The following is a 57671-nucleotide window of genomic DNA, read 5'->3' as shown; positions in this document are numbered from 1 at the left end:
CAATAGTCGATCTAAAAGAGCAAGCTATCTTAAAAAATAAAAGATTTGTATTAACAAAAAAAGCTTTAGGAAATGAAGTCGGAGTATCGATGCCTTTAAACAAACAATTAAATGAGGAAATGTTTGTAACCGTACCTCGAGGAACAAACCGATTCGCATTAAAAGGTGGCGGAACGCAGTATGTTCATGGTGGACATTTGCCACAAGAAACAGTAGTACCATTGTTAAAAATAAAAACAGACCGAACACGCAATGAATTGGAAAAAGTAACGATTTCTCTAATTACCCAAACTCGCAGAATTACCAATACAGTTCTATGGCTATCTTTACTGCAATCCGAACCAATATCTGAAACTAAACAAAAACGTTATTTGAAGATCTACTTTGAAGATGCGACTGAATCAATCTTATCCAATGAAGTAACGATTATCGCAGACAAAGAAGCCCATTCTAGTGACCAGCGGGTATTCAACGAAAAGTTTGTTTTTCTTGAAAATCGATCAGTAAGAAATGAAGACTGTTACTTGATAATTAAAGACGAAAAAAGTCAAGAAGTAATTGTTAGAGAGCGCTTTGATCTTGATCTTATATAAAAATAAGATAATGGTATGATATAAAAAGAAAAAGAGGTAAATATCATTTTAGTTAAGTACTTGAAAAATAACAAAAAAAGAACAAACAGATATTTAGTTAGTTGTGTTATAGTAATAAAGTAGAAAGTTAAGACGGTGGCTATCTTGGAAGGTGGTGGTGCTTATGAAAGTAGGTACTAAAATCTTAGAAAGGAAAAGCCTTTTTGTCCGTAGCAGAAGCGTTACAGCTCATGATTGCTTTTGGAAGTCTTTTGATTTCCCTAATCAGTCTTGTAGTTGTACTGATAAAGCTAAATAAAGACAAAAAAATAACCGTCCTTAACTTTAGCGAGTTAACGGTTATTTTTTAATAATCACGACAATGCTACCGTCTTAAACGGTTCTACATTGGAGGGCATGTATTGAGCATGTCCTCTTTTCTATGTAAATAATACCATAATAAAATAGAAAAGTACAAGTATACATATATTCAGCTAAAAAAGATAAGTTCCTTCTTACCAAAGGATGATAGAGTACCAAAGTCCCCACCGCAAGCAACCACTTTAGAAATATGTTCCTTCTTACCAAAGGATGATAGAGTACCAAAGTTTGAGCTGCAAGAATCTTATGAAGAAGTAACGTTCCTTCTTACCAAAGGATGATAGAGTACCAAAGTGGTGTGACTTCGTTTGGTTTCTTTATGTTAGTTCCTTCTTACCAAAGGATGATAGAGTACCAAAGTCCTCATATATAGTTAAATAGCTATCGCTGTGTTCCTTCTTACCAAAGGATGATAGAGTACCAAAGTATGACTGCAATGGCACCTCGTGAGTTCTTGGTTCCTTCTTACCAAAGGATGATAGAGTACCAAAGTAACGAGTCTCCGCACATGATATTAAGCGGGGTTCCTTCTTACCAAAGGATGATAGAGTACCAAAGTGTTGTTGCGTTAACACAAGATCGTTCTTACGTTCCTTCTTACCAAAGGATGATAGAGTACCAAAGTTCTGTAGCAACTGAGGAGGAGCTTGCCTTGGTTCCTTCTTACCAAAGGATGATAGAGTACCAAAGTCATATTAGTGCATATAAAGACCTAGCGTTAGTTCCTTCTTACCAAAGGATGATAGAGTACCAAAGTACAGCGTTGAATATTTCCATTTTCGGGCTAGTTCCTTCTTACCAAAGGATGATAGAGTACCAAAGTCCAAACAAATCGTGTGGTAAAAACGGGTCTGTTCCTTCTTACCAAAGGATGATAGAGTACCAAAGTAGTCTCAACTCTTCATTAGCTCGATCTGAGGTTCCTTCTTACCAAAGGATGATAGAGTACCAAAGTCAGAACTGAAACTTTACCTGATTGGCATGGTTCCTTCTTACCAAAGGATGATAGAGTACCAAAGTCTTAGTTGAATCAGATACGACGGATATCAGGTTCCTTCTTACCAAAGGATGATAGAGTACCAAAGTCGCATCGATATCTCAATCATTCGTCCAAATGTTCCTTCTTACCAAAGGATGATAGAGTACCAAAGTCTACGGTACTAAATTCCAGAAAACAGAAAGGTTCCTTCTTACCAAAGGATGATAGAGTACCAAAGTACTTATCCAAAGAAGACAAAAAACTTTTACGTTCCTTCTTACCAAAGGATGATAGAGTACCAAAGTTAACGTTTAGAATCAATTTTTGCAAATGAGTTCCTTCTTACCAAAGGATGATAGAGTACCAAAGTATACTTAAAAATCAATTTTAAGCATGATAGTTCCTTCTTACCAAAGGATGATAGAGTACCAAAGTTCTAACATAGTTTGCTTCTTTTACAAAGAAGTGGTATGTCAACACTTTTTTGAACAAAAATTATAAGGTGTAAATGATGATTGAGTTCACTTTCCTTCTGCCTCTCTAACTGAATGAGAGGCTAGTTTCGACCAGCTGGGGAACAACGGATTTGCAGACTTCCATTTCAGACTGTTCCTGTTCCCAATCTTTTCGATAATCGATAGGAGATTCGTAGTCCAATGATCCATGTGGGCGAAAATGATTCCACCAATGGACGTAGTCCATAAGTTGGACCTGCAGTTCATAGAGTGTATGGAATGTGTTGTCGTAGACAAATTCAAACTTAAATGATTTATACGTGGACTCCGCTACGGCATTGTCGTAAGGATTCCCTTTTCTACTTAACGAGCGCACAATATCAAAGGTATCCAGTAACTCATCAATAGTATGGTTGTCGAATTCTTTTCCCCGGTCAGTATGGAACACGTTGACCGTATGTAAATCACCCTTAACTGTAGCGAGAGCCTGCAGGACTAAGTCAGCTGTCTTATTGGGACCAGCAGAATACCCGATGATCTCGCGGTTAAACAAGTCTAAAATAAAACAAACATAGAACCACTTATTGGCAACTTTGACATAGGTCAAGTCCGTGACGATAGCTTTCATCGGCTCTTTCGGATTGAACTCACGGTTCAATGCGTTTTCAATCTTCGCTTGATTGACTCCACTCTTTTGTGGTTTGTATGATGGTCTATCATACTTGGACACCAGATGAAACTTTTTCATAATGTGTCCAATTCTCCGACGAGATACGATAAACGCACGCTTCTTCAATCTTTTCTTCAGTTTACGCGTGCCATAATTGTTTTTGCTTTTGGCAAACTCTTCAATAATCGCTTGTTCTAGTTTTGCGTCACTTTCTTTCTTTATTACTTCGTAATAATAAGATCCTCTACTGATCTTAAGGGCACGGCACATCGCTGATATAGAATAGTTATGTTTGTTGCGTTTGATTACTTCGACTTTCGCCCGAATATCAGCGCCGCTTGCTTTAAAATATCATTTTCCATCTTAAGCTGGGTATTTGCTTTCCTTAATTCTTTCAATTCTTTCTGTTCAGGTGTTAAGTTATCTCTTTCTTTGAATGAACCGGTTTGACTATGTTGACGTACCCATTTGTCAAAAGCCGATCCTGTAAGATCATATTCTTCTATGATTTCTTTTCTTGATTTTCCTGCTTTGTGTAAATCAACAATTTGTTTCTTAAATTCTTCTGTATAAGTTCGACGTGGACGACGAGTAGACATGATAGATTCCTCCTGTGTATGTTGTGTTTAGTATACACACCTTATCTTTTCTGTCCAACTGAGTGTAACCTATCCAAAGTTCCTTCTTACCAAAGGATGATAGAGTACCAAAGTTTATTTTAATAAATATGAAACGGGTGATTAGGTTCCTTCTTACCAAAGGATGATAGAGTACCAAAGTGCGAAAGAATTCATCATTCCATTCGAGAGTGTTCCTTCTTACCAAAGGATGATAGAGTACCAAAGTCAGACAATAAAACTGTCGCAACTAGCAAGAGTTCCTTCTTACCAAAGGATGATAGAGTACCAAAGTCTAGAGAAGAACTTATAAAAAAGACCATCAGTTCCTTCTTACCAAAGGATGATAGAGTACCAAAGTCCAGAACGGCAGTCGAGACGTATAAGAAGAGTTCCTTCTTACCAAAGGATGATAGAGTACCAAAGTAGTCATTTGTTTAGTCTTAGCAATTTGGAGTTCCTTCTTACCAAAGGATGATAGAGTACCAAAGTATAGGAGGTGGTGGAAAAAGCCATGTATAAGTTCCTTCTTACCAAAGGATGATAGAGTACCAAAGTCTTTAGGCGCTAGAATCGAGGCGGAAGAGGGTTCCTTCTTACCAAAGGATGATAGAGTACCAAAGTAAGAGACTACGACACGAAAGAAGAAGCTAGTTCCTTCTTACCAAAGGATGATAGAGTACCAAAGTAGAGTGATATTTTCTGTGCCGCTGACTTCAGTTCCTTCTTACCAAAGGATGATAGAGTACCAAAGTTCTTCTGCATCAAAAGCTTTTGTCCAAGTCGTTCCTTCTTACCAAAGGATGATAGAGTACCAAAGTAGAAATATATTATAGCTGATACAGCAACAAGTTCCTTCTTACCAAAGGATGATAGAGTACCAAAGTAAAGTTCGAAGAGTTCCATTGCTTCAAATGGTTCCTTCTTACCAAAGGATGATAGAGTACCAAAGTTTGAATGAGTTATAGTTGTCTATCTGGTTAGTTCCTTCTTACCAAAGGATGATAGAGTACCAAAGTCCACCAAATTGCAACGTTTTTCCCACGATAGTTCCTTCTTACCAAAGGATGATAGAGTACCAAAGTGGGAAACAAGAAAGGATTGCAAGCATTATTGTTCCTTCTTACCAAAGGATGATAGAGTACCAAAGTAACCTGTCCAAGAATTTTGAATCGCAGAGAGTTCCTTCTTACCAAAGGATGATAGAGTACCAAAGTAGATGATTACATCATACTAGTTTCAACTGTGTTCCTTCTTACCAAAGGATGATAGAGTACCAAAGTATATAGTGTAAATAACCAATATAACGCGATGTTCCTTCTTACCAAAGGATGATAGAGTACCAAAGTGCCCAGTAAAGCAGTTCTTCTTTGTCAATTGTTCCTTCTTACCAAAGGATGATAGAGTACCAAAGTGGTATTTCTCTCACATACTCAGCAACTTCAGTTCCTTCTTACCAAAGGATGATAGAGTACCAAAGTACTTTTCTTTCTCCATATTTTACGTTTCTAGTTCCTTCTTACCAAAGGATGATAGAGTACCAAAGTGTAAGACCTGTCGCCTCCATTGCTTTGCTTGTTCCTTCTTACCAAAGGATGATAGAGTACCAAAGTACTTCATCCATATTTACTTCATTTTCAGCTTTGTTCCTTCTTACCAAAGGATGATAGAGTACCAAAGTACCGACATTGGCTGACTTGGATCAGTTGAAGTTCCTTCTTACCAAAGGATGATAGAGTACCAAAGTAGACCCTTTGACCGGAAAGCAGAAAAAAGTGTTCCTTCTTACCAAAGGATGATAGAGTACCAAAGTACATCCACTACATCGCTGTAATTAGCTTTAGTTCCTTCTTACCAAAGGATGATAGAGTACCAAAGTGGAAACAGACTTCCACAACTTCACATTGAAGTTCCTTCTTACCAAAGGATGATAGAGTACCAAAGTCTTCAGACAAGGAATTTTTCGATAATTTATGTTCCTTCTTACCAAAGGATGATAGAGTACCAAAGTGTGGTTTAGCGTTGGCCGGTATTGGTGGTGGTTCCTTCTTACCAAAGGATGATAGAGTACCAAAGTGTGGTTTAGCGTTGGCCGGTATTGGTGGTGGTTCCTTCTTACCAAAGGATGATAGAGTACCAAAGTCACAAGTACGCTGTCGTAAATGCACTTAATGTTCCTTCTTACCAAAGGATGATAGAGTACCAAAGTCGTTTGAAGTTCAGATACCTGAACACAAAGGTTCCTTCTTACCAAAGGATGATAGAGTACCAAAGTACATCAAATCTTTTTTCTTCACACCAATTAGTTCCTTCTTACCAAAGGATGATAGAGTACCAAAGTAACAGATAGCTGCAACCCTTCAAGTCGATTGTTCCTTCTTACCAAAGGATGATAGAGTACCAAAGTAGCAATGCAAGTGAGGGAATTGTTTGATTTGTTCCTTCTTACCAAAGGATGATAGAGTACCAAAGTCACACACGGGAGTGGTTTGCACGAATCGAAGTTCCTTCTTACCAAAGGATGATAGAGTACCAAAGTTACTAAGTACGTAACCAAAGATTTTGACGTGTTCCTTCTTACCAAAGGATGATAGAGTACCAAAGTCATGCAACAAGTGATATATGCAGAGAGCGCGTTCCTTCTTACCAAAGGATGATAGAGTACCAAAGTTCAAGAAAGTTCATTCGTTTAGTAACAAACGTTCCTTCTTACCAAAGGATGATAGAGTACCAAAGTCAGCTATAGCAACTCATTTTATTTATCGAAGTTCCTTCTTACCAAAGGATGATAGAGTACCAAAGTGATCCAGTCATTACTTTGAAACTGTTGTTTGTTCCTTCTTACCAAAGGATGATAGAGTACCAAAGTTGGTGACAAAGACTTAAACGCCCAGAAAGGTTCCTTCTTACCAAAGGATGATAGAGTACCAAAGTATATTATTTATTATTATTAATATAAATATAGTTCCTTCTTACCAAAGGATGATAGAGTACCAAAGTTCAGATTATAGCGATTGGTGTAAGAATTCAGTTCCTTCTTACCAAAGGATGATAGAGTACCAAAGTAGGAGAAGTGATATGGATATCATAGGGATTGTTCCTTCTTACCAAAGGATGATAGAGTACCAAAGTGCTCGAGAAAAGGAAAATGTGTATCTTGTGGTTCCTTCTTACCAAAGGATGATAGAGTACCAAAGTCTTCTTTATCGAACTCTCATCATCAGGATAGTTCCTTCTTACCAAAGGATGATAGAGTACCAAAGTTATCATAATGGGGGAACAGTATGAAGAAAAGTTCCTTCTTACCAAAGGATGATAGAGTACCAAAGTCAAAGAAAGGAATTAGAAAAATGAAAATTCGTTCCTTCTTACCAAAGGATGATAGAGTACCAAAGTCTTATGATGTCAAAGCGTTAGCAAAGCTAAGTTCCTTCTTACCAAAGGATGATAGAGTACCAAAGTCGTGATTTGCTGTTCCTGGAATTTGCGGGAGTTCCTTCTTACCAAAGGATGATAGAGTACCAAAGTCTGATGCTACAGAACGATCTAGAGAAGGTAGTTCCTTCTTACCAAAGGATGATAGAGTACCAAAGTGAGAAATCTTAAAGGTGAATAGATTTTATTGTTCCTTCTTACCAAAGGATGATAGAGTACCAAAGTCTTGCAGCTTTAGTAGATACATCCAACATAGTTCCTTCTTACCAAAGGATGATAGAGTACCAAAGTATTACCGTATTGATTTTGTGCAACGTCATTGTTCCTTCTTACCAAAGGATGATAGAGTACCAAAGTCGCTGACTGGATTAACCGTTGATGAAGTAGGTTCCTTCTTACCAAAGGATGATAGAGTACCAAAGTCCGATGGGACAGGAGACTTTACGTCACCAAGTTCCTTCTTACCAAAGGATGATAGAGTACCAAAGTCATGCAGCAAGTAATCTACGCTGAGAGTGCGTTCCTTCTTACCAAAGGATGATAGAGTACCAAAGTGCAGCTACTATTTTATCTAAAGCATTAAGAGTTCCTTCTTACCAAAGGATGATAGAGTACCAAAGTATATGGCAAGGACGTTCCTAATTGGGCTTCGTTCCTTCTTACCAAAGGATGATAGAGTACCAAAGTGTCATTTTCATTATACCGTTTCGCCTAATAACTTAGCAATGTATTTATCATAAGGGGCTGGAATCGTTGCGTCATCAAAGATAAAAGGGATATTAGTTAAAATAAATAGAGTGAAAATATAGATAAAATTTTTAAAGTTATCCACAGTATTATTAGCTAGAATGACTGTTTCATCCCTATACTTATCCACAAGTGACATAGACCAATTCACAGCCCTAAAAAATAAATCTTCTTCAAATTCAAATGGAAGAGTATCAATTAATAATTGTTTTGTATTAATAAATTTCAACCTGTTTATAATCTGCTTTTTGTAGAAAGTATTATCTGATAACACTTTTTGTTGTTCTGTCAATATCATAAATCGTGTATATTTTTTATGATTTTTAAGATAATCAGTAAATTCTTCCAGTTCTTTGGAATTTAAAATGGTTTCCGGATAAATAATCGCAAAAATATTGAGTTTGTCTTTTGAAGAGTTTTCAATTAATTCAACACCATTAATTAAGTCCTGTAGAGTAATTATATTTTTTGAAACTATCTCATTTGAATTTATTTGATCTGAAATTAGTTTATCTTTAAAGGGAGTTAAAGCAAAATCGTAAGGAATAGAAGAATGTGTATTTAAGAATTCTACTTCTTCTACCAAATCATCCCAGATTTCAACAAATTGTTTATAAAAGGGGGAGAGCTGAAGTTGAACTGAAAACGCTTGTTTTAACTCTTTTTTGATTTCTAATAAATCGGTTGAAATAAATTGTTCTGAAAACGAGATAGAATAAAAATTGTAGTCTTGCTTAGGAATTAAGGTTTGGTTTTCCAATAAAAGGATATCTGTTTTTCCATGACCAAAATAAGACTGAAGGGTGCTTAAATTTTCTTTCCAGTCTTTTAGAGATCCTTTTAAAATTGTGATTTGATCAATTAACAAGGTAAAAGATATTGTATTCGACTGGATATGCCATTCTCTCATAGTATCACCATCGAATTATCGGTTAAGGTTTTTTCTGTTAATGTTTTGTCTCCAACAAGTAAAAACATATTATTATATTGTTTTTCAGTCACAGCCATTGCTCGGATAGATCCGTTTTTGGGTAAACTGTTTCTCAGTGTCATCATATAATTATCCAAACTAGATCGATTTGGAAAGATTTTAGAATAAACTGAAAATTGAACCATCGTAAAACCATTATGAATTAAATACTTTCTAAATCGCGCGTAAGTTCTTCGGTCACTTTTAGTATTCATTGGCAAATCAAAAAATAGCATTAATCGCATAAATCTATAAGGAGATCCCATTAGCAGGGTAAATGAGTAAGTCTGGATTTTCTTCGTTCATACCTTTAATAAAAGATTGAACAAGAATATTTATTGCATTTAAAATGGTTTGTTTTTGATTGCCAATCAAAATTTTATTTGTACTAAGTAAGTGAACTAACTTTTGTTTGGTTTTTTGGTCGAGGTAATCTTCTTTGCTGACTAATACGTACACCCATAGATCTACGATGGGTCTGAATGATTCAATCAGATCATCTGCTAGATTGAATGCATTATATTGACTTTTGTGTCCGATCCCAAAAGCGGGATGTAAACCGTAAGCTGCTATACTGCGGACGACCGCAGATCTTAAAACGGTGTAGCCATAATTTAAACCAGAATTTATTCCATCAAAACTGTCTCGTTCCCTAATGAAATCAGGACCAAATAAAGTTTTGAAATAGAGTTTTGCGGCATGACCTTCACGGTTCGTTTTATCCCCGATGTCTACAGTATCTCCTAAGGCATATAGCTGTTGGATTATAGCCGAATCTTTTTTCAAGTGAGTTAAAACAGATGCTTGGTTATAGATTTTTATTTGAATAATTCGTTGCCACATTTCCTCTTTTAGGTCGAGTGTCCATGACTGCTGTCTCTGTAATACTTTAGAAGATTGGTGATGACTGTGTGGAGAAAGAGCATAAATATTAGGGAGGTGTTTATCGTCACAGAAAATAAGTAAAATATGATAAGAAGCTAGTTTGTTGATTAATCGTCCGGTGACAACAGTTTGTTGATTATCTACAATAATCGTATGTATATCAGAAAGAGGAATAAGAATTTCAGTATCTTCTCTAGTGACTTTTAAATTATCTAAGTAAAGCTTTAAAGAGTCTGAATTTTCAATATAGACAACACGCCAACTCATAAAATCGCTCCTTTAATTTTGTATATAGAAAAAGCCCCAAAAAGGGGCCATTTCGATTTCGGCATAAAGCCTTTCTTTGATAGATTCTATCTATCCTTTGGTAAGAAGGATTGTCCTCCGTCGAGGATAATCCTATTATACCTAAAAAAATTGTTTACGTAAAGAAAATTTAAACATTTTTTAAAATATTTACTAGATTTTCTTTAGAAATAAAATGCTGATTACCTAGGGCATCTATATTAAATTTTTTGAAGTTTTTAAGTGTCCCTATAGTAAGAAATTGCTGCTTAGGATCATGGTAATCAACATCCTTAACTTCGATTTTATTTCCACGAGGCATAGCATCGCCTCTAAAAATCTTCTCAAATCGAACTACTCTAACTTTTGTTTCACTCGTCTGAGGATCTTCAATTTTCTCTTCCTTCTCATAAGAAATTCGGTCATTCTTGTACAGACTAAATTGAAATTCAAAAGAATGATCAATCTGTTTATACGGTGCATTTCTTCCTTCGTCACCGTTGTATTTATCCATATCTAATATATATTGATCGCCTTGTTGTCTGAACCAATTGTATGGAACGCCTAGATACTTGTATTTGCCTTCATCATTCTTATAAACATCAATACGAATACTTTTACGACTTTGCAGAATGACATCATTTTTTGCTTCAGGAAACTTGTGAGTTATAGGAATATGAATACCAAGTTTGCGATCGAGATACTTCAAACCTTTAACTGGAATTTTTCCGTCTTTTAGGATGAAGCCGTGCTGTGCTTGGAAATCCTGGAATGGATTGTCTGCGTGTGCATGTTCTTCTATTACTTTCAAAATTAATGTCCAAGTTTTCGGATCATGTTGAGCCATCAAAAACAGGTCTGGATTTTTATCGATCCGTTTCTTCAAAGCATCAAAGCCTTTTTTATCTAAAGCATAGATATCTTTGACTTTTCCTACAACATATTTTTCGCCTTCTTTTTCACGCGTAGAGTAAAAAGTCTGGTTACTCATTGTACGATTCGGTTTGCGGTCGACTTTATGAGAATATTTCTCTACTTTATAATTTTTTAGAGTTGTTAAGAATGCATGAGCGGGTTCCATGACTTCTCGTTCACTTAAAATTTCGCCAGTATCTGTATCTACTACCACACCTTCATCTGTCATGGTCATATTTTTAAATTGTTTTATGAGTGGTAGTCGACCAATACCAGCAACAATCAAAGCATCAATTGCATGATGAGAATGATCTTCATCGCGGCTTTTGCGCAATTTTGCACGTCTTCTTAATGCAGCGGTAAAACTTCCTCTCACTGAAAGGACTTTAGTATCAATTTCACTATTTATATAGAAGGTACGTAAACTTGCTTGGAAACTTCTCATCGCATAACGAGTATCCACGAGATTTCGGTTAATAAAGTCTACTTGTAATTCTTCGTCATTTTTCACATCGCGTTGCTCGAGCAAATAATTGAATTTAATCTTAGAGATTTTTTTAGACTTAAACAAATTAGTCGTTTCAGCTGCAAACTCATTAAAGGTACGAGATGCTTTTCCGCTTTGGAAGTACTGAAAAGGGGTAAGCTGTCCCTTTAACTGGTTTTCTTTACGGTAACACAAAACTTTATTCTGCTGGCTATCGTCATAAGAAATCGATAGAGGGATAATGTGATCAATCTCAAATTGACTAAAGTCTTTTACGATATCGTGAACTGAAATAGAACGGCCACTGTAAACACACTTATGATCTTGTGCATCCCAAAGTTTTAATGCGAGCATCTGTTTACTGTTCAAATATAATTCTTTTAATTCATCAATTTCTAAAAGTTTCGCCATTTCTTTCTCAAATTTCCCGATTTTAGTCTGGAAATCTCTGTATTGCTTGCGTCTTTCTTCATTATTTTTCTCACGAGCCATTTCAATTACGACATAAGCGAGTTCACCATGCTGTTTGCGAACGGCGTTGGTGATCTTAATAGCTTCACGATGAGCGCGTTTTGCAACGGTACTTAAAATAGCTTCATCGTCGAATTGAATCTGTTGACCTGTTTGTAACATCGTCATTCTGTCTTTAGCAAAACCTCGTTCAGTAAAAATCTGCATCTGATTTTTATCTGTTTCCCAAAGTTCTGGAAGGATCGCTTCAATCACTTCTTTTGAAAGGGAATGATATTCTTTGAAATAAGTATCATTTTCTAGTGCTTTGATCACGTCAATTAAGGGATCATCGAAATGTTTAACAAAAAGGGTATTTAGTTGATCTTCGCGTCTTTTGAAACTCTTTTCTGCAGTCAAAATATTGACTACTTCATCCAAGACATCTCTATTCTCTAAAAATCCTTTTGGAAGAGAAACCTCTTTTAAATATTTATTCAGTTGTTTAAAGCCTAGGAACTCTGTGAAGATAGGGTTATTATTCTTCATGTCCAGACGAGCGCCTTTGATTTCTAATTCATTAGATAGTTCCAATAACTTAGCAATGTTTTTAAGAGTGATTTTCTTGCCTTTTCTCAAATATGTTTCAATCAGATACTCTTTTTCTTCTTGAGTCAGTGACGCCATAACACCTTTTTCTTCACTTGGATAACGTAAATTATTCAAGTCATTTAATATGTTAAACAATTCAGCAGTATAGGCTTTTTTAGGTATTCTTAATTCATTTAAGTAAATATCACGACCGCGCATTTTGTCGATCATAGTTTCATGTTGGAGTTTACCTTCGTTATCAAGAAAATATTGACCATAAGGAGTAGGGGACTTTTCTGATCCTGGCCCGTCATAGTACATACGTCTGCTATTCAGCAAGGCAATATAATCTTCAATAAATATTTCATCAATAAACTCATAATATTCACGCTGTTTCTCGAGTATTGCAGTGGCTTCTTTTATATAGTCAGAAGTTCTAAAGCGATTTTCATGTGTTCTTACTGGTTCATTATTTTGTAGTTTTGCATATTGTATTTCTACAATATGTTCGTATTGTTCTTCTAATAATTTTTTATTATTCTGAAGCTGCTTTTTAGTAGAAAGTTCGCTTCCAGAAGTTTTTTCTTCTTCCTCAGGTGCATCGATCGTTGTCCCTCTGCGTTTTACCAAGTGGTACAAGGCCGCAGCTAATTGATTATGTGTAATTTGTTGTCGTAAACCTAAGTATCTTGCTTCATAAGGATTAACAGAAGTTATACGTGTACACGAAAGTCCATTCTCCTCAAGAAAATCTTTTGTTCTGTCCATGCGGTGTTTTCGACGTCTTTTCAACCGTCTAGCGCTACGAAAATTTCTTCTGTCCTCATTTGCGTTTCGATCAGCCTCTTCAAATAAACGAACACCAGCATCAACAATTTCACCTGTTTCTTCATTGATTATTCCCCAGCCAACACTTGAAACACCGATATCTAATCCCAAAACTAACTTTGACATAAGTACCCTCCTAATTCGTAGTATCTGTTTAAGTATATCATAGTATGATAGCGTTTTTTATAGAGTATTTTAAAAAATATCAACATTAATTAATAGATTTATGAATAATCACTCTTGAAAGAATATAAAAAACCAAAGTCATGTTAAAATGACTTTTAGAGAAAGGTTTGACGAAAGGAAAATATTTACTTAGGCGAACCGCTTTTCAGTGAAATGGAAGCTGAATACAACAAACCGATTATTGCATTATACACGGACTCTAGACAAGGCAGTTTCGGCAATCAACAGAAACTAAACGCAGTAGACGAAGTTGCAGAATCTCAATTTTCTTATGTAAATTTGTATATTGTTGGACTCATCAAGAACCGTGGCAAAATCGTACAGTCGAAAAAAGAGTTGTTGGACGTTTTGAAAATAAATTTAAACAAGTTGAAAGTTTAGAAAGGAAGATATGTTAAATAAATCAAATGATTATATCTACAAAAAGTGTCTTTTCCCACTATTTGCTGCATTGATTGGTTCTATCTGGATATACGTATTAGATACGAATGATGATTTTTTTAATATAAGCTTAGTAATCATTGCAATTGGCCTGTTTGTCTATGCGCAATTCAATATCAAGAAAATGGTTGATAATCAGATGTTTTTGAGACTGATTCGCTATATTTTAGTTTTTACCCTAATATTTCAAGTTTCAATTTACGCTATCTCAGTTGTTTTTCAAGGGATCATTGCGCTTATAATAGCTGTTATTTTACTTATAGGCTTTTGGAAAATAGTGACTTATTAAAATAAGTTAAAAGATCAAACTTACTATTTGACCTTTCTTGACCTTTAGAGTACAATATCTTTAGTTTCATGAATTCAAGTAAACATGATAAAATAAGTTTGACTGAATTAGAGGAGGACAATAAAAATGAATTTAGTACCAACAGTTATTGAGCAATCACCCCGTGGTGAACGTGCTTATGATATTTACTCTCGTTTATTGAAAGACCGTATCATTATGCTTGGTGGACCAATTGATGATCAAGTTGCCAATTCTGTCATTGCCCAATTATTATTCTTGGACGCACAAGACCCTGAGAAAGATATCTATCTTTATATCAACTCTCCAGGTGGTAGTGTTACAGCAGGACTAGCAATCTACGATACAATGAACTTCATAAAATCTGATGTTCAGACTATCGCAATCGGACTAGCAGCTTCAATGGGAAGTTTCTTACTTGCAGCAGGTGAAAAAGGTAAACGTTTTGCACTTCCAAATGCAGAAATCATGATTCACCAACCACTAGGTGGCGCTCAAGGACAAGCAACTGAAATTGAGATTGCTGCTAAACACATCTTAAGAACACGTTCTAGATTAAATGATATTTTGGTTGAACGTACTGGACAACCTTTAGAAGTAATCGAACGAGATACAGATCGTGATAACTTCATGATGGCTGAAGATGCTAAAAATTATGGCTTGGTTGACCAAATCATGGATAGCGCTGCTGATTTAAACAAATAATTCTTCAATTTTAATAGAAAAAGAGGATATCCTAAACAGGGTGTCCTCTTTTTATACATAAGAAACTAAGAAAAGAAAATCCTGTTATTCTGGTCTTATTTCTACTATACAAATTAAGACTCAACAAACCAGTGAGATACAACCGTCTGACTGGTCATCTAAGGTTTCTAGCGTTATACTGTACGGGTAAGAATGAAGAAAAGGGGAGATGTTATTGGATACTTCAATGATCAAAGCATCAGAAGTGACGACTGAAGGCGGTATACACATTGGGGAAAAGAATGCTCCAATCAAAATCGTAGAATTTATGAATTTAAGATGTCCGTTTTGTAAGCAATGGTGGGAAGAATCTGCTCCTGTACTAGATAAATATGTAGCAGAAGGAAAAGTCGAACGAATTGTTAAACTCTTTGATAAGGAAAAGCCTAGCTTGAAAAGAGGGAACGTTATTCATCATCACTTAGACTATACAGGTGGTGAAAAAGTAAAAGAAGATATATCTTATTTCTTAGCACGCCAAGAAGAATGGGGAAATCTTGAAGAAAATGATATCGTGGACTATGCTAACATTAGAAGAGGTTTAAGCAAGCAGACAAGTGAAAAAGAAGCTGAGCATGTAATTAATGAAGCTGAAAGGGCTAATGTAACACTTGTTCCGTCTGTCTTTATAGAAGATTATATTTTTGATGAGCATATTACAAATGAAGAACTAAAAGAAATCATTGAAATAAAATTAAATCGTGGAAACATTGACCAGTAAGTTTTCGTAAATCATGGACAAAAAACGTCCCTCTAATTTAATGTTATGGGTTGAAAATTGCCCCGCATCTTGTTACACTAAATATGTAATCAGATAAGAAGTGTTCACAAGATCGCGAGCAGTTGAAATCTTTTGTCAACTATGAAAAAAGGATTTCGACATTATGCAGTTTAAACGCTGGCACTTTTTCGCTGCGAACCTTTGTGCTTTCGGTCGAGATGATATTCTCAGTTGAATACGCGCAAAAGTAGTCGAGAGAGAGGGTCTAGGATGCTGTCAGTTATCGAAAAAGTTGCACCCGATATGTTTCAGACGTTGAAAAGAAGATATCATATCTTGAAGCAAATTCAAAAATCCAGTCCAATCGGAAGAAGATCTCTTGCAGGAAGACTAGGGTTTACTGAACGTGTTTTGAGAAGCGAAGTCGATATATTACGTAACCAAGGATTGATAGACATATCTTCTGCGGGAATGGAATGTACGTCTACAGGATTAGAAGTTTTTCGTCAGCTTGAACGTATGATGGGGCATCATGTCAGATCAAAAGACCAAGAAACAATATTGGCGAACAGATTGAGAATCAGCCATTGTGTTATTGTACCCGGAAATTCGGACGAAGACCCCGCAATATTAGAAGATATCGGTTTAGCTGCGGTCAAGGCACTGGACTTCCTTCTTCCCGAAGATAAAAACGTTGTTGCAGTAATGGGTGGAACGACAATGGTCGAAGTTGCCCACGCAATGGACGAAAAGTTTGGTGAGAAAAGACAGTTGTTGTTTGTACCTGCACGCGGTGGGCTTGGAGAATCAGTTGATATCCAAGCTAACGTAATCGCAGAAACAATGGCCCGCAAATCCGGTGGGAAAAGCAGGGCTTTATATGCTCCTGAACATGTCCGTTCTGATACGTATTCGTTACTATCAGAGGAGCCTGAAATTAAGGAAACACTTCAATTAGTTGAAAATGCTTCCTTAGTCTTGTACAGTATAGGTAGTGCTTTCGAAATGGCAGAAAGACGAGGCATGAATAGAGAGACACTTCAATTACTGAAAAATCAGAATGCTGTAGCAGAAGCATTTGGAGAATTCGTTAACCCAGAAGGAGAGATTGTTTACAAACTCTCTCGTATTGGCTTGCAATCAAGTCAAATGGGACGTATTCCTCATGTGGTTGCAGTAGCCGGTGGTAAGAATAAAGCCAAGGCAATTGAATCTTACGTAAAAACTGTCCCTCCTCACACATGGTTAGTGACGGATGAGGCAGCCGCAAACGAGATTTTAAATGGGGGCAACCCTTTAAAAAATTAGAAATAAAAATTCCAAGGAGGAAATCATTAATGGCAAAGAAAGTAGCAATTAACGGATTCGGACGTATTGGACGCTTAGCATTTCGTCGTATTTTAGAGGCAGATACAGGATTAGAAGTTGTGGCAATTAACGACTTAACGGATAATAACGATCTAGCTTATTTATTGAAGTATGACACTGCACAAGGAAGATTCCCTCATCAAGTAGAAGCGAAGGAAGATTCAATAACTGTTGTAGGAAAAGAGATTAAAGCTTACGCTGAAAAAGATGCTAGCCAATTGCCATGGGGTGACCTAGGTATTGATATCGTCTTGGAATGTACAGGATTTTACACTTCACCAGAAAAATCTCAAGCACATATTGATGCTGGAGCTAAGCGCGTGTTGATTTCAGCACCAGCTAAAGGTGATCTTAAGACAATCGTATTCGGTGTTAATCACGAATCAATAGAATCAGATGATAAAATTGTTTCAGCAGCTTCATGTACGACTAATTGCTTGGCACCAATGGTTAATGTATTGAATAAAGAATTTGGTCTTGACCATGGATTAATGAGTACAGTACATGCCTATACTTCAACACAAACACTGCAAGATTCACCAGGTGGACGTAAGAGTCGTGCTGGAGCTCAAAATGCCATTCCTGCTTCAACAGGTGCTGCTAAAGCGGTAGGTAAAGTTATACCTGAAGTTGATGGGAAAGTAGACGGAACAGCTGTAAGAATCCCAGTTGTAACAGGATCTATGGTTGAATTATACTCTGTCTTGAACAAAGAAGTATCAGTTGAACAGGTTAATGCAGCAATGAAAGATTATGCTTCTGATGCCTATCTTTATAATGAAGACGAGATTGTTTCCTCTGACATTATTGGTATCCCTGCTGGTTCTGTATTCGATGCTACTCAAACTAAAATCATCGAAGGTAATTCAGGGCAACTGGTTAAAACTGTCGCTTGGTACGACAACGAATATGGGTTCACTGGTAACATGGTGAGAACATTAGATTACATGGCTAACTTATAATAAGTCGGTCTATCATAACGTGTTTAAGACTTAATTGATTGGTTTCGATTAAGATTTAAAATAAAAAATTTTGATTTTCACAGGAGGAAATCGTATTATGTCAGTAAAAGTAGCTATTAACGGATTTGGACGTATTGGACGTTTAGCATTCCGTCGTATTAACGAAGTAGAAGGTTTGGAAGTTGTTGCAGTAAACGACTTAACAGATCCTAACATGTTGGTTCACTTGCTTAAATATGATACAACTCAAGGACGTTTCAACGGAGATGTAACTGTTGGAGACAACAGCTTCACTGTAGACGGACGCGACGTTAAAGTATTAAGCGAACGTAACCCAGAAGATCTTCCATGGGGAGACTTAGGCGTAGACATCGTTCTTGAATGTACTGGATTCTTCACTACTCAAGAAAAAGCAGAATTACACCTTAAAGCTGGAGCGAAACGTGTTGTTGTTTCTGCACCTGCAACTGGTGACATCAAAACTGTTGTTTACAACACTAACCACGAAGTTTTAGATGGTTCTGAAACAGTTATTTCTGGTGCTTCTTGTACGACTAACTGCTTAGCTCCAATGGCTAAAGCATTAAACGACAAGTTCGGTATCGAAACTGGTTTAATGACTACTATCCACGCGTACACTGGAGATCAAATGACTCTTGATGGACCACACCCTAAAGGTGACTTCCGTCGTGCTCGTGCTGCTGCAGCTAACATCGTACCAAACTCTACTGGTGCTGCTAAAGCAATCGGTGAAGTATTACCTGAACTTAAAGGTAAATTAGATGGATCAGCTCAACGTGTACCAGTAGCAGCTGGATCATTAACTGAATTACAAGTAATTCTTTCTAAAGAAGTAACTGCTGAAGAAGTTAATGCTGCAATGAAAGAAGTTGCTAACGAGTCTTATGGTTACACTGAAGACCCAATCGTTTCTTCTGACATTTTAGGAATGACTTACGGTTCATTATTCGATGCAACTCAAACTAAAGTCATCTCTGCAGGTGGAAAACAATTAGTTAAAACTGTAGCTTGGTATGATAACGAAATGTCATACACTGCACAACTAGTTCGTACTCTTGAATACTTCGCTTCTCTATAAGAAGAAGTTAACGTTCAAATAGTAAACTGATTTTTAATCAAACAGAACAAGAATGAATAAGCGGGGGAGCTCTCACTCTATGCGGTAGACTATGTAAGAAACGGATTAACGATTACAATCGTTTTATCACGTATTCTTTTCATATTTCTATCAGCTAGAGTATCGCGCTTCCCCGTTTTTTATTTTGTAAACAGAATGGTTTATATTTCTTTTATTGACGTAATGACGAAACTTTTAATTCTTATTTTAAATATTAATGAACGAAAAAATTATGTATACAAAGGAAGGTAGAGTAACGATGCCTAAGAAAACTGTAAAAGACCTAGATCTTAAAGGGAAAAAAGTATTGGTTCGTGCTGACTTTAACGTACCAATGAAAGACGGTAAAATCTCTAATGATAACCGTATTCAAGCAGCACTTCCAACTATTCAATACGTACTTGAACAAGGCGGAAAAGCGATTGTATTTTCTCACCTGGGACGTGTTAAAACGGACGAAGACAAAGCTGGTTTATCTTTAGCACCTGTTGCTGAGCGTTTAGGCGAATTGTTGAAAAAAGATGTAACGTTCGTTGCTCAAACTCGTGGAGAAGAACTAGAAACGGCTGTAAACAACTTATCTGACGGCGACGTTTTAATGTTTGAAAACACTCGTTTTGAAGACATTGACGGCAAAAAAGAAAGTAAAAATGATCCTGAACTAGGTAAATACTGGGCAGGTCTTGGCGATGTATTCGTAAACGATGCATTTGGTACAGCTCACCGTGCCCACGCATCTAACGTAGGAATAGCTTCTAACGTTGAATCGGCTGCTGGGTTCTTAGTAGAAAAAGAAATCAACTTTATTGGTGGAGCTGTTGATGAACCAAAACGTCCATTTGTAGCGATTTTAGGTGGAGCGAAAGTTTCAGATAAAATCGGCGTAATCGAAAACTTATTATCTAAAGCAGATAAAGTATTAATCGGTGGCGGAATGACTTATACTTTCTATGAAGCACTAGGAAAAGGTATCGGAAGCTCACTTCTTGAAGCAGATAAAGTATCACTTGCTAAAGAATTGATTGAAAAAGCTGGCGACAAATTAGTTCTTCCAGTGGATTCAGTAGTTGCTTCTGAGTTTTCAAACGATGTACCTACAGAAGTTGTTGAAGGAGACGTTCCTGAAGGTAAAATGGGACTTGATGTTGGACCTAAGACTGTTGAATTATTCGCTAAAGAATTAAAAGGCGCTAAAACAGTTGTATGGAACGGACCAATGGGCGTTTTCGAAATGTCTAACTTTGCTAAAGGAACAAGCGATATCTGTGAAGTGTTAGCTAAATTAGAAGATGCAACGACTATTATCGGTGGTGGAGATTCTGCAACTGCTGCACAACAACTTGGATTCGAAGACGACTTCAGCCACATTTCTACTGGTGGTGGAGCAAGTCTAGAATACCTTGAAGGTAAAGAATTACCAGGAATCGCTGCAATCTCAGATAAATAAATTTATTTAAAAATACGTTGAAAACCTGTAAACTATAGAGTGTAGTCAGGCGGTGCATTAGTGCCGCTATGATCTCTGTAGAAAACAAACAATATAATCGAAAGAAGGAATAGAATTATGCGTAAACCAATTATTGCTGGTAACTGGAAGATGAACAAAACTGCGGCTGAAGCTGCGTCATTCATTGAAGAGGTTAAAAATAATATCCCTTCTTCTGATAAAGTAGATGCTGTTATCGGAGCACCTAACCTTTATACTCAAGCATTGCTTGATATGACTGCCGGAACTGAACTTAAAATTGCAGCTCAAAACTGCTACTTCGAAGACGAAGGTGCATTCACTGGAGAAACTTCTCCTGCAGCATTAGCAGATCTTGGAACTCAATATGTAATCATCGGACACTCTGAACGTCGCGAGTACTTTGGCGAAACAGATCAAGATGTAAACAAAAAAGCACACGCAATTTTTAACCACGGAATGGTTCCAATCATCTGTGTTGGAGAAACTTTAGAACAAAAAGAAGCTGGCGAAACAAACGAACTTGTTTCAGGCCAAGTAACAAAAGCGTTAGAAGGATTATCTGACGAGCAAGTTAAAAACTCTGTTATCGCTTATGAGCCAATCTGGGCAATCGGAACTGGTAAAACAGCGACTTCTGAAGAAGCGAATGAAACAATCTCTGTAGTTCGTCAAACGGTTAAAAAACTTTACAGTGACGCTGTATCAGAAGCTGTTCGTATTCAATATGGTGGTTCTGTGAAACCTGGCAACATTGCTGAATTAATGGCACAATCAGATATCGATGGCGCATTAGTTGGTGGAGCAAGTCTAGAAGCAGAGTCATTCCTACAATTATTGGAGGCGGCTAAGTAATATGAGTAAAGCACCTGTAGCGATTATCATCTTAGATGGATTTGGATGGAGACCTGATCAATACGGTAATGCAGTAGAACAAGCCGAGAAACCAAACTTTGATCGTTTCTGGAAAACTTATCCACATGCAACCCTTCAAGCTTCTGGTTTACCAGTCGGCCTTCCTGAAGGTCAAATGGGAAACTCTGAGGTAGGTCATACGAACATTGGTGCTGGACGTATTGTTTACCAAAGCATCACTCGTATCGACAAAGCCATTTCAGACGGAGAATTTCAAACAAATGAAGTTTTGACTGGTGCATTTGATCACGTTAAGGAAAATGATTCAGCATTACACTTCTTTGGATTGATTTCAGATGGTGGTGTGCATAGTCACTCTCGTCACTTAACAGCATTACTTGAAACAGCTAAAGCACAAGGTATCAGCAAAGTGTTTGTTCACGCATTTACGGATGGGCGCGATGTTGCACCAGATTCTGGAGCTGGATTTATTGAAGATTTACAAAACGTTATTGCAGAATTAGGTATAGGCGCGATTGCATCTGTATCTGGTCGTTTCTACGCAATGGACCGCGATACTCGCTGGCCACGTGTAGAAAAAGCATATGACGCTATCTTTAATGGTGAAGGTGTAAAAGCCACTGACCCAGTAGAAGCTGTTAAAGAAAGCTACGCAAAAGATGAAATGGACGAGTTTATTCTACCAACAGTTATCGAAAAAGATGGTCAACCTGTAGCGACTGTTCAAGATAATGATGCGATTGTATTCTTTAACTTCCGTCCTGACCGTGCAAGCCAATTGTCTCGCGCGATCACTGAACCGGATTTCAATGAATTCGACCGTAAAAATACACCGAAGAATATCAAATTTGTGACAATGACACAATACTCTGCTGACATGGATGCAGAAGTGATGTTCCCGCCAGTTCATTTGAAAAACGTTATTGGAGAAGTATTATCTAATCACGGTTTATCTCAATTGCGTATCGCAGAAACTGAAAAATATCCTCATGTTACATTCTTTATGAATGGTGGGACAAATGATGAGTTTCCAGGAGAAAACCGTATCCTGATCCCTTCTCCACAGGTCGAAACTTATGACTTGAAACCTGAAATGAGTGCGTACGAAGTAACAGACGCATTAGTAAAAGATATTGAAGACGATAAACACGATGCCATCATCTTGAACTATGCAAATCCTGACATGGTTGGACACTCTGGTATGCTAGAACCAACGATCAAAGCGATTGAAGCAGTAGATGAGAACTTAGGTAAAGTCGTTGATTTAATTCTTGAAAAAGGTGGATACGCAATTATCTTTGCGGATCATGGTAATGCGGATACTGAATTAACACCAGATGGTAAACCGCATACTGCCCACACAACAGTTCCAGTACCGGTAATCGTCACTAAGCACAACATTCATTTGCGTGAAGACGGTAAATTAGCTGATGTATCACCTACTATGCTAGAACTGTTAGGTATTGAAAAACCTGAAGAGATGACTGGAGAAAGTCTAATCATTCAAGATAGATAAGCACCAATGCAACACTAAAGCTGTATTTAACCACTTAAAAAGTGAGTATAAATAAAAAAACAATTTTAAAGGAGATCAATACAATGCCATATATTACAGATGTTATTGCACGCGAAGTTTTAGATTCTCGTGGTAACCCAACAATCGAAGTAGACGTATTTACAGAATCAGGAGCTTTCGGACGCGGAATGGTACCTTCAGGTGCTTCAACTGGTGAACACGAAGCTGTTGAATTACGTGATGGAGACAAAGATCGTTACCTTGGAAAAGGTGTTACTAAAGCCGTTGATAACGTAAACGATACAATTGCTGAAGCGGTTATCGGTATGGATATTCGCGATCAAATGGGTATCGACAAAGCATTGATCGAATTAGACGGAACTCCAAACAAAAGCAAATTAGGCGCTAACGCTATTTTAGGTGTGTCTATTGCCGTTGCGCGCGCTGCTGCAGATTACCTTGACTTACCATTATATAGATATCTTGGTGGAACAAACACTAAAGTATTGCCTACACCAATGATGAACATCATTAATGGTGGTTCTCATGCTGACAACAGTATCGATTTCCAAGAATTCATGATCATGCCTGTAGGAGCGCCTACATTCAAAGAAGCTATTCGTATGGGTGCGGAAGTATTCCACGCATTAGCTGCTATCTTGAAATCTAGAGGATTAGCTACTTCAGTTGGTGACGAGGGTGGTTTTGCACCTAACTTGAGCTCTAACGAAGAAGGATTCGAAGTTATTATCGAAGCTATCGAAAAAGCTGGATACAAACCAGGTACAGACGTTATGTTAGCAATGGATGCTGCTTCTGCTGAATTCTACGATGCTGAAAAAGGCGTTTACAACTTAGTAGATTCAGGTGAAGGCGAAAAAACTGCTGATGAAATGATCGAAATCTACAAAAACCTAGTTGAAAAATATCCATTAATTTCTATCGAAGATGGATTGGATGAAAACGACTGGGAAGGTACTAAAAAATTAACTGAAGCATTAGGAGATAAAGTACAACTTGTTGGAGATGACTTATTCGTAACAAACACGGATAAATTAGCTAAAGCAATTGACATGGGAGTTGCAAACTCTATCTTAATCAAAGTTAACCAAATCGGTACATTGACTGAAACTTTCAATGCAATCGAAATGGCTAAAAAAGCTGGTTATACTGCAGTAGTATCTCACCGTTCTGGTGAAACAGAAGATTCTACAATTTCTGATATTGCTGTTGCAACAAATGCTGGACAAATCAAAACTGGTTCATTAAGCCGTACTGACCGTATTGCTAAATACAACCAACTATTAAGAATCGAAGATCAATTAGGTTCTCAAGCAGTATACGAAGGTCTTTCTGCTTTCTACAACCTAAAAAACAAATAATAATCATTTAATGGTCTTTTTTATCAACCAGTAACCTCATTTGCTGATTGATGGAAACCGAATCGAAACCTCTTGCTCATAAACTGAGTAAGAGGTTTTTGATTTATTTTAATTGCTTTTCTTTGACATATCTGTTTGAAAAGATATACTTTTCTTTAGTTGCACTATACATAAATTTGAGATAAAGGAGATAGTATCATTTTAGAAACGTTCAGTACCTTTCATCCTGTTTTACAAGCATTGATTGCAGGTCTGTTTACTTGGAGTTGTACAATAGTTGGATCTGCATTTGTATTTTTGTTTAAAGAAATTAATCAAAAGTTTTTAGATATCATGAATGGGTTTGCTGCGGGGGTGATGATTGCAGCATCTTTCTGGTCACTATTAGCACCAGCCATCACCAATGCCGAAGATAGTGGCTACGGAATCTGGTCTTTCTTCCCAGCAGCTGTTGGATTCTTAGTAGGGGGTTTTTTCTTAAGATTGATTGATGTGGTCATTCCGCATTTACATTTGAATGAGCCGGAAGAAAATAAAGAAGGACCTGAAACAAAAGCCTCTAAAAATTTACTACTCTTTTTAGCGATTACGATTCACAACATTCCTGAAGGGTTATCAGTTGGGGTAGCATTTGGTGCTACAGTAGCTGGTGTGGCCACTGGAGATACTTTCCTAAGTGCAGTAGGTTTAGCGCTAGGTATAGGGATCCAGAATATTCCAGAAGGATCAGCTTTGTCTATGCCCATTCGAGCAGCAGGGAGTAGCCGATTACGTGCATTCAATATCGGACAATTGTCAGCAATCGTCGAACCGATTGCCGCAGTTATCGGTGCCATAGCTGTTATTTCGATTTCAGCTATTTTACCTTACGCTCTGGCTTTTGCAGCTGGTGCAATGATTTTCGTCGTGGTAGAAGAACTGATTCCTGAATCTCAGACAAATGGGAACAAAGATAGTGCGACATTGGCCTTAATGGTTGGTTTTACGATTATGATGATCTTAGATGTAGCGCTTGGATAGTCCTTTTTAAAAATTAGAAATCATCGATTCATAGGCTATTTTATTAAAAAAACCAGCTTGAATCTGGACTGGCAATACAGGTCAGTTTGTGCTATATTAATGAATGAGAGACTTATAAATGGGAGGTCAATTCCGAGATGTATGATTTTTTATTAGGATTTATGCTCGTATTATCAATATTTATTATAATTGTAGTGGCTATGCAGCCAACTAAAACTCAAAGTGCGTCCAACGCTTTCTTAGGTGGAGCAAGCCAATTATTTGGGAAACAAAAAGCAAGAGGATTCGAAGCGGTTCTGATTAAGACCACAATCGTTTGTATCGTACTTTTCTTCATTCTTGCATTAGCATTGACTCGATTTTTCTAATTAATATAATATGATACTGATTAAGGAGCAGATCCAAAAGTACGTGAGCTGAATATCTCAGCTTGCAGAGTGTACAAATGGGCCGCTCCTTTTTATTGTCTTTCAATGTATTAAGCCACTTGGATAGGGTAGGCGTATTTCAGTATTAATATTTCACAAAGTAAGGTAAAATATAGGTATAGAGCTAAGGAGTGAACGAAGTGAGAGATCGAACAATATTTTTTGAAAAGGGACCGAGAGCAGTGATTTTATTTCACGCTTTTACGAGTACCCCAAATGACGTGAGAAGTTTAGCGCGAGCATTAGAACGTGCGGATTATACAGTCTATGCACCGACACTGTCTGGACATGGTACGGAAGATCCAGACGATATCTTTAATTATGGCATTGAAGACTGGAAGCGAGACGGTGAAAAAGCCTACACTTTTTTAAAGAAAAAAGGCTACAATGAAATTGCGACCTTTGGCTTGTCTCTTGGCGGTATCGTTGCAACGCATTTAATGTTGACACAAGATGTTAAAGCCGCTGGAACCTTTTCTTCACCAGTAATGGATAACGGTAAAAATAGAGTGCCGGAGAACTTTATGAACTGGTATGAACAAGTAAAAATGAATGCCGGATTTTCTAGAGAGCAAGTTGCTGGATTGAAAACAGCGGCAGAACCAAAACTGGAAATGATTTTAAATGGGTTGAACACTTTTGTTAAATCAATGGTGCCTCAGTACCTTAATGAAACAGGAATGGTTTTTATTGCGCAAGGTGGCAATGATGAAATGATTAATCCACATCAATCTGGAGAATATAGAGATGCGCTAACGAACGCTACAGTTGATTTCCACTGGTACGAAGATGCACCGCATGTGATTACGACTGGACAGTTCGGGAAACAGCTACAAATTGATTTATTAACATTCTTATCCACATTAGAATGGGATGGAGGGAATACATGAGTAAAGAAATATACGAAGATATGGAACAATTAAAAGAAACGATTTTGAATTTTATCGAGACTCATAAAGAAAATAGCGTAGAAGTTAAGGCCATTAGCGAAGGTGTGAATAGTACAGGGTCAAAAGCCTTCAAGAAAATGATCAACGCGATTGCTGAACTAGAACGTGAAGGAAGAATTGTACTGACTCAAGAAGGTCGATTCAAATTGAAAGATGCAGAACCGGTTATGCAAGGTGTGTTTAGTGGTACGGATAAAGGATTTGGATTTGTTCCTATAGAAGAATTTGATGACGATATCTTTATTCCACCTCATGAAACAAACTCAGCACTGAATGGCGATCTAGTCACGATTGAAGTGACAAAAGAGGCTGTTCCTTGGAAGGGTAAAGGACCTGTTGGAAGAGTTCTTGAAGTCGTTGAACGTGCAACAACAACGCTGATAGGTGAATTCCATGCTTACTCGGATAATGAAGTCACAAATAGCGGATTGTTTGGATATGTCAAAACGCAAAGCAAGAAAATTCCAAGCATGAAGATGCAAATCACAGACAAAGGGATTCGTCCTGTAGAAGGTAGTATCGTTCAGGTTGAAATTTCTAAATATCCTCGAAGCAATGATGAGGACATGTTTGGATTTGTTGTTCGTACAATTGGGCACAAAGACGAACCAGGAATTGAAATTCTTACAATCGTCAATAAATATAATATCCCCTCAGAATTTTCGGATGAAGTGATTGCAGACGCAGAGGCTGTACCAGATCAAATTGCTGAATCGGATTTAGAAGGCCGTAGAGACTTGCGAGATGAAGTCATTGTGACCATTGATGGAGCAGATGCAAAAGATTTAGATGATGCAGTTGTGGTCAAAAAGCTCGAGAATGGCCATTACCACTTAGGGGTTCATATCGCGGATGTTTCGCACTATGTGAAAGAAGACAGTCCAATGGATCAGGAAGCCTTCGAGCGTGGGACCAGTGTGTACTTGACTGACCGAGTAGTGCCGATGTTACCGCAACGTCTTTCAAACGGAATCTGTTCACTGCACCCAAATGTTGATCGCTTGACATTGAGTTGTGAAATGGAAATCGATCAGTCTGGTGATATCGTAAGTTATGAAATCTTTCCGAGTGTGATTCGTTCATTCCGTCGAATGACGTATACAGCAGTCAATGAGATCTTAACGGAAAAAGATCCAGAAACATTAAAAGAACATGCTGATTTGGTTGATCTTTTCGAAACGATGGGAGAATTACACCATATCCTTGAGAAGAAAAGAGTTAGTCGTGGATCTATCGACTTTGATACAAGAGAAGCAAAAATTGAAGTTGACCCTGAAGGGATGCCTGTGGATATTCTTGTGCGCGAGCGCGGCATCGGTGAACGTTTGATAGAATCTTTCATGCTAGCAGCGAACGAAACAGTATCTGAATATTACGCAAAACAAGAATTGCCAATTCTTTATAGAATCCACGCTCGTCCTGACGAAGCAAAAATGCAGAGATTCTTGGAATTTGTTTCAAGTTTTGGAATCAATGTAAAAGGGACAAAAGATAGTGTTTCTCCACTTGACTTGCAAGCTGTGATGAATGAAGTTAAAGGGAAACCAGAAGAAACGGTTGTCAGTATGCTGATGCTGAGATCGATGCAGCAAGCGAAATATGACGTGGATCCTATCGGACACTACGGACTAGCAGCTGATTATTATTCTCACTTCACGTCTCCAATCAGACGTTATCCTGATTTGATTCTTCATCGATTGATTCATTACTATGATGAAGTCGGAAAAGATCAGAAGGCTCGTCAACGCTGGGAGAAGAAATTACCAGAAATAGCAGAGCACAGTTCTAAAACCGAACGTCGTGCAGTAGATGCTGAACGTGAAACAGACGAACTGAAGAAAACAGAATACATGGCTGGGAAAATTGGAGAAGAATTCGAAGGACTCGTTACATCTGTTACGAACTTCGGAATGTTTGTTCAGTTACCGAATACAGTTGAAGGGCTTGTACACATCTCTAAAATGGATGATGATTACTATGAATTCAACGAACGTGGATTGATTCTGATGGGCCGTAGAACAGGTAGGAAATTCAAGATTGGGGAACCAGTCAAAGTTAAACTGACTGCAGCGAATATTGAAGGCTACCAGATCGACTTTGAGTTAGCAGATATCCCTGAAGATGAAAAACGAAAACAATCTAGACCCACAAATCAATCAGGCCGAAATAAGAATCAAAGACGTGGTAAAAACTCAAAAGGGAATCAAAAATCTGATCGAAATCAATCGTCTTCTGAAAGAAGAACGACCAAGAAGAAACGATCAGGAAAACGTAAGTAGTAGTCGTAGACAAAAGGAGGGTGATACAGGTGCCTAAAGGTGAAGGTAAGCTGATTGCTCAAAATAAGAAAGCAAGATTTGAATATAGTATTTTAGATACTGTTGAAGCAGGGATCGTCTTGAACGGAACGGAAATCAAGTCGATTCGTGCCGGCAGAATTAACCTTAAGGATGGTTATGCTGGAATTCGTAATGGAGAAATGTGGTTATATAATGTCCATATCGCGCCATTCGATAAAGGAAACCAGTTTAATCATGATCCTGTGAGAACTAGAAAACTATTGATGAAGAAAAAACAAATCGATAAATTTGTTGGAGAAACCAAACAAGGCGGAGTAACGATTGTACCGCTGAAGGTATATATTCGAAATGGATATGCCAAAGTACTGATTGGTCTCGCAAAAGGTAAAAAACAATACGATAAACGTGAATCACTCAAGCAAAAAGATCAGAAGCGTCAAGTTGATCGTGCAATGAAAGATTATCGTTAATACTCAAAACCCCATCAGGTGCTGACCCCCAAAAGTTAGAGTTTTAATATTATGCAGCCGACTGGCTGGCTTGAGTTCGGTATTCTACTGGACTTAAGCCAGCCAGTTTTTTCTTTCTACGAGTGGTATTGTACCACTCAATATATTCTTCAATCTGTTCTCTTAGTTCTTCATAGCTTACTTTAGGTTCTCCGTGATACATTTCTTGCTTCATAATCCCAAAAAAGTTTTCTATAACGGCATTATCAGAACAGGTTGCTTTACGAGACATGCTCTGGAAGATTTTATTCTGTTTTAATAAATTTACCCATTTTTTATGTTGATAGTGCCACCCTTGATCGGAATGAATCGTAGTGCGAACAGTAGCTTTTTGCTTTATCGTTTTAATAGCTTCTTTTAAAGGTTCCATTGCTAAATCTAAAACAGGACGCTTATTAATACTGTAAGAAATAATTTCACCATTATACAAATCTACTATGGGATTAAAATAAAGTTTTTGATCTCCAGTACATTTAAATTCAGTGATATCAGTCACTAGTTTCTGTAAAGGAATTGACGTATTAAACCGGCGGTTTAACTTGTTCTTGGCAACTTTTCCTACAGTTCCTTTGTAAGAGTTATATTTTCGAGTCTTACGTGTGAATTTAATACATTTCAACCCTAACTCCTTCATTAAGCGATAGACCTTTTTATGGTTGATTACTATTCCAGCGTCATTCAATTCGTCCGTGATTCGCTTATATCCGTAACGCTCTTTGGATTGATAGAATATATCAGTAATCTGTTCTTTTAAAGACAAATCGTAATCCTATGCGCCTGTTCGTTTTATATGATAATGGTACGTAGCCTCAGGAATGCCCACAACTTTAAAAATATCTTTCAATCTATATCCTTCTTTTTTGAGCTCAAATGCCAACCTTGTTTGTGCTCTGCGAGGAAGCCATTTGGATTCTCCTCGTAAGCTTTTACCTTTTTTAAATAAGCGTTCTCTAACCTAAGAAGTTCATTCTCACGCTCTAGCTCTTGTTCTCTAGACATACTCTGACTCTTATTCACTTTTGTTTTTTTAGGTAATTTAGACATAGAAGGTCGTCCCTTTTTTTTAGGTTTCAGGCCTTCTATCCCTTCTTTGTTAAAAGCTTGATTCCAATTCGCAATAACAGAAAGTTCTCTGATTCCGAAGGAATTAGCCGTTTCTTGGTAGGAAGAACCTGTTCGTTTCATAAATTGTAATACATCTAATTTGAAATGAACAGGATAGACTTCTTTCGATTTCTTTGGGCTTAATCCTTCTTTTCCATAAGTTTTATAAAGGTTGGTCCATTTTCTAATAGGAGAAGAATCTGGTATACCGTACTTTTTAGCTAGTGATTTATATCCCAATTTGCCATTTTCGTATTCTTTTACAAGTTTTAATTTGAATTCTTGACTATATTTCGCCATGTAAAAAGCCCCCAAAAGTTAGAATGTTACTCTAACTTTTGGGGGTCGGTACATCAACGTATGCGTTGATGGGGTTTTATTGGTTTTTTAGAAAGATCAGTGTATTAATTTTTGTTGTTATAAAGTCGCATAGTCAGTGGTGCAAAAATGGCGAGCATAATACCTGATGCAGTGAGTGTCCAAAAGATAGCAGTAGAGACATCATACCCATGCATCAGTCCTCTGACAGCATCTACAAGCATGGAGATTGGATTAATTTTAACAAAAGTTTCTAATATACGAGGCATGGTGCTTGGATCAACAAAAGCGCTACTCAAGAAAGTGAGTGGAAAAATAACCATCATGGCACTCGCCATCAAAGCATTTTCTGATTTCAAAACAAGCGCTAAAACATTCCATATCCATGAAAGGCAAAATGAGAATACCAACAGTAATGCAACGGCAAGGATAACGCCAATCAGTCCACCTTCGGGCCTGAAGCCTAAGATCATAGCAAACAAAATCATAATCATTGAAGCAATGGTATATCTAAGCGCATCGAAAGTCATTGCTCCGACAAGAGAAGAAGGTCCCCAAATAGGTAGCGTTCTTTGACGGTCGAAAAAGCCTTTTTGAATATCTTTATTTAAATCAAGTCCGGTGTACATAGTGATCTGGGTCACAGTCTGTACTAAAATACCGGGTAGTATAAATTGAAGATACTCCTGAACCGAACCAGCTATAGCACCACCAAATAAGAAAGTAAACATCAGTAAAAATAAAATTGGCATAGCCGTAATGTCCATTAGTGCCATTGGAGCATGTTTCGTTCTGAGTAATGCACGCATGGCGAATATTTGTACAGACACAATCGGACTAGGGGGTGTTGGACGTTGTTTTGACAAAATCGCTTGTTGTAGCTTTTCTTGATTGATTGTCTGATTCTGAGCCATTTAAAAACCTCCTTTTATTTCAAGATAGATGATTGCTCTGGAATAGATACGGTTTTCGACTCTTCTGTTAACGCCAAAAATACTTCGTCTAAGCTAGGTTGACCTAAAGAGAAGGTAAGTACATCAATTTGTTGTTCAGCGAGTGCTGTTAGTGCTTTTGTAGCGTCAGAGGGGGTTGAAACTTTGATATGCAGCTGATCGGTTTTAGAAGATTCATGGAGAACTTCTCCTACGCTTGTTTCCACGATTTCCTCGGCTCTGAATTTGTCTTTTTGAGACTTCAATGTCACATGAAGCATATTGTTTCCTAGGGAGGCTTTCAAGTCATGAGCCGTTCCTTCAGCAATGATTTTACCTTTATTGATGACGGCTATCCGGTCAGCTAACTGATCGGCTTCTTCCAGATATTGAGTCGTTAAGAGTACAGTCGTACCTGTGCCCGTCAATGCACGAATTACAGCCCAGACCTGGTTTCGACTTCTAGGATCTAATCCCGTTGTCGGTTCATCTAAAAACAAGAGATCTGGAGTAATGACGATGCTTGCTGCTATATCCAGACGCCTGCGCATACCACCGGAATAATCTTTTGCTTGTTTGTTAGCAGCTTCAGAAAGTCCAAAAGCATCCAACAATTCAGCAGCGCGTATTTTTGCTTCTTTTTTTGAATAACCCATTAATCTTGAGATCATCGTGAGGTTTTCGCTTCCGCTCAAATCCTCATCAACAGAAGCATATTGGCCAGTTAAGGCAATTCTAGGACGGATTTTCTTTGGTTGCGAAGCAACATCGTAGCCAAAAACGCTAGCTGATCCACCATCAATCGTTAATAAAGTAGCCAGCATTCTCAAAGTGGTCGTTTTTCCTGCACCATTTGGACCGAGAAATCCGTAGACAGATCCTTTAGTGATTTTAAGATCGATTGCATCAACGGCTGTGAAGTCTCCAAATTTCTTGATCAAGCCATTTACTTCAATTGCATAGTCTTCTGTTTTGACCATAAAATACACCTCTTTATCTTTATACGAGCCTAGTAGGTCAGTATAACTTAAGTCCATTTATTTAATTGAAATATACCCTACTTTAAAATGGGACACAACATCTATTTAACCTATAAAGGATTTTTGTAAAGATTACCCCGAGAAAGTTTACTTTCATTCTCTTCGCATCAGCAAAGTAAGTCTGTTACAATAAAGTAGAAGATATCATTTTGGAAGGAGCAACAATAAAGATGACTACTAAGGGTGTTGAAATTTATTTTGTTCGTCACGGAGAAACGTATTTGAATCATTATGGGCGTATGCAAGGATGGAGCAATGCGCCACTAACTGATGATGGCATTGTTGATGTACATCGTTGTGGACGTGGACTGAAAGATGTTAAATTTGACGCAGTCTATACGAGTGATTTAACACGTACGCAAGATACTGCTGGAATTATTCTTGAAGAAAACGGTCAAGCTGCAAATATGGATATGATCCAGATGCCAGAATTCAGAGAAGTATTCTTTGGTTCTTATGAAGGCATGTATGGATCGGAAGCATGGGGAAATGTTGCCAAGCACATGGGCTATGAATCTTCACGCGACATGTTCTTGAATACAGATATTCCTGATCGTATGAATGCTTTTAGAGAAGCAGATCCTTACCATGATGCGGAAGACTTTATGATGTTCTGGAGCCGAGTTGAAAGAGGATTACTTAAACTGATTGATAAGCATCGCGATACAGGAGAGCGAATTTTACTGGTCGCTCACGGTGGAACGATTCGCTATATCTTACAGAACCTAATACCTGATTTAACAGACCAAACAGCTCTTTTAAATGCGAGTGTTTCTGTAGCGAGCTACCATGGTGGAAAATACCACTTAGATCGTTACAACGACGTGTCCCATTTTAAAGACGAAGCATAACCTAAATTGAAAGAATTGAGGCGTAATGATTGAAACCAACATCACTAGTATTTTTTGATTTAGATGGAACGTTATTGAATGAACAGTCACAACTGGATGCAGATGTTATTGAAGCTTTGTCTGAATTGAAGAGAAACGGCGGTGTCCCTTTTATCGCCACCGGTCGTAGTCATCTTCAGGTAGAACATGTCCTGAAAGAAACAGTGATCGATTCATTTATTTCTCTTAATGGTCACTATATTCAATATGAAGGACAAGATATTTACGAAGGCATATTTGATCAAGACTTATTGGACCGTGTTCAGACCGAAGTGGAGAATCAGGATATTACGGTCGCTTACTATAGCAAAGAAGGATTTAAACTAACTAGAAGAGATGATAATGCCATTGCAGCTTATCGATTTATTCATGCAGACGCTCCAGAAATTGATGAATCTTATTATGAAGAAAAAGATATCTTGATGGTTCTATTATTTACACAAGATTTAGCAGTGGATGGTGTTTTTTATAAAAATTTTCCGGAACTTTCTTTTTACCGTAATTCACCTTATTCAATCGATACGATTCTCAAAGAGAACTCTAAAGCAATCGGTATCCAGAAACTGGTTGAGAAACTAGGTCTAGAAGGTGTACCGACATATGCATTTGGAGATGGTCCCAACGACATCGAAATGCTTGAAGCAGCTGACCATAGTGTAGCGATGGGTAATGGAACAGAAGAAGTGAAAGCTTTGGCTGATTATGTTGCTAAAAAGAATACAGATGGCGGTATTGTTGACGGCTTGAAGCATTTTAATTTGATTTAATAAAATAGGCACAGTCTACTTCACTGATTGAATTCAATCAGTGAAGGTGGACTGTGCCTATTTTTATTGATTTGTATGAATGGCTGGTTCTTCGTCTTCTTCTACAAGCGAGACAGGAAAGAATTCCTTACTCGTACATAATAAGAAATCCAGTGCGAAATCATTATGGAAGCCTTGTAAGTTATACACGATGTTCTCACCGTTTTGTAGTCTATCTTTTCGGAATAGAGAAGGGTGTAGTTTCTTGACGACATCAATTAAAGCCAGCAAGAGCATATCGGGTGTTTTAAGTAAATTTCTAAAATCTTCTTTACTGAGTCTGTAACTCTTGAAAAATTCTTCGGTAAAGTCATTGTCCGGTCTCAATGCAGAGACGAAACGAAGACTAGTTGGTGTCATATATCTCAACTTAAATGAATCACTTTCTCGATCATAAATGATAAAATCAGCTGAATAAAGCTCATGATCCATTTCAAAAAGCAGTTTGTACTTTTTAACATCGCTATCTTTTAATTCAGGATCTTCATCAATCATAGTATTGAATTCCTTTAACAAACTATCTAAGATTCTCATTTGGTCAAAGTTCATTTAACTTACCTCCTTTTCGTTTTTATTATAGCACTAACAAATTCACAACGCACATCAAAGCCTACAAGTATCTATTACATAAAATAGGTTCTGTAAATATTAAAGCAACTCCATCATTCAGATTTTGTTCTCTTATTATGCCACTTAAGAACATTATAGAGTTCAATATGTCGAATCAATTCTATATTCACTCGTTTAATCCTGCCATCTTTTAATTGCAAGATGATCTTTTCTCCTAAATACCCCATTACTAGACATTCAACATCTGGATAATATTGCCCGTCTCTGAGTACATTGGCTTGAATGGAAACAGGAGATTTCGTAACGTAAGCCTCGTAAAGAGTAGTGGAAATGCGCTCTATTGTCATCTCTTCTTTAGGGGGGATATCGACTTGCTGATCTTCTGCCTTCATTTTTTTCAATGCTTCTGTATGGTCTGATAACATCATACCTAACCATTTCATTTTTCCACGATCTACGTAACCTAGCTTGTCTGGGTTTAATAATATGACTTCTTCAGTCATATTCATCACTCCTTTATGCGAAAGTATGTTCCTTTATTTAATAATAAGAACATTTGTTCGATAAGTCAAGCTTGAAAGAGCATAAGAAAAAGCTAGAGAAAAGATTTCCTCTAGCTTTTATCAAGATTTTTTATATCTGTTTATAAGGTAATAGCTGATTCAACTAGCAAAAAGAATAAACAATACCATTGTCATAGCACAAACACCTCTTTGAAATTAATGATGACTCACGTAAACTTAGAGGAATACAATGTTGTACTTAATGATAAAGTACTGGTATGTCAACACTTTTTTGAACAAAAATTATAAGGTGTAAATGATGATTGAGTTCACTTTCCTTCTGCCTCTCTAACTGAATGAGAGGCTAGTTTCGACCAGCTGGGGAACAACGGATTTGCAGACTTCCATTTCAGACTGTTCCTGTTCCCAATCTTTTCGATAATCGATAGGAGATTCGTAGTCCAATGATCCATGTGGGCGAAAATGATTCCACCAATGGACGTAGTCCATAAGTTGGACCTGCAGTTCATAGAGTGTATGGAATGTGTTGTCGTAGACAAATTCAAACTTAAATGATTTATACGTGGACTCCGCTACGGCATTGTCGTAAGGATTCCCTTTTCTACTTAACGAGCGCACAATATCAAAGGTATCCAGTAACTCATCAATAGTATGGTTGTCGAATTCTTTTCCCCGGTCAGTATGGAACACGTTGACCGTATGTAAATCACCCTTAACTGTAGCGAGAGCCTGCAGGACTAAGTCAGCTGTCTTATTGGGACCAGCAGAATACCCGATGATCTCGCGGTTAAACAAGTCTAAAATAAAACAAACATAGAACCACTTATTGGCAACTTTGACATAGGTCAAGTCCGTGACGATAGCTTTCATCGGCTCTTTCGGATTGAACTCACGGTTCAATGCGTTTTCAATCTTCGCTTGATTGACTCCACTCTTTTGTGGTTTGTATGATGGTCTATCATACTTGGACACCAGATGAAACTTTTTCATAATGTGTCCAATTCTCCGACGAGATACGATAAACGCACGCTTCTTCAATCTTTTCTTCAGTTTACGCGTGCCATAATTGTTTTTGCTTTTGGCAAACTCTTCAATAATCGCTTGTTCGAGTTCTGCGTCACTTTCTTTCTTTATTACTTCGTAATAATAAGATCCTCTACTGATCTTAAGGGCACGGCACATCGCTGATATAGAATAGTTATGTTTGTTGCGTTTGATTACTTCGACTTTCGCCCGAATATCAGCGCCGCTTGCTTTAAAATATCATTTTCCATCTTAAGCTGGGTATTTGCTTTCCTTAATTCTTTCAATTCTTTCTGTTCAGGTGTTAAGTTATCTCTTTCTTTGAATGAACCGGTTTGACTATGTTGACGTACCCATTTGTCAAAAGCCGATCCTGTAAGATCATATTCTTCTATGATTTCTTTTCTTGATTTTCCTGCTTTGTGTAAATCAACAATTTGTTTCTTAAATTCTTCTGTATAAGTTCGACGTGGACGACGAGTAGACATGATAGATTCCTCCTGTGTATGTTGTGTTTAGTATACACACCTTATCTTTTCTGTCCAACTGAGTGTAACCTATCCATACAGGCTCGTACTGCTTATAAGTAATATCGGTAATATATCTATTATATTTAAATTATTTTTCATTGATAGTATACTCACTGTACCTTATGAAAAGCAATACTTGAAAAGTATGAATTTAAAATAAATTTTACTGAGGCATTTAGAAGTGTTGTGTTTGGATGTAAAATGAGATATAGTTTTCGATAGAAACTTTTGAAGGGGTTTATGGGTGTGAAGAAATCGGATGAAATTTTAATCAGATGGTTATTGGAACATAGTGATAGATCATTAAAGGAAATTGCTTCAAAAACGGAAATAGATCAGAATACCTTAATAGAATTAAAACAGACACCATCAAATATGTCAGAATTAAACGAAGAAATTTTTTACAAACTAGTTGCCTTTGCCAAAAGAGTGGGAGCAGAATAATCTGTTTCCACTCTTTTGATCTTAATAGAAGCTACTTAAAAACAAATATAGAGTATAGGTGCTTATTGTGGCTATTTCAAAGTCGTTTTATATACTTTAACTATAGAGAAAGGATGTGTTCATGATCCGACTTAAAGTCAATAAAGATATTTTAAATAAGTACAAAAATAAATACGGGAACAATCGAGCAATCACTGGATACGGAGAAGAAGTTAAGGCTCTTCCTTTTCTAATACCGAGACATTTTGTTGTCGTATTAAATAAAGAAGCGCTGACGATTGTTGAACTAGACAAAAAATTCAATGAAAAATCAGTTGGAAGCATACCGGTTTCTACTATACAGACAGTCAAAATAATCGGACCAGTTGTCAAATCCGTTATAGTCAAAACGACAGATAGAACAATCAAATTTGTTATTAAACCGACGATTATGGGAATCAGTAAAGAGCAGTCTGCTTTATTAACGTATCTGAGAACGCATTTCAAACATGCCAAATAAACAATGGCTACTGACGAGTAGTGCTAAGGAGATCATACAATGAATCGGATCAATCTGATTGCGTTAGGTGTTTTGAATATAGAAAAAGCAAGAACCTTTTATAAAGGACTAGGGTTTCAGTGTTATGATGACTCGCCAGACGCTCCAATTATCTTTTTTAATAATCAAGGTACAAAGTTGGAATTATTTCCATTAGAACAATTGGCTACAGATATTGCTGGAGATGAACCTATGAAGATTAACAGAGAGGGATTCAATGGAATAACATTGGCAATGAATGCAAAGAAAAAAGAGGAAGTTGACGACGTCATGGAACGTGCACGCTCTTTGGGTGCTGAAATTGTTAAAGAACCAGTCATTGTTTCTTGGGGAGGATATAGCGGCTACTTTAGAGATTTAGACGGTTATTACTGGGAAGTGGCTTATGCAGATGCATGGGCATTTGATGATCAAAATATGCTCGTTATTGACGAGTGACAGTAAATAATGTGCAAAATTAAGTGAATCGTTTTCAATGTTGCTCCTTTTGTATCAGTGGTTAAATCGTATTTGTAAATGAAAATTTATAAGGTGCATCGATTGCGTCATAATGACAGTCTATAGTTACAACCTGACTATTTACCAGGTCAATTTTCTGAAGCAATAGATACTAAATCTAAATAGTCAATCTGGGCATTTATAGCATTACTACTAAGCATGGTTTTAATTTCAATAGCTAGGTTGTTAGGATCTAACACAGTGAAAATGTCTAAAGCTGAAAGTAGAGTATAACCAATATAAATGGGAAAGAGAGTGCTGCCCAGCGCTCTCTGTTTTTGCTTTTAATTATTCTATGTAAAAAATTATTAAAACCTTTTATATTATTTCATGGTGGATTTGTAGTCTTTATAAAAGAATATCTAAGTAACTATAATTACAATAAAAGTGAATATTTTGTTCACAACTACATGGTGAAAAGACGATTCCTTGTGCTATGCTCTTCTTAAATAAGAAAAGAGGTTAAAAGATGAAAAAGCTAGTGGTCAGTATTATGACATCGGCATTACTATTGGTTGGGATTAATTGGAATACAGATAGCATAGTTGAAGCTCAGACAGCTCCATCGATTTATACAAGTCAGTCAGCAGTATCTAAAGTCGTCAAACCTAAAACAGTTGCAAGTAGTACTAAAGTAGCTACTAGTTCCAAAACCAAAGAACCAATGAAAGTGAACTACTCAACGCTTATGCAGTCTTCTGGTTGGCAGTCAAAAGTAAATAACGGTAAAACCTCAGGTGCAGTCGGAAAAGGTAAGAGACTAGAGGCGATTAAGATCGAACTTTCTAACCCTGAATTTAAGGGAGGCATTACTTATCAGACCAATGTACAGTCAAAAGGCTGGTTAGGTTGGAAATCTAATGGACAGGTTAGTGGTACACAGGGAGAATCGAAGAGATTAGAAGCTATCAAGGTCAAGCTCACGGGTGAAATGGAGAAAAAATATGATGTGTACTACCGCGTTCACTCTGAAACATTTGGTTGGCAAGGTTGGGCTAAAAATGGGGAAGCTGCTGGAACGGTAGGCTTTGGGTTCAGACTTGAAGGAATCGAAGTCAAGCTAGTCAAAAAAGGAAATAAAGCTCCTGGAACAATCAACAATATATTTAGAGATGGTAATAAAAAGTACGTCGATGCTAAAGGAAAAGGATTGATAAAAGGATCTAACAATAAAATTTATCATATACCAAACTCTCAATACTATAAAGCGACGACAAAACCGAAAGCCATGTTTACCACAGAAGTTCAAGCTATAAAAGCAGGCTATAGACCAGCAAAATAACTCGTTAAAAAAGAGGCTTTTATAAGTCTCTTTTTTTGTTTTGTTAAGAACAAAGTTGTTTGAGGAGGTTTCTTTTATGAAGAAAGTCTGTTAACGATTGAAATCCCTGAAGGGAAATACGAATTAAAAGTTTATAGTCCAAAAGTATTTCGTGATGACCTGAACAACATTGATTTAACTTCTCAAAAGATGCTTATTCCAAATGGAACATAAAAAGAACCATCAGAATTTGTATAAAGTATCTACTATTATTCAATTAGAAGATAGTAGATGCTTTTTTCATCTTGTAGATAAACGATTATGCCAATGATAAAGAGAAGTTTTTTCTTAATTGTAAAAGCAAATCCTATCTTAAAATATAGAGTGAAAATGAAAACGAATTCTCTGAAAGTATTTTGAAAATACTATTTTCAATTTGTTCTATTGGTGGTAAAATACCAACATAGTGAAATGTTGAACAAAAGGGATGGGTTATAATGGATGCCAATTATCAAGGGTTATTTTATTCAATAGAAACAAGTATCGAAAAGAAAAAGCAATTATTTGAGAAAAGTTTTTCTCGTTATATCGTAAGAGCCATGCTAGCCACACTTTTTCTAACACTCGGAACGGCGATTGCAGTAATCACCGCCCAGTCTGCAGAAAAAGTAGCACACGGTTCTGGGAAATTTTTGTATTCATTTATGTTCAGTTGGTCACTTGTTATGATCATCTATATGAATGCGGAGTTAGGAACATCAAATATGATGTATACAACGATTGGCGTTCACCGCAAGTTGCTTACATTCAAAAAAGCCGGAATGATCTTATTTGCTTGCATGCTCTTTAATTTAATTGGAGGTATCTTAGCAAGTTATCTTGTTTCTTTAACTTCAACTTTTCAAGATCTCCCACCAGATCATTTCTTGTTTACTGCAATAGAACATAAACTCGAAAAAACACCGCTTCAAGTATTCACAGAAGGGATCTTTGCCAACATCATCGTAAATACAGCAGTGTACTGTACAATTCGTATGAAGGATGATGCTGGAAAAGTCATGGCTATGATTTTTATTATCTTTATCTTTGCATTTTTAGGATTCGAGCACGTCATTGCCAACTTCTCATCCTTCCCACTGGCTTATTTTGCTTCAGGTGGAGCAATAGCTGGAATGACGAGTACCGCTTTGGCGACGAACTTATTTTTTGCAGCGTTAGGTAACTATGTAGGTGGCGGTCTAGTAATCGGTTTAGTCTATTCTTGGTTGAACAGAGGCGATCATGTTTATCTAGACTAAGATGGATGAATACACCTCATATAATGAAATGCTTTAAAACACTGGAGTGTAGTTTGGAAAGTATTTTCTTTTATATTCTTCTTAATAGTATGGTATTTTTAGAGTATATATTATTATACAAACGGAGGATATTTAATGATCAATTTAAAAGAAATGGCATACGAAAAGTTAGAACCAGAAATTGAAAAAATCTTTGATCAGCAAAACGAAGATACATTTGATCAAGTTCCGGAACGGAACGCCGAGAAAATCGTTATAGGTGCTTACAACGGAAAAGACCTAGTTGGTGGCATCATTGGAAACAAACAATACCAGAACATCCACGTTGCAATGCTCGCAGTTAAAGATGACTACAGAGGCCAATCAGTAGGTAGCATGCTCTTAGAAGAAATTGAAAAGAGATCGAGAGAGATGGATATCATTCACATCACACTCTCTACAAAAAGTTACCAGGCTGAAGGGTTCTATAAAAAACACGGTTATGAAGTATTTGGTACACTTGAAGACATGCCGATCAAAGGTGTAACGAAATTCTATTTCCATAAACGCTTAAATTAAAAAGGTTACCTCATGAATGAATACGATAAAAGTATCTCCATGAGGTAGTCTTTTTTTCTACATACACGAATAAAGTGAGTGATGTGTCTATGTTTCATAAGTAACATAGGCTATTACTATAAAAAGGAGAATATAAAAGGACTTTATATAGCTAATCCCGATGGTCATGACCCTATATTTCAGTTGGAGCCAATCGAATAAGGACAAATAAAGACTGTGAAAAGACTATTATATTACCTTATTTGAAAATAACAGTTAATAGATGAAACAAAGGAAGAGAAACACCGTTTTATTGGCATTCCTCTTTTTCAATATTACTATACGGATGATTTGATGTAGCTGAGGGGAGTCGATTATATTTCAGTTAGAGACTGTCACTAAGCTGTTTTGTTGTTTTTAACTACGTTAGAAGTCAAAATAATTAGAGAAGCGTTCAGTCGATTTGTCTATACTAGCTTTAGTAGTATGAGTATATACGTTCATTGTAGTCTTAATATCTCCATGTCCCAATCTAGTTAAAACTTCTTTCATAGTAGCCACAGATTCAAACAGAAGTGAGGCATACGTATGTCTCAATTTATGAACGGGTATAAAACCTAATCCTGACGAATACTTGTATAATTTTTTGGATCCTTCAAGCTTAACTCGGTATTAGATTTATTATGTTCATCAGATTCACCAAGCTTTTTTCTTCTACCTATAGCTTTATCAATACGTAAGATTCTTTTCTTTTTTGAGACTCGCTAGTAATAGTAGGGTTTCACATAGGTATACTCAGTTTTCTGATCCAAATTACCAACAACGTCTATTAGCTTTAGGCAATCAAATGTATCTCATGCTTGGTAATAGCGGTAGAGTGATTATGCAAATTTACAATAGCAATATGGGTGATAGCGGATACGCAGTGAAGAGGATAAAAGACCGAATCGAAACGCCCCGAACAGGCTCTAGAGATATTTTTTTATCACCAAATGGTACAGGGGTAGTAAGGATTGCCAACACTGCTAGAGACTATTACAACATTCGTGCAAGTACATTTTTGGACTCATCTATCGTACATTAAAGACTAACATTGATGAGTCGAATCAAGACGCGTTAAAAGGTGCTGAACGTTTTGACCATAGTTGAATACAATTTGAAGATTGGTTTGCAAAAAGGTATTGATAACCGTCAAATTGGTTTGATTGCAGAGGACAGCTTGCAAGTAGTTTCTTTAGATGGAAAGAGTATTGATACCTATCGTCTCTTAAGCTACAACACAAAAGCTATTCAAGAATTAAGTAGCAATCAAGAAACACTTGAACAAAAAATTGAATGAAATTGTCCAACTACGATTCGAAGATATTTCAGTTGGAAGCAAAAGTAGCAGACTTAGAACATCAAATTAAAGAACTCAAAGGAGCAGCATAAAATGATAAACGTATTGGTATTTGAAAATAACCAGATACAAAGTATCTTTTACATATTGGAACCAACAATGATTGAACAGGGAAGAGCGAAACCTGGTAAGGGTAAATTGCAGAAGGCACTCATTAAAACAGATAAAGAGTATCAGGAAGAACTTAAAGAGATTAGCGAAGAATACTTCGAAATCGATGATCAGAGCAACATTGTTCAAGTTGGGTAAAGGTTGGCCAAGAAAGGGAAGAATGGAATGGAAAAGAAAGACAAGGCAAAATCCAGGAATTACTAGACGAAGAATTCAAAGTAGATGTTTTGACCTATGACACTAAGCACAAAGCGTTCTATAAAAAATTAGACAAAGACAAATTATAACTGAGAAAGATAAACAGTTCAGTGACATTTCATTTGATACATTAATGGATCAGCTGGAAGAAGTGCTTGAAAATAATAAAGAAGAGAAGAATGCATAATAGAAATGGTATTAAAATCAATTAAATCAGAGTTTAATAATGGAGCGACTTTGAAAGACATGGATTTTGCAAATATGACTCAAAATGATTATGAACAGGCAGAGCGCGATAAAATGGCTGTATGGTTTACGGAAACAGGCGAATAAGCTTGTCTAGTTTAATAAGCATAATACATGCTTCAAATTCCCATTTTATAGTATAGTAAATACTGTAAAATAAAACATGTTATTTAAAGAGGGATTGAAGTGAGCCAAACAGTAACCACTGCAACTATCATTAGAGATAAAGCTGATAAGATTTCGAGTATTAAAGTTTTCGTTACAGGAGAAAATATCAATAAACAATACGAAATTAAAATTGGAGGCCAATTCATGTTAGAATCTCCACATGAAAGGTTTGAAGGTTTGAGATATCGAATGGTTAGGGTTGAAGGCTTTGAAGAAATACCAGCCGGTTATTGCATTAGAGTATTTCATATAGAAGCTCAAAAGGAACTAACCGTGGGATTAGAAGAATTGAAAAGTATTTTTAAATGGAGTAGCCAATAGCAACTGCTCTTTTTCTTTACAAATTTTATAATATAAAGAGCGTTATACTTTTGCTCGCTATAGATATTATGATAATGTCATATTAAATTAAGTAGGAGGTGTTGATTATCACTAGATCATCAGCCTTCATTAGTTTTATACAACAGTTATCAATCATGATAGATCACGAAATATTCCATTCGACTAATGAAGTAAAACAACATATCAAAGAGGAAGACGTTGTAGACTGGCTAGAAGAAGAACATTGTAGAAAATACAGTGACTTCACAATGAGTCATTTTGATCGAGAAGATCGTAAAGAAATCCATGATTCTATTAAGTATATATGGAACATTTATGATAAAGATGGATATGAAGGTTTGATTCATGACAATGGATTGACTTTATTGATTGTATATACAGCAGAATTAATGGATGAAGTTTAAATATAGCAATAGAGAGTAGCCAATCCGGCTACTCTTTTTCTTTACACAAAATCAGAAAGGGGAGAGCCAATGAGCCTATATATAATATTTGGAAATGTTCAGAGTTTTGCAGCTTTCATTACAGCAATTATTACAATCGGTAGTTCGTTGATGTGGGTTTACCAAAAGACAATCGGCAAAGCAAAGGAAAGAAGAATTGAGAAGGAAAATAGATTGCTTCGAAAAAAGATTGATGAGAGCAACAAACCATTGATTGATACTCTTACTATGTTAAACGAATACAAACAAAGAAGGATTACCGGATAGATACGTAGGGCCAGTATATAATTTCCAGAATGGGTTGAAAGCTAACTACGGATTTGATATTGAACTTGACAACAGACATGATCCACTGAAGCATAAAGCTGCTGTAGGGGCGTTACAAATTGAGTTGAACAAACAATGCAAAATTGGTTGTCGATGACTTTTATCTGGTCCGGCTACACGTAAGGCTTGTAGAGTTGTAAGACGTGGAGATATCGGAAACATCGTAAGAGTTGTTCAAGGTATCCTGATGTCTAAAGGTTATGACATAAAAGGGTTCGATGGAGTATTTGAACCAGGACTTCAAGCAGCAGTTAAAACATCCGCTGCAAGACAATCATCTTGCAGCGGATGGTCTTGCTAGACCGAATACTTGGAATGCATTGCTAAGATAGAATAGACAAAGTAAAAGCCCTCGTTGGTGTCCTTAATGTACCGACCCCCAAAAGTTAGAGTAACATTCTAACTTTTGGGGGCTTTTTACATGGCGAAATATAGTCAAGAATTCAAATTAAAACTTGTAAAAGAATACGAAAATGGCAAATTGGGATATAAATCACTAGCTAAAAAGTACGGTATACCAGATTCTTCTCCTATTAGAAGATGGACCAACCTTTATAAAACTTATGGAAAAGAAGGATTAAGCCCAAAGAAATCGAAAGAAGTCTATCCTGTTCATTTCAAATTAGATGTATTACAATTTATGAAACGAACAGGTTCTTCCTACCAAGAAACGGCTAATTCCTTCGGAATCAGAGAACTTTCTGTTATTGCGAATTGGAATCAAGCTTTTAACAAAGAAGGGATAGAAGGCCTGAAACCTAAAAAAAAGGGACGACCTTCTATGTCTAAATTACCTAAAAAAACAAAAGTGAATAAGAGTCAGAGTATGTCTAGAGAACAAGAGCTAGAGCGTGAGAATGAACTTCTTAGGTTAGAGAACGCTTATTTAAAAAAGGTAAAAGCTTACGAGGAGAATCCAAATGCCTTCCTCGCAGAGCACAAACAAGGTTGGCATTTGAGCTCAAAAAAGAAGGATATAGATTGAAAGATATTTTTAAAGTTGTGGGCATTCCTGAGGCTACGTACCATTATCATATAAAACGAACAGGCGCAGAAGATTACGATTTGTCTTTAAAAGAACAGATTACTGATATATTCTATCAATCCAAAGAGCGTTACGGATATAAGCGAATCACGGACGAATTGAATGACGCTGGAATAGTAATCAACCATAAAAAGGTCTATCGCTTAATGAAGGAGTTAGGGTTGAAATGTATTAAATTCACACGTAAGACTCGAAAATATAACTCTTACAAAGGAACTGTAGGAAAAGTTGCCAAGAACAAGTTAAACCGCCGGTTTAATACGTCAATTCCTTTACAGAAACTAGTGACTGATATCACTGAATTTAAATGTACTGGAGATCAAAAACTTTATTTTAATCCCATAGTAGATTTGTATAATGGTGAAATTATTTCTTACAGTATTAATAAGCGTCCTGTTTTAGATTTAGCAATGGAACCTTTAAAAGAAGCTATTAAAACGATAAAGCAAAAAGCTACTGTTCGCACTACGATTCATTCCGATCAAGGGTGGCACTATCAACATAAAAAATGGGTAAATTTATTAAAACAGAATAAAATCTTCCAGAGCATGTCTCGTAAAGCAACCTGTTCTGATAATGCCGTTATAGAAAACTTTTTTGGGATTATGAAGCAAGAAATGTATCACGGAGAACCTAAAGTAAGCTATGAAGAACTAAGAGAACAGATTGAAGAATATATTGAGTGGTACAATACCACTCGTAGAAAGAAAAAACTGGCTGGCTTAAATCCAGTAGAATACCGAACTCAAGCCAGCCAGTCGGCTGCATAATATTAAAACTCTAACTTTTGGGGGTCAGCACCTAATCGGATGAGGTTTTTTATTTGACGAGAACAACTCATAAATCAATTAATTAATTCGTAATAGTTGTTCCCCTTTCTAAGTCGAGAAGAATATTGTATACTTGTTCGACAGGTTATTGGAGGTTTTTTCATGGGAACATATAAATGGCTCAAAGATAAGTTAGAAAATGACTTGAACCATTATGGATCTGATAAAGTGGTATTCGTCTTGATCAATAAAAATAGAAATACATGCGAAGATTACTTTATTTCATATAGGAAGATTCCAGACCCGGCGAGGTTGTACAGAACATCTATGGAAATAAAAAAATGACTTTGTCGGCTCTTAAGGAGTCAGTGCAGCATCGCAACCACTCTTGATTATGAAAACTTTAAAAATAATACGAGTAATGGCGGTCATTTAATATAGATAAATTATAGGTTTTGATATTGTTACTTCAAAACCTAATTTAGAGTCTTTTAGAATGGTAGAATCATTGGTAATCAAAGTAGGGGAAGGTAATCAATAATGAGAGACAATTTATTGATGATTAGATTGAGAGCTGATCTCAGGATGAATGGTTCAAGGAAAAGTAACGTATGTCGTTGTTCATAATCATGAAGCAGACATCTTATAAGCGAAATGTCCTAACAAAAAAGACATAGAAAGATACTGTTTAAATGTAGAAGAAATACCAGTGGTTTTAACACTTTTTCTAAACGATTTAGAAGTAAGGGAAGTGTATTTAGAAAATCTGTATAGAATTCTATCTTGAAATTACTAGTGCGTGCTTATCTTTTGAAAGTTTTAGTTTAGAGTCTGAAAATAAATGAAAAATCGTTAATTTGAGTTTTAATCTCAAATTAACGATTTTTCAACTTATTCTATTTAATCTGATCCAGAATAATGCTATAATCGAAAAAAGTCCATAAGGAGCTAGATAGACATGGTACTAATATATGATTGGTTGATAGAAAGGGTCAGATTTGACTTGAAAAAGTTCGGTCCAGATGTGATAGTATTTGTTTTAGTAGACCTGAATGAAGAAAAAACAGTCAAAGAATATTATCATGATTCCTCAAATATAATTCCTCTTAAAAAGTATAACTACTTAGAACTCAATTTTGAAGAAATGTCTTTAAAAGAATTGCATGCACTACTAGTGAAGTTGTAATTACATATTGATATACCATCCATACATATTATACTAAAGACACATAGCGCACTATCTAGTCATAGTCCTATGATGTGAGGGTTACCCCTCGTATAGGTAAGACTCTCACTTCGGTGGGGGTCTTTTTTACTACGTGATTTACTACGTTTAACTTTGATTTATAATTTCTTATAGCATAAATAAAAGAAGAGAAATACCGTTTTATCGGCATTCCTCTTCTTCATTATTCCTATACGGATGTTTTGATGGAGCTGAGGGGAGTCGAACCCCTGTCCAGACACATTGGCACTCAAGCATCTACGATCATAGTTACGCTACTAAGATTTCGCTCTACATTAGCCGCCTAACAGGCATCATGTGTCGCTAGTCTGATAATCTCTTCTAATCCTTCCAGACGGAAAGAATCAGCGTATCCCACTTAATTATAGGACCCAAACGTGACACGTGGGTGATACCAGTTCGGATCACGCTAGCTACTATTACGCAGCTAAAGCGTAAGTGTTATTATTATTGTTTGCAGTTATATTTAACTGTGACGTTGGTATGCAGTCTCGTCACCTGCAGAACGCAACTCAAGCTCAATCTATGCCTGTCGAATCCGTAACAACCCCAATATAGAAAACAAAACCAAATGATAACGAATCGCTATCATTCTATACATATTATAGCATATCACTGATGAAAATGAAAGTCTGTTCGCTTAAAAAACCCCGTAAGTGTCTTTCATAACCTTAGTTGGTATAATAAACATACCAGTTTTAGAGAGGTGTTTATATGGAAAGAACAGAAATTGCACAGTTAAAAGCTTATATAGAAGAAGCTCAGATTATTGTCTTTTTCGGAGGGGCTGGAGTTTCTACAGAAAGTGGCCTACCAGATTATCGTTCAAAGGATGGAACATATACAGAAATTGAAAAAAAGAAACTTGATCCTAAAAAAATTATGAGTCGAAAATTTCTAAATGAACAGCCAGAAGTTTTTTTCAACCGCCCTCGTAACAAAAGAATTGAACCTGTTCCAAATGATGCACACAAAGTGTTGGCTGAAATGGAAAAAGCTGGAAAAGATATTCGCGTAATCACTCAAAACGTGGATGGGCTTCATCAAAAAGCTGGGCATCGATTTGTTTTAGAGCTTCATGGGCATAATCGAAATTGGTATTGTATGGAATGTACAAGAGTGTACCAGCCTCAAGAAGTACAAAAAGATGAGCGGAACATTCCAAGATGTCCAATAGAGAATGGAATCGTCAGACCATCTGTCGTCTTGTTTGGTGAAAACCCCAATAAAGAGATTGTTGAAAAAAGCAAAGCTACAATTAAAACAGCAGACTTACTGATTATAGCGGGAACCTCTTTGAGTGTGAATCCGGCTCGCAATTATATTCATCAATTCAAAGGAAAGCACGTTGTCCTCATTAATAATGAAGAAATCGATACAGGAAATTTGGAGATTGATCTATTCATAAAAGGTAAAGTTGGCGAAACACTTGCTGCAGTAAAAGAAAGTTAAAAAGTACGCTCCACCTAGTATAGAATCGATATTCTATCTAAGTAGAGCGTATTATTTTTTATTCATAATAGTATTGGAATCCTCGTCGGAATCATACTGATAGTGCTCATACATTTGAGCCAGAAGTATAGGGTCAGAACTTAACCTAGCTAACAAGTCAACGGAAGCCTGCACTGATTGTTCCTTTCTCTCAGAAACAGCTGCGTCATCGTTTCCACTAGGAACAGTCAGACCATCCAGTAAGTCATGAAATTCTTGTAAAAATTGTTTGAAACCTGTGCTGTCATCGAGCAAGATTGATTTAACAGCCTGATTTTTGTGATGAAGATAAACGAGATAATCATCTGTTGACATACCTAAAGTACTTGCATAAGCAATTATTTCTTGAAATTCCTTATCATTTCTCATTCAATTCATCCTCTACCAGTTAAGTATGGCTAACACAAAAATATAAATCTTATACATATAAATAAATAATCACTTTACAATAGTAGTCTATGAGAGAGCTTATGTAAACAGATTCAATACATAAGTCACAAAACTGTAAAACGGGGTAAGTGTTATTAGTAGCATTCAATAAAAGTTAAAATAAAATGAGAGAAAAATGATGATTAATAATCCATTAAACTGTATAAATATCGATACTTACAAATTTTCATTAAATGAAGTGAGTTTTTAATTATAATATAAGAAGATGAAAACTCAGTTAACACGAGGGTTTTACCTTGAATGATAAGACACATTTTAGTCACAAATAAATGTAATCGATTGCAAACGCTTTAATATCAGATATGAATATTATAGATTATATTATATTAGAGAAAATCAATATATTTACTGATAATTTATATTGACAATTTAATGTTTAAAAGATAAGATTTGAAAAACATTATAAAAATGTGTAATTGCTAATTTAGAGTATCGCAGAGATGAAGGAGAGAATTGTGCATGAGTTATAGTAAATGGGAAGAAGTTTTGACTGCTAATTATGAAACGACTGTTTCATGGCGACGTTATTTACATGAACATCCTGAACCTTCTTTCGAAGAATATAAAACGAGAAAATATATTGTAGAAAAATTAAAATCTTTTGGATATGAAGATATTGAAGAAAATATTGGTGGTGGAGGAATTGCTGCTTATCTTCGAGGGACTGAAGATGGACCGACGATTGGTTTTCGGGCAGACTTCGATGCCTTAAGAATCCAAGAAGCAACAAATTTAGAGTTTGCTTCAAAGAATCCTGGTGTCATGCATGCTTGTGGGCATGATGGACATACCGCAACGCTACTAAGTGTGGCAAAGGTATTAAAAGAAGAACAGGCAGAACTTTCAGGAACGGTTAAGTTCATCTTCCAACACGCGGAAGAAGTATTACCAGGTGGTGGGAAAGCGATGATAGACGCCGGCGTATTGGACGATGTGGATTATGTCTATGGACTTCATTTAAGATCACCACTTGAATATGGTAAGGTCACTTATTGTTCAGGTTATGCCATGGCGGCCCCAGATTTCTTTGAAATAAAAATTCAAGGAAAAGGCGGACATGCGGCGCATCCAGATTCCACAGTCGATTCTGTTGTTGTCGCTTCTCATGTAGTAAACCAACTACAAACGATTATCAGTCGTAAAAAAGACCCAACTAAATCAGGAGTCTTGACGGTTTCTACTTTAAAGGCGGGAGACGGCGCACATAACGTGATTTCAGACAAAGCACTCATTAAAGGAACCGTTCGAACCTTTGCACCAGAAGTCAGAGATATGATAGAAGAAAAAATCGGTACAATGACGCAGCATATCTGTGAAGCGCACGACGCAACTTGTGAGGTCACCTATACTCGAGGATATCCGGCGCTTTACAATCATGAAAAAGAAACAGAATTGATTGCAGAGCTTTTCAAAAATCAGTTTGGAGAAGAGATAGTGGAATCAACACCGCTTAGAATGGGCGGAGAGGACTTTGCTTACTTCCTTCAAGAAAAACCAGGCTCATTCTTCTTTGTGAACTCAGGTAATGAAGAAAAGGGTATTTCCTACCCACACCATCATCCAAAATTTGATTTTGATGAACGTGCCTTATTACTTGGTGGAAAATGCTTCTTATCTATTGTAGAACATTATCTAATGAAAAAAGAAACCAGCAATGCTAGAGAGTCTGTAACAGTGGAAAGTCATTAAACATCAATAAAAGATCAGTAGTAAACGAGAAGGAGATGGATCATGGCCTACGAGACATGGACAGAAGAATTAAAACAGAATTTTGATGAAACCGTCAGCTGGAGACGACACTTACATGAGCATCCGGAACCTTCTTTTGAAGAGAAAGAAACGGCTCAGTATATTCTAGAGCGATTACAATCATTTGGGATAAAAGACATCCAGACAAATGTAGGAAATGGATATGGTATCGTAGCAAAGATTAAAGGCGGTCATCCAGGACCAACGATTGCATTGAGAGCAGACTTTGATGCATTAAGAATTCATGAAGAATCAGATGTACCATTCAAATCAAAAAATGCAGGTATCATGCATGCTTGTGGACATGATGGACATACAGCTTCCTTACTCAGTGTAGCAAAAGTCATTTCGAATCATGCTGATGAATTACATGGGAATGTTGTGTTACTGCATCAACACGCTGAAGAAGTGTTACCAGGTGGAGCTAAATCGATGGTTGAAGCAGGGGCGCTTAAAGAAGTCGATTACGTATTTGGTATTCACTTAGATTCAATGGAAGAAGTTGGAAAAGTTTTCTACAATTATAGTTTTGGATCAGCAAACTCGGACACGTTCAAGATGAAGGTCCAGGGGAAAGGTGGCCACGGTGCTGCGCCGCATGATACGCATGACGCCTTGACGATTGGGACACAAATCGTCACTGGTCTACAGCAAGTCGTTAGTCGATTAACAGATCCCGTCAAACCAGCAGTGCTAACCTTTGCAGGATTTGAAGCAGGAGGAGAAGCGTACAATATTATAGCTGACTCAGCTGAAATCAACGGTACTGTTCGAACGATGCACGGTGACATTCAAGATCTAATGGAAAGTAAATTAAAATCAATCAGCACACATATTGCGGAAGCATTCGACGCTACGTTAGCTATCGATTATGTACGAGGTTATCCATCCATTCAAAACGACGCGGTAGAAGTCGAGAAATTAAAAAATCGTTTTTTGACCGTGTTCGATGACTCTGAGGTGGAAGAAGTCGAAGGGGCTATGGGGGGAGAAGATTTCGCTTATTTCTTGAAAGAGAAACCAGGGGCTTTCCTAAGAGTAGGCGCGAAACGTCCAGATGACGCATCGCCTTATCCGCATCACCATCCGAAATTCGTTATACATGAAGAGTCCTTACTGCGTTCGGGGGAAGTGTTCTTATCCATTATTGATGAGTACTTAGGATAGACACCAGCAGAGAAAGGATTTATTGAATAAAAAGGGGAGAAAACGATGCAAAAATTTATCTTGAAGCGACTACTGACAGCTATTCCAGTATTGCTGATGATCTCCATTGCAGCATATATGATGGTTAATTTAACACCAGGAAATCCAGCAGAATTATTTGTTTCACCAGATGCCACAGCGGAGCAAATCGCAGCGACTGAACGTGCGCTTGGACTAGATCAGCCAGTACCTGTCCAGTATGTTCGTTGGTTAGGAAGAGCTTTGAGACTAGATCTCGGCAATTCATTCTCAACACGCTATCCAGTGTTACCAATTATTGTCTCAAGACTTTTTCCAACAGTTGTGCTTATGGGATCCACGCTACTATTTTCCTATATTGTAGCCATCCCGCTTGGAATCTTAAGTGCCAGAAAACAAGGCACTTGGATAGATAATTTATTGACCAGTAGTTCTTTTATAGGCGTGTCGATTCCAAACTTTTTCTTAGGGCTAGGATTAATTTATATTTTTTCTGTTCGATTAGGTTGGTTGCCGACCGGTGGTATGTCTGAACTAGGGGGAGACGGTGGATTCTTTGAAGTCTTACGTCACCTTGTACTGCCAGTGATCGTTCTATCTGCTTTTTATATCGCGAATATGGCTCGTTATATGCGGTCAACCATGATCGAAGTTTATGGGGAAAACTACATGAGAACCGCAACAGCTAAAGGATTAGCATCCAAAACAATTTTAACAAAACACGGACTTAGAAATGCATTGATTCCAGTTGTAACAATCATCGGAACAGATTTACCAAGACTAGTTGGGGGCGCAATTGTTACAGAACAGATCTTTCAGTGGCCAGGGATTGGTCGTTTAACGATTACAGCGATTCAGCAAAGAGATTATCCTATTCTGATGGCGGTCACGATGTTGTCTGCAATCGTCGTACTCGTTGCCAACCTTCTCGTCGATGTTTTGTACGCTGTTGTTGATCCACGGATTAAATACAACTAAAAGGGGGAAGAAAAATGGCTCAAAACGTAGGCAGAAATACACCAGCAGATTCACTGTTTCATTTAGTAGAGGATAGTGAACGTGCTCACTTCCCTGGAGTTGCAGCGGAACAAGTCGTTTCAGATGGAGATAGTTACGTTAAGACAATTGCCAAACGGTTTTTCAAAAATAAAGTAGCCGTCGTCAGTTTAGGAGTCTTCATTATCATGATTTTAGTGGCAGTATTCGCAAATCAGATCGCGCCGCATCCAAGAGATGCGTCTGTAGGACTATTTAGAGCCGCTCCTTATGAGAATTTCTTTCTAGGAACAGATGATACAGGAAGAGACGTACTATCAAGGTTAATTCACGGAACGCAAGTCTCTATGATCGTAGGGCTTTGCTCGGTTGCCATTTATGTTGTCATCGGAACAACGCTTGGGTTAGTTTCAGGCTATTTCGGCGGATTTATTGATGCAGTGATCATGCGGATTACAGAAGCCTTTATGTCTTTCCCGTTTTTCCTCGTTATTTTAACATTGGTCTCTCTTTTAGGATCAGGCATCTGGGTCGTAACGATTGTACTGGGAGCACTCAGTTGGCCACCATTATGTAGGTTAGTCAGAGGGCAGGTGTTGAGGCTTAAAGGACAAGATTTTGTACTAGCGGCTGAAGCAACAGGGTATTCGACTTTTGGTATTTTGTTTGTTCATATCTTACCGAATGTGCTTTCGCCGATTCTAGTTAATGCAACGTTTGGGATTGCAACGGCAATCTTGACGGAAGCTTCACTGAGTTTCTTGGGTGTGGGTGTTAGGCCGCCGCAACCAAGCTGGGGAAATATTTTATCTCAAGCACAATCGATTAGAGTGTTGACCGCTGAACCATGGAGATGGGTTCCAGCCGGTATCCTGATCTTTATCGCAGTATTATCGATTAACTTTATCGGAGAAGGGTTGAGAGAAGCGATTGAAGGGGAGAATAAAGGATAAGTGAGTTTTCATTAAAAGCTTTAAAAGATTTCATGAAAAATGATTCAAGTAGAAGGTCTTGTCAATTTTAGGGGGACTAAAAGAGATGTTCTACGAAAGAATATAGTCATAAGGGGAGATTTTCATGTCAAATTGGAAAACAAGATTAAAGTATGGGACAACGATTTTTGCTTCAACATTGGTACTAGCAGCATGTGGAGATTCAGCTGTTCCAGGACCAGATGATGTAGCGCAAGGTGAAACTGACGGAGAAAGTGATGGAGAAGGCGCAGTACCACAAGCTGAAGAGGGCGATACAAGTACATTGATGGTTGGGTTAACAAACGCACCAGATAGTTTCAATCCTTTTTACGCACCAGGTGTTAGTGGTAAATGGATTCAACGATTCATGTATGACAGTTTACTTGTGATGCCAGAAGCAGACTCTTGGGAAAATGCATTAGCATCTAAATTTGACACAACAGATAATCAAACATTTGAAATTGAAATCAATGAAGAGGCGAACTGGACAGATGGCGAACCGGTTACCGCAAATGATGTAGCATTTACATTGAATGCCATTGCGGATCCGGAGATCGAAACGTCACTAGGAACAAGAATTGCGATGATTGAAGGAACAGATGATTCAGGTATTTTAGAAGAAGGCGCGGAATCATTATCCGGTGTAGAAGTAACGGGAGATAAATCCTTAACCATTACGACTAAAACACCTGTCGATTTGGCATTAATCCAAGAATTTGTAGGATTTGATGTATTGATTGCACCTGAACATATCTTTGGCGAACTGGAGCCAACTGAGATCTCAAACTCTGAAGCAGCAACACAACCTTCTGTATTCAGTGGACCCTATAAATTTGTAGAATATGATAACGATAACTATGTTCAGTTAGAAGCTAATCCTGACTACTACCGTGGCGCTCCAGAAATTGAAACAATCTATGGACGTATCATGAACGGAACAGCGCTTGTAACAGAATTCCAAGCTGGAAATCTTCATATGGCTGCCGGTGGTGGTATCGGTATGGTGCCGATTCAAGATGTTTCATTACTTGAAGATATTGAAGGTCTTGAAGTTGTTGAAAACCCGAGTTTTAATGGTCAGTATATGATTATCAATAACGAAGTATTCCCAGATCCTGAAGTACGTAAAGCCTTTATTCATGCATTTGATCGTCAACTGACAGTCGATAATCTACTTGAAGGTCGCGGGGAAGTCTTGTCTAGTATGTATACATCAGCTAGTCCATACAACTCTGATGAGATTCAACCATTAGAATACGATCCGGAATTAGCAAAAGAAATGCTAGAAGACGCTGGTTTTGACTTCAGCCAAACATTGAGACTAGGCGTACCAACAGGTAACGCAGTCAGAGAACAAAATGCTAACTTGATCCAACAATGGTTGAGTGATATTGACGTACAAGTGGAGATCCAACAATATGATTTCCCAACTTGGCTACAAGTAGCGCAAGACCTTGATTATGATATCGGTATGATGGGATACGGCCATACAGTAGATCCAAACGTTGCGACGTATGTCCAAACAGGTGCTACATCTAATAATTCAGCCCTTGCTGATCCTAAGATTGATGAGCTACTTGAAAGAGGAAACGAAGGCACAAGCTTTGAAGAAAGATTCCCAATTTATGAAGAATTGCAACAGTATATGCAAGATCAAGCTGTGATCGTTCCGTTATATTCTGATTCTCAATTCTCAGTTCAAGTGGATTACTTGAATGGCGGAATCAAGGAGTACTGGGCAGGGTCGCTTCATGATGTTCATGAATGGACATTGGATCCTCAGTAAACAGTTGTTGAAAAGTATGAGTCGATGAAGAGTGTGCGACTGCACGCTCTTTATTGATAGTTCAATAGGAAGATAGAGGTGTGAAGATATGGATAACACAAATGTGCTGGAAGTAAAGAACTTGGCTATTTCTTTTAAAACGTTTGAAGGTAAAGTCCAAGCTGTTCGAGGGGTGGATTTTGAACTAAAAAAAGGTGAAACGCTAGCAATTGTTGGCGAATCGGGTTCCGGAAAATCGGTATCAACAAAAGCAATCAATCGCTTGCTGCCTAAAAAGAATTCCATTATCGAGAGCGGTCAGATCTTATTCGAAGACAAGGATCTACTGACGATTTCAGATAAAGAAATGCAGAAGATTCGTGGAAATGACATCGCCATGATCTTCCAAGATCCAATGACCTCTTTGAATCCGACAATGCAAGTTGGTAGACAAATTGCTGAACCGATGGTTAAACATCAAGGATTAACGAAAGAACAAGCTACCGAAAAAGCCATCGAATTAATGCAGATGGTCGGTATAAAGAATCCTAAACAAACACATAAACATTATCCTCACCAGTTCTCAGGGGGAATGAGACAACGGGTTATGATTGCGATTTCCTTGGCATGTGAACCGAAGATTCTGATTGCAGATGAACCAACGACAGCATTAGATGTAACGATTCAGGCACAGATTCTGAACCTTATGAACAATTTGAAAAAAGACCTGGAAACCTCCATCATTTTTATCACACATGATTTAGGGGTCGTAGCGCAAATGGCAGACCGTGTAGCGGTTATGTATGCAGGTCAAATCGTTGAAATCGGGACAGCGGATGAAATTTTCTATAATCCAATGCATCCTTATACTTG

General features: G+C 37.2%; 58 protein-coding genes, 1 other RNA gene and 2 CRISPR repeat arrays (2 of these 61 running past the window's edge). Of the genes, 44 read left to right on the top strand and 15 right to left on the bottom strand.

Features of this window, described 5'->3' with window-relative positions; translation table 11 throughout:
- Positions 1-593 carry the 3' portion of a BREX-1 system phosphatase PglZ type A gene (gene pglZ, locus LG377_RS10125; RefSeq protein WP_225744534.1) on the top strand. 1954 nt of this gene lie to the left of the window's left edge, so only the last 593 of its 2547 coding nucleotides appear in the window; its start codon lies off the left edge, out of view; its stop codon occupies positions 591-593.
- Positions 594-796: 203 nt separating this feature from the next.
- Positions 797-943, top strand: a complete 147-nt coding sequence (locus tag LG377_RS12545; protein WP_225744533.1) for a putative holin-like toxin — start codon at positions 797-799, stop codon at positions 941-943.
- Between the two features lie 136 nt (positions 944-1079).
- A CRISPR array of direct repeats spans positions 1080-2367; the repeat unit is 36 nt; unit sequence GTTCCTTCTTACCAAAGGATGATAGAGTACCAAAGT.
- Between the two features lie 105 nt (positions 2368-2472).
- Here the strand turns inward: LG377_RS12545 and LG377_RS10115 are convergent.
- From LG377_RS10115 to cas9, 5 genes are all read right to left on the bottom strand, one after another.
- A protein-coding gene (locus LG377_RS10115) for an IS3 family transposase (protein ID WP_225744532.1) occupies positions 2473-3656 on the bottom strand; the annotation gives its coding sequence in 2 pieces (ribosomal slippage) (positions 2473-3371 and positions 3371-3656; 1185 coding nt in all).
- A gap of 78 nt (positions 3657-3734) precedes the next feature.
- Positions 3735-7796: direct repeats of the CRISPR family, unit length 36 nt; unit sequence GTTCCTTCTTACCAAAGGATGATAGAGTACCAAAGT.
- Between the two features lie 10 nt (positions 7797-7806).
- Complete coding sequence (locus LG377_RS10110) at positions 7807-8766, bottom strand: hypothetical protein (RefSeq protein WP_225744531.1); 960 nt, start codon at positions 8764-8766, stop codon at positions 7807-7809.
- The gene (gene cas2 / locus LG377_RS10105; RefSeq protein ID WP_225744673.1) at positions 8763-9062 is read right to left on the bottom strand and encodes a CRISPR-associated endonuclease Cas2; all 300 of its coding nucleotides are present in this window, start codon (positions 9060-9062) and stop codon (positions 8763-8765) included. Before cas2 ends, LG377_RS10110 begins: the two co-directional genes overlap by 4 nt.
- 13 nt (positions 9063-9075) lie before the next feature.
- On the bottom strand, positions 9076-9978 hold the full coding sequence (gene cas1, locus LG377_RS10100; RefSeq protein ID WP_225744530.1) for a type II CRISPR-associated endonuclease Cas1: 903 nt from the start codon (positions 9976-9978) through the stop codon (positions 9076-9078).
- A 169-nt stretch (positions 9979-10147) separates the two neighbouring features.
- Positions 10148-13393, bottom strand: coding sequence for a type II CRISPR RNA-guided endonuclease Cas9 (gene cas9, locus LG377_RS10095; protein WP_225744529.1), 3246 nt, complete (start codon positions 13391-13393; stop codon positions 10148-10150).
- A 213-nt stretch (positions 13394-13606) separates the two neighbouring features.
- Between cas9 and LG377_RS10090 the strand changes: the two genes are divergently transcribed.
- From LG377_RS10090 to smpB, 16 genes are all read left to right on the top strand, one after another.
- On the top strand, positions 13607-13834 hold the full coding sequence (locus LG377_RS10090; protein WP_225744528.1) for a hypothetical protein: 228 nt from the start codon (positions 13607-13609) through the stop codon (positions 13832-13834).
- 10 nt (positions 13835-13844) lie between these two features.
- Positions 13845-14183 (top strand): hypothetical protein, encoded by a 339-nt coding sequence (locus LG377_RS10085; protein ID WP_225744527.1) that lies wholly within the window; start codon positions 13845-13847, stop codon positions 14181-14183.
- A 126-nt stretch (positions 14184-14309) separates the two neighbouring features.
- Positions 14310-14906, top strand: coding sequence for an ATP-dependent Clp endopeptidase proteolytic subunit ClpP (gene clpP, locus LG377_RS10080; RefSeq protein WP_225744526.1), 597 nt, complete (start codon positions 14310-14312; stop codon positions 14904-14906).
- Between the two features lie 208 nt (positions 14907-15114).
- Entirely contained in the window at positions 15115-15666 is a 552-nt protein-coding gene (locus tag LG377_RS10075) for a DsbA family protein (protein WP_225744525.1), read from the top strand.
- Positions 15667-15936: 270 nt separating this feature from the next.
- Entirely contained in the window at positions 15937-16974 is a 1038-nt protein-coding gene (locus LG377_RS10070; RefSeq protein WP_225744524.1) for a sugar-binding transcriptional regulator, read from the top strand.
- Between the two features lie 29 nt (positions 16975-17003).
- On the top strand, positions 17004-17996 hold the full coding sequence (gene gap / locus LG377_RS10065; RefSeq protein WP_225744523.1) for a type I glyceraldehyde-3-phosphate dehydrogenase: 993 nt from the start codon (positions 17004-17006) through the stop codon (positions 17994-17996).
- 97 nt (positions 17997-18093) lie between these two features.
- On the top strand, positions 18094-19095 hold the full coding sequence (gene gap / locus LG377_RS10060) for a type I glyceraldehyde-3-phosphate dehydrogenase (RefSeq protein ID WP_225744522.1): 1002 nt from the start codon (positions 18094-18096) through the stop codon (positions 19093-19095).
- A 298-nt stretch (positions 19096-19393) separates the two neighbouring features.
- Positions 19394-20581 (top strand): phosphoglycerate kinase, encoded by a 1188-nt coding sequence (gene pgk, locus LG377_RS10055; protein ID WP_225744521.1) that lies wholly within the window; start codon positions 19394-19396, stop codon positions 20579-20581.
- A 117-nt stretch (positions 20582-20698) separates the two neighbouring features.
- Entirely contained in the window at positions 20699-21454 is a 756-nt protein-coding gene (gene tpiA / locus LG377_RS10050; protein ID WP_225744520.1) for a triose-phosphate isomerase, read from the top strand.
- A 1-nt stretch (position 21455) separates the two neighbouring features.
- A complete protein-coding gene (gene gpmI, locus LG377_RS10045; protein ID WP_225744519.1) occupies positions 21456-22991 on the top strand; it encodes a 2,3-bisphosphoglycerate-independent phosphoglycerate mutase in 1536 nt (511 codons plus the stop codon).
- 83 nt (positions 22992-23074) lie between these two features.
- The gene (gene eno / locus LG377_RS10040) at positions 23075-24373 is read left to right on the top strand and encodes a phosphopyruvate hydratase (protein WP_225744518.1); all 1299 of its coding nucleotides are present in this window, start codon (positions 23075-23077) and stop codon (positions 24371-24373) included.
- A 198-nt stretch (positions 24374-24571) separates the two neighbouring features.
- Positions 24572-25393, top strand: coding sequence for a ZIP family metal transporter (locus LG377_RS10035; protein WP_225744672.1), 822 nt, complete (start codon positions 24572-24574; stop codon positions 25391-25393).
- A 137-nt stretch (positions 25394-25530) separates the two neighbouring features.
- Complete coding sequence (secG, locus tag LG377_RS10030) at positions 25531-25761, top strand: preprotein translocase subunit SecG (RefSeq protein ID WP_225744517.1); 231 nt, start codon at positions 25531-25533, stop codon at positions 25759-25761.
- Positions 25762-25961: 200 nt separating this feature from the next.
- Positions 25962-26711: a carboxylesterase gene (locus tag LG377_RS10025; RefSeq protein ID WP_225744516.1), complete on the top strand. Its 750-nt coding sequence runs from the start codon at positions 25962-25964 to the stop codon at positions 26709-26711.
- The gene (rnr, locus tag LG377_RS10020; RefSeq protein ID WP_225744515.1) at positions 26708-29050 is read left to right on the top strand and encodes a ribonuclease R; all 2343 of its coding nucleotides are present in this window, start codon (positions 26708-26710) and stop codon (positions 29048-29050) included. Before LG377_RS10025 ends, rnr begins: the two co-directional genes overlap by 4 nt.
- A gap of 29 nt (positions 29051-29079) precedes the next feature.
- Positions 29080-29541 (top strand): SsrA-binding protein SmpB, encoded by a 462-nt coding sequence (gene smpB / locus LG377_RS10015; RefSeq protein WP_225744514.1) that lies wholly within the window; start codon positions 29080-29082, stop codon positions 29539-29541.
- A 49-nt stretch (positions 29542-29590) separates the two neighbouring features.
- Here smpB and LG377_RS10010 read toward each other — a convergent pair whose 3' ends face one another.
- The 4 genes from LG377_RS10010 to LG377_RS09995 form a co-directional block, all read right to left on the bottom strand.
- Entirely contained in the window at positions 29591-30340 is a 750-nt protein-coding gene (locus tag LG377_RS10010; protein ID WP_225744513.1) for an IS3 family transposase, read from the bottom strand.
- An 80-nt stretch (positions 30341-30420) separates the two neighbouring features.
- Entirely contained in the window at positions 30421-30984 is a 564-nt protein-coding gene (locus tag LG377_RS10005; RefSeq protein WP_225744512.1) for a helix-turn-helix domain-containing protein, read from the bottom strand.
- Between the two features lie 104 nt (positions 30985-31088).
- The gene (locus LG377_RS10000; RefSeq protein ID WP_225744511.1) at positions 31089-31916 is read right to left on the bottom strand and encodes an ABC transporter permease; all 828 of its coding nucleotides are present in this window, start codon (positions 31914-31916) and stop codon (positions 31089-31091) included.
- A 14-nt stretch (positions 31917-31930) separates the two neighbouring features.
- Complete coding sequence (locus LG377_RS09995) at positions 31931-32914, bottom strand: ATP-binding cassette domain-containing protein (protein ID WP_225744510.1); 984 nt, start codon at positions 32912-32914, stop codon at positions 31931-31933.
- Positions 32915-33144: 230 nt separating this feature from the next.
- Here LG377_RS09995 and LG377_RS09990 point away from each other — a divergent pair, with 230 nt between their 5' ends.
- Both LG377_RS09990 and LG377_RS09985 read left to right on the top strand, forming a co-directional pair.
- Positions 33145-33825: a histidine phosphatase family protein gene (locus LG377_RS09990; protein ID WP_225744509.1), complete on the top strand. Its 681-nt coding sequence runs from the start codon at positions 33145-33147 to the stop codon at positions 33823-33825.
- Between the two features lie 29 nt (positions 33826-33854).
- On the top strand, positions 33855-34631 hold the full coding sequence (locus LG377_RS09985; protein WP_225744508.1) for a Cof-type HAD-IIB family hydrolase: 777 nt from the start codon (positions 33855-33857) through the stop codon (positions 34629-34631).
- Positions 34632-34694: 63 nt separating this feature from the next.
- Here LG377_RS09985 and LG377_RS09980 read toward each other — a convergent pair whose 3' ends face one another.
- The 3 genes from LG377_RS09980 to LG377_RS09970 all read right to left on the bottom strand — a co-directional run bounded on the left by LG377_RS09980 (position 34695) and on the right by LG377_RS09970 (position 37275).
- A complete protein-coding gene (locus tag LG377_RS09980; protein WP_225744507.1) occupies positions 34695-35219 on the bottom strand; it encodes a hypothetical protein in 525 nt (174 codons plus the stop codon).
- 113 nt (positions 35220-35332) lie between these two features.
- Entirely contained in the window at positions 35333-35743 is a 411-nt protein-coding gene (locus tag LG377_RS09975) for a YolD-like family protein (RefSeq protein ID WP_225744506.1), read from the bottom strand.
- Between the two features lie 348 nt (positions 35744-36091).
- Positions 36092-37275, bottom strand: a protein-coding gene (locus LG377_RS09970) for an IS3 family transposase (protein WP_225743066.1) whose coding sequence is annotated in 2 segments (ribosomal slippage) — positions 36092-36990 and positions 36990-37275 — 1185 coding nt in all. Because the reading frame shifts where the segments join, the coding sequence is not laid out codon by codon here.
- Positions 37276-37563: 288 nt separating this feature from the next.
- On the opposite strand from LG377_RS09970, the gene LG377_RS09965 reads away from it, so the two are divergent.
- The 6 genes from LG377_RS09965 (at position 37564) to LG377_RS09940 (ending at position 41914) form a co-directional block, all read left to right on the top strand.
- A complete protein-coding gene (locus LG377_RS09965; protein WP_225744505.1) occupies positions 37564-37761 on the top strand; it encodes a hypothetical protein in 198 nt (65 codons plus the stop codon).
- A 121-nt stretch (positions 37762-37882) separates the two neighbouring features.
- Entirely contained in the window at positions 37883-38260 is a 378-nt protein-coding gene (locus tag LG377_RS09960) for a hypothetical protein (protein ID WP_225744504.1), read from the top strand.
- A gap of 39 nt (positions 38261-38299) precedes the next feature.
- Positions 38300-38737 (top strand): VOC family protein, encoded by a 438-nt coding sequence (locus LG377_RS09955; RefSeq protein WP_225744503.1) that lies wholly within the window; start codon positions 38300-38302, stop codon positions 38735-38737.
- A gap of 529 nt (positions 38738-39266) precedes the next feature.
- Positions 39267-40079 carry a hypothetical protein gene (locus LG377_RS09950; protein ID WP_225744502.1) on the top strand — a complete coding sequence of 271 codons (813 nt, stop codon included), beginning with the start codon at positions 39267-39269 and terminating at the stop codon, positions 40077-40079.
- A gap of 476 nt (positions 40080-40555) precedes the next feature.
- Positions 40556-41356: a formate/nitrite transporter family protein gene (locus LG377_RS09945; protein WP_225744501.1), complete on the top strand. Its 801-nt coding sequence runs from the start codon at positions 40556-40558 to the stop codon at positions 41354-41356.
- Positions 41357-41491: 135 nt separating this feature from the next.
- On the top strand, positions 41492-41914 hold the full coding sequence (locus LG377_RS09940) for a GNAT family N-acetyltransferase (protein ID WP_225744500.1): 423 nt from the start codon (positions 41492-41494) through the stop codon (positions 41912-41914).
- A gap of 405 nt (positions 41915-42319) precedes the next feature.
- Here the strand turns inward: LG377_RS09940 and LG377_RS09935 are convergent, their stop codons facing one another.
- Positions 42320-42505: a tyrosine-type recombinase/integrase gene (locus LG377_RS09935; RefSeq protein WP_370632568.1), complete on the bottom strand. Its 186-nt coding sequence runs from the start codon at positions 42503-42505 to the stop codon at positions 42320-42322.
- 271 nt (positions 42506-42776) lie between these two features.
- Between LG377_RS09935 and LG377_RS09930 the strand changes: the two genes are divergently transcribed.
- From LG377_RS09930 to LG377_RS09880, 11 genes are all read left to right on the top strand, one after another.
- Positions 42777-42977, top strand: a complete 201-nt coding sequence (locus tag LG377_RS09930) for a hypothetical protein (protein WP_225744498.1) — start codon at positions 42777-42779, stop codon at positions 42975-42977.
- A gap of 51 nt (positions 42978-43028) precedes the next feature.
- Positions 43029-43232, top strand: coding sequence for a hypothetical protein (locus tag LG377_RS09925; RefSeq protein WP_225744497.1), 204 nt, complete (start codon positions 43029-43031; stop codon positions 43230-43232).
- A 93-nt stretch (positions 43233-43325) separates the two neighbouring features.
- Complete coding sequence (locus tag LG377_RS09920; RefSeq protein WP_225744496.1) at positions 43326-43541, top strand: hypothetical protein; 216 nt, start codon at positions 43326-43328, stop codon at positions 43539-43541.
- A 252-nt stretch (positions 43542-43793) separates the two neighbouring features.
- The gene (locus LG377_RS09915; RefSeq protein ID WP_225744495.1) at positions 43794-43934 is read left to right on the top strand and encodes a hypothetical protein; all 141 of its coding nucleotides are present in this window, start codon (positions 43794-43796) and stop codon (positions 43932-43934) included.
- A gap of 99 nt (positions 43935-44033) precedes the next feature.
- Positions 44034-44336, top strand: coding sequence for a hypothetical protein (locus tag LG377_RS09910; RefSeq protein WP_225744494.1), 303 nt, complete (start codon positions 44034-44036; stop codon positions 44334-44336).
- A 101-nt stretch (positions 44337-44437) separates the two neighbouring features.
- The gene (locus LG377_RS09905; RefSeq protein ID WP_225744493.1) at positions 44438-44761 is read left to right on the top strand and encodes a hypothetical protein; all 324 of its coding nucleotides are present in this window, start codon (positions 44438-44440) and stop codon (positions 44759-44761) included.
- 69 nt (positions 44762-44830) lie between these two features.
- Positions 44831-45067 (top strand): hypothetical protein, encoded by a 237-nt coding sequence (locus tag LG377_RS09900; RefSeq protein ID WP_225744492.1) that lies wholly within the window; start codon positions 44831-44833, stop codon positions 45065-45067.
- 481 nt (positions 45068-45548) lie between these two features.
- Entirely contained in the window at positions 45549-46112 is a 564-nt protein-coding gene (locus tag LG377_RS09895; RefSeq protein ID WP_225742785.1) for a helix-turn-helix domain-containing protein, read from the top strand.
- The gene (locus LG377_RS09890; protein ID WP_225743515.1) at positions 46076-46942 is read left to right on the top strand and encodes an IS3 family transposase; all 867 of its coding nucleotides are present in this window, start codon (positions 46076-46078) and stop codon (positions 46940-46942) included. The genes LG377_RS09895 and LG377_RS09890 overlap by 37 nt, the downstream gene beginning before the upstream one ends.
- Before the next feature lie 162 nt (positions 46943-47104).
- Positions 47105-47287, top strand: a complete 183-nt coding sequence (locus tag LG377_RS09885; RefSeq protein ID WP_225744491.1) for a hypothetical protein — start codon at positions 47105-47107, stop codon at positions 47285-47287.
- Between the two features lie 613 nt (positions 47288-47900).
- Entirely contained in the window at positions 47901-48128 is a 228-nt protein-coding gene (locus LG377_RS09880) for a hypothetical protein (protein ID WP_225744490.1), read from the top strand.
- 243 nt (positions 48129-48371) lie between these two features.
- Here LG377_RS09880 and ssrA read toward each other — a convergent pair.
- Positions 48372-48739: a transfer-messenger RNA gene (ssrA, locus tag LG377_RS09875) on the bottom strand.
- Between the two features lie 163 nt (positions 48740-48902).
- Here ssrA and LG377_RS09870 point away from each other — a divergent pair.
- A complete protein-coding gene (locus LG377_RS09870) occupies positions 48903-49640 on the top strand; it encodes an NAD-dependent protein deacylase (RefSeq protein ID WP_225744489.1) in 738 nt (245 codons plus the stop codon).
- A gap of 51 nt (positions 49641-49691) precedes the next feature.
- Here LG377_RS09870 and LG377_RS09865 read toward each other — a convergent pair whose 3' ends face one another.
- Complete coding sequence (locus LG377_RS09865) at positions 49692-50048, bottom strand: hypothetical protein (protein ID WP_225744488.1); 357 nt, start codon at positions 50046-50048, stop codon at positions 49692-49694.
- Positions 50049-50588: 540 nt separating this feature from the next.
- On the opposite strand from LG377_RS09865, the gene LG377_RS09860 reads away from it, so the two are divergent.
- The 6 genes from LG377_RS09860 to LG377_RS09835 form a co-directional block, all read left to right on the top strand.
- Positions 50589-51818 carry a M20 family metallopeptidase gene (locus tag LG377_RS09860; protein WP_225744487.1) on the top strand — a complete coding sequence of 410 codons (1230 nt, stop codon included), beginning with the start codon at positions 50589-50591 and terminating at the stop codon, positions 51816-51818.
- Between the two features lie 42 nt (positions 51819-51860).
- A complete protein-coding gene (locus LG377_RS09855; RefSeq protein ID WP_225744486.1) occupies positions 51861-53045 on the top strand; it encodes an amidohydrolase in 1185 nt (394 codons plus the stop codon).
- 45 nt (positions 53046-53090) lie between these two features.
- Entirely contained in the window at positions 53091-54041 is a 951-nt protein-coding gene (locus LG377_RS09850; RefSeq protein ID WP_225744485.1) for an ABC transporter permease, read from the top strand.
- A gap of 14 nt (positions 54042-54055) precedes the next feature.
- Positions 54056-55012 carry an ABC transporter permease gene (locus LG377_RS09845; RefSeq protein WP_225744484.1) on the top strand — a complete coding sequence of 319 codons (957 nt, stop codon included), beginning with the start codon at positions 54056-54058 and terminating at the stop codon, positions 55010-55012.
- A 124-nt stretch (positions 55013-55136) separates the two neighbouring features.
- The gene (locus LG377_RS09840) at positions 55137-56819 is read left to right on the top strand and encodes an ABC transporter substrate-binding protein (protein WP_225744483.1); all 1683 of its coding nucleotides are present in this window, start codon (positions 55137-55139) and stop codon (positions 56817-56819) included.
- An 88-nt stretch (positions 56820-56907) separates the two neighbouring features.
- Positions 56908-57671, top strand: the 5' portion of a protein-coding gene (locus tag LG377_RS09835) for an ABC transporter ATP-binding protein (protein WP_225744482.1). It continues 331 nt past the right edge of the window; the window shows 764 of its 1095 coding nt (coding positions 1-764); it begins with the start codon at positions 56908-56910; the stop codon falls past the right edge of the window.

Origin of the sequence: Marinilactibacillus sp. Marseille-P9653, from assembly GCF_916618885.1 — a bacterium.
Lineage (GTDB): Bacteria > Bacillota > Bacilli > Lactobacillales > Carnobacteriaceae_A > Marinilactibacillus.
This window is presented reverse-complemented; position numbering and strand designations above follow the sequence as displayed.

Excerpts from the sequence above, each read along its gene's own strand:
- LG377_RS10110 (WP_225744531.1), bottom strand. The coding sequence starts at position 8,766 with ATGAGAGAATGGCATATCCAGTCGAATACAATATCTTTTACCTTGTTA.
- cas2 (WP_225744673.1), bottom strand. The coding sequence starts at position 9,062 with ATGCTATTTTTTGATTTGCCAATGAATACTAAAAGTGACCGAAGAACT.
- cas1 (WP_225744530.1), bottom strand. The coding sequence starts at position 9,978 with ATGAGTTGGCGTGTTGTCTATATTGAAAATTCAGACTCTTTAAAGCTT.
- cas9 (WP_225744529.1), bottom strand. The coding sequence starts at position 13,393 with ATGTCAAAGTTAGTTTTGGGATTAGATATCGGTGTTTCAAGTGTTGGC.
- LG377_RS10090 (WP_225744528.1), top strand. The coding sequence starts at position 13,607 with ATGGAAGCTGAATACAACAAACCGATTATTGCATTATACACGGACTCT.
- LG377_RS10085 (WP_225744527.1), top strand. The coding sequence starts at position 13,845 with ATGTTAAATAAATCAAATGATTATATCTACAAAAAGTGTCTTTTCCCA.
- clpP (WP_225744526.1), top strand. The coding sequence starts at position 14,310 with ATGAATTTAGTACCAACAGTTATTGAGCAATCACCCCGTGGTGAACGT.
- LG377_RS10075 (WP_225744525.1), top strand. The coding sequence starts at position 15,115 with ATGTTATTGGATACTTCAATGATCAAAGCATCAGAAGTGACGACTGAA.
- LG377_RS10070 (WP_225744524.1), top strand. The coding sequence starts at position 15,937 with ATGCTGTCAGTTATCGAAAAAGTTGCACCCGATATGTTTCAGACGTTG.
- gap (WP_225744523.1), top strand. The coding sequence starts at position 17,004 with ATGGCAAAGAAAGTAGCAATTAACGGATTCGGACGTATTGGACGCTTA.
- gap (WP_225744522.1), top strand. The coding sequence starts at position 18,094 with ATGTCAGTAAAAGTAGCTATTAACGGATTTGGACGTATTGGACGTTTA.
- pgk (WP_225744521.1), top strand. The coding sequence starts at position 19,394 with ATGCCTAAGAAAACTGTAAAAGACCTAGATCTTAAAGGGAAAAAAGTA.
- tpiA (WP_225744520.1), top strand. The coding sequence starts at position 20,699 with ATGCGTAAACCAATTATTGCTGGTAACTGGAAGATGAACAAAACTGCG.
- gpmI (WP_225744519.1), top strand. The coding sequence starts at position 21,456 with ATGAGTAAAGCACCTGTAGCGATTATCATCTTAGATGGATTTGGATGG.
- eno (WP_225744518.1), top strand. The coding sequence starts at position 23,075 with ATGCCATATATTACAGATGTTATTGCACGCGAAGTTTTAGATTCTCGT.
- secG (WP_225744517.1), top strand. The coding sequence starts at position 25,531 with ATGTATGATTTTTTATTAGGATTTATGCTCGTATTATCAATATTTATT.
- rnr (WP_225744515.1), top strand. The coding sequence starts at position 26,708 with ATGAGTAAAGAAATATACGAAGATATGGAACAATTAAAAGAAACGATT.
- LG377_RS10005 (WP_225744512.1), bottom strand. The coding sequence starts at position 30,984 with ATGGCGAAATATAGTCAAGAATTCAAATTAAAACTTGTAAAAGAATAC.
- LG377_RS10000 (WP_225744511.1), bottom strand. The coding sequence starts at position 31,916 with ATGGCTCAGAATCAGACAATCAATCAAGAAAAGCTACAACAAGCGATT.
- LG377_RS09995 (WP_225744510.1), bottom strand. The coding sequence starts at position 32,914 with ATGGTCAAAACAGAAGACTATGCAATTGAAGTAAATGGCTTGATCAAG.
- LG377_RS09990 (WP_225744509.1), top strand. The coding sequence starts at position 33,145 with ATGACTACTAAGGGTGTTGAAATTTATTTTGTTCGTCACGGAGAAACG.
- LG377_RS09980 (WP_225744507.1), bottom strand. The coding sequence starts at position 35,219 with ATGAACTTTGACCAAATGAGAATCTTAGATAGTTTGTTAAAGGAATTC.
- LG377_RS09975 (WP_225744506.1), bottom strand. The coding sequence starts at position 35,743 with ATGACTGAAGAAGTCATATTATTAAACCCAGACAAGCTAGGTTACGTA.
- LG377_RS09960 (WP_225744504.1), top strand. The coding sequence starts at position 37,883 with ATGATCCGACTTAAAGTCAATAAAGATATTTTAAATAAGTACAAAAAT.
- LG377_RS09955 (WP_225744503.1), top strand. The coding sequence starts at position 38,300 with ATGAATCGGATCAATCTGATTGCGTTAGGTGTTTTGAATATAGAAAAA.
- LG377_RS09950 (WP_225744502.1), top strand. The coding sequence starts at position 39,267 with ATGAAAAAGCTAGTGGTCAGTATTATGACATCGGCATTACTATTGGTT.
- LG377_RS09945 (WP_225744501.1), top strand. The coding sequence starts at position 40,556 with ATGGATGCCAATTATCAAGGGTTATTTTATTCAATAGAAACAAGTATC.
- LG377_RS09940 (WP_225744500.1), top strand. The coding sequence starts at position 41,492 with ATGATCAATTTAAAAGAAATGGCATACGAAAAGTTAGAACCAGAAATT.
- LG377_RS09930 (WP_225744498.1), top strand. The coding sequence starts at position 42,777 with ATGCAAATTTACAATAGCAATATGGGTGATAGCGGATACGCAGTGAAG.
- LG377_RS09920 (WP_225744496.1), top strand. The coding sequence starts at position 43,326 with ATGATAAACGTATTGGTATTTGAAAATAACCAGATACAAAGTATCTTT.
- LG377_RS09915 (WP_225744495.1), top strand. The coding sequence starts at position 43,794 with ATGGTATTAAAATCAATTAAATCAGAGTTTAATAATGGAGCGACTTTG.
- LG377_RS09900 (WP_225744492.1), top strand. The coding sequence starts at position 44,831 with ATGAGCCTATATATAATATTTGGAAATGTTCAGAGTTTTGCAGCTTTC.
- LG377_RS09895 (WP_225742785.1), top strand. The coding sequence starts at position 45,549 with ATGGCGAAATATAGTCAAGAATTCAAATTAAAACTTGTAAAAGAATAC.
- LG377_RS09885 (WP_225744491.1), top strand. The coding sequence starts at position 47,105 with ATGGGAACATATAAATGGCTCAAAGATAAGTTAGAAAATGACTTGAAC.
- LG377_RS09880 (WP_225744490.1), top strand. The coding sequence starts at position 47,901 with ATGGTACTAATATATGATTGGTTGATAGAAAGGGTCAGATTTGACTTG.
- LG377_RS09870 (WP_225744489.1), top strand. The coding sequence starts at position 48,903 with ATGGAAAGAACAGAAATTGCACAGTTAAAAGCTTATATAGAAGAAGCT.
- LG377_RS09865 (WP_225744488.1), bottom strand. The coding sequence starts at position 50,048 with ATGAGAAATGATAAGGAATTTCAAGAAATAATTGCTTATGCAAGTACT.
- LG377_RS09860 (WP_225744487.1), top strand. The coding sequence starts at position 50,589 with ATGAGTTATAGTAAATGGGAAGAAGTTTTGACTGCTAATTATGAAACG.
- LG377_RS09855 (WP_225744486.1), top strand. The coding sequence starts at position 51,861 with ATGGCCTACGAGACATGGACAGAAGAATTAAAACAGAATTTTGATGAA.
- LG377_RS09850 (WP_225744485.1), top strand. The coding sequence starts at position 53,091 with ATGCAAAAATTTATCTTGAAGCGACTACTGACAGCTATTCCAGTATTG.
- LG377_RS09845 (WP_225744484.1), top strand. The coding sequence starts at position 54,056 with ATGGCTCAAAACGTAGGCAGAAATACACCAGCAGATTCACTGTTTCAT.
- LG377_RS09840 (WP_225744483.1), top strand. The coding sequence starts at position 55,137 with ATGTCAAATTGGAAAACAAGATTAAAGTATGGGACAACGATTTTTGCT.